Annotated in this window: 51 protein-coding genes, 3 tRNA genes and 2 pseudogenes (1 of these 56 running past the window's edge); 30 read left to right on the top strand and 26 right to left on the bottom strand. The window is 65.5% G+C overall.

The genetic code is table 11. The features are described 5' to 3' along the window. Positions 1-407, bottom strand: partial view of a hypothetical protein gene (locus tag E3O42_RS08000; protein WP_134453444.1) — the 5' portion only. 367 nt of this gene lie to the left of the window's left edge; 407 of the gene's 774 nt are visible here — the first part of the coding sequence; the start codon lies at positions 405-407; the stop codon falls past the left edge of the window. A gap of 139 nt (positions 408-546) precedes the next feature. Continuing rightward, positions 547-1,977: a CCA tRNA nucleotidyltransferase gene (locus tag E3O42_RS07995; protein ID WP_134453443.1), complete on the bottom strand. Its 1,431-nt coding sequence runs from the start codon at positions 1,975-1,977 to the stop codon at positions 547-549. A 90-nt stretch (positions 1,978-2,067) separates the two neighbouring features. Between E3O42_RS07995 and E3O42_RS07990 the strand changes: the two genes are divergently transcribed. From E3O42_RS07990 to E3O42_RS07965, 6 genes are all read left to right on the top strand, one after another. After that, positions 2,068-4,341, top strand: coding sequence for a DUF6049 family protein (locus E3O42_RS07990; RefSeq protein WP_134453442.1), 2,274 nt, complete (start codon positions 2,068-2,070; stop codon positions 4,339-4,341). Continuing rightward, positions 4,313-5,953 (top strand): murein biosynthesis integral membrane protein MurJ, encoded by a 1,641-nt coding sequence (gene murJ / locus E3O42_RS07985; RefSeq protein WP_134453441.1) that lies wholly within the window; start codon positions 4,313-4,315, stop codon positions 5,951-5,953. The genes E3O42_RS07990 and murJ overlap by 29 nt, the downstream gene beginning before the upstream one ends. A 164-nt stretch (positions 5,954-6,117) precedes the next feature. Beyond that, complete coding sequence (gene trxB / locus E3O42_RS07980; protein ID WP_134453440.1) at positions 6,118-7,092, top strand: thioredoxin-disulfide reductase; 975 nt, start codon at positions 6,118-6,120, stop codon at positions 7,090-7,092. 10 nt (positions 7,093-7,102) lie between these two features. After that, complete coding sequence (gene trxA, locus E3O42_RS07975) at positions 7,103-7,426, top strand: thioredoxin (protein WP_134453439.1); 324 nt, start codon at positions 7,103-7,105, stop codon at positions 7,424-7,426. Between the two features lie 134 nt (positions 7,427-7,560). Next, positions 7,561-8,880: an aminotransferase-like domain-containing protein gene (locus E3O42_RS07970; protein WP_134453438.1), complete on the top strand. Its 1,320-nt coding sequence runs from the start codon at positions 7,561-7,563 to the stop codon at positions 8,878-8,880. A 43-nt stretch (positions 8,881-8,923) separates the two neighbouring features. Further along, a complete protein-coding gene (locus E3O42_RS07965) occupies positions 8,924-9,883 on the top strand; it encodes a D-alanine--D-alanine ligase family protein (protein WP_134453437.1) in 960 nt (319 codons plus the stop codon). Between the two features lie 1,435 nt (positions 9,884-11,318). Here the strand turns inward: E3O42_RS07965 and E3O42_RS07960 are convergent. The 8 genes from E3O42_RS07960 to rpmH form a co-directional block, all read right to left on the bottom strand. Next, the gene (locus E3O42_RS07960; RefSeq protein ID WP_134453436.1) at positions 11,319-12,359 is read right to left on the bottom strand and encodes a ParB/RepB/Spo0J family partition protein; all 1,041 of its coding nucleotides are present in this window, start codon (positions 12,357-12,359) and stop codon (positions 11,319-11,321) included. After that, positions 12,359-13,297, bottom strand: a complete 939-nt coding sequence (locus tag E3O42_RS07955) for a ParA family protein (protein ID WP_088457775.1) — start codon at positions 13,295-13,297, stop codon at positions 12,359-12,361. The genes E3O42_RS07960 and E3O42_RS07955 overlap by 1 nt, the downstream gene beginning before the upstream one ends. Before the next feature lie 87 nt (positions 13,298-13,384). Then, entirely contained in the window at positions 13,385-14,014 is a 630-nt protein-coding gene (gene rsmG / locus E3O42_RS07950; protein WP_134453435.1) for a 16S rRNA (guanine(527)-N(7))-methyltransferase RsmG, read from the bottom strand. A gap of 11 nt (positions 14,015-14,025) precedes the next feature. Beyond that, positions 14,026-14,550, bottom strand: coding sequence for a Jag family protein (locus tag E3O42_RS07945; protein WP_134453434.1), 525 nt, complete (start codon positions 14,548-14,550; stop codon positions 14,026-14,028). 5 nt (positions 14,551-14,555) lie between these two features. Next, entirely contained in the window at positions 14,556-15,530 is a 975-nt protein-coding gene (yidC, locus tag E3O42_RS07940) for a membrane protein insertase YidC (protein ID WP_134453433.1), read from the bottom strand. Next, positions 15,518-15,850 (bottom strand): membrane protein insertion efficiency factor YidD, encoded by a 333-nt coding sequence (yidD, locus tag E3O42_RS07935; RefSeq protein ID WP_134453432.1) that lies wholly within the window; start codon positions 15,848-15,850, stop codon positions 15,518-15,520. The genes yidC and yidD overlap by 13 nt, the downstream gene beginning before the upstream one ends. Further along, positions 15,847-16,188, bottom strand: coding sequence for a ribonuclease P protein component (gene rnpA / locus E3O42_RS07930; protein WP_134453431.1), 342 nt, complete (start codon positions 16,186-16,188; stop codon positions 15,847-15,849). Before rnpA ends, yidD begins: the two co-directional genes overlap by 4 nt. 8 nt (positions 16,189-16,196) lie before the next feature. Then, positions 16,197-16,334, bottom strand: coding sequence for a 50S ribosomal protein L34 (gene rpmH, locus E3O42_RS07925; RefSeq protein WP_010204566.1), 138 nt, complete (start codon positions 16,332-16,334; stop codon positions 16,197-16,199). 394 nt (positions 16,335-16,728) lie between these two features. Between rpmH and dnaA the strand changes: the two genes are divergently transcribed. The 10 genes and pseudogenes from dnaA (at position 16,729) to E3O42_RS07875 (ending at position 27,641) form a co-directional block, all read left to right on the top strand. Then, complete coding sequence (gene dnaA, locus E3O42_RS07920) at positions 16,729-18,150, top strand: chromosomal replication initiator protein DnaA (protein ID WP_134453430.1); 1,422 nt, start codon at positions 16,729-16,731, stop codon at positions 18,148-18,150. Positions 18,151-18,514: 364 nt separating this feature from the next. Beyond that, positions 18,515-19,549 (top strand): annotated as a pseudogene (gene dnaN / locus E3O42_RS07915) (DNA polymerase III subunit beta); the annotation flags it as partial. Beyond that, on the top strand, positions 19,540-20,595 hold the full coding sequence (gene gnd / locus E3O42_RS07910) for a phosphogluconate dehydrogenase (NAD(+)-dependent, decarboxylating) (protein ID WP_338144938.1): 1,056 nt from the start codon (positions 19,540-19,542) through the stop codon (positions 20,593-20,595). The pseudogene dnaN and the gene gnd, both read left to right, overlap by 10 nt. A gap of 6 nt (positions 20,596-20,601) precedes the next feature. Then, positions 20,602-21,795 carry a DNA replication/repair protein RecF gene (gene recF, locus E3O42_RS07905; RefSeq protein WP_134453427.1) on the top strand — a complete coding sequence of 398 codons (1,194 nt, stop codon included), beginning with the start codon at positions 20,602-20,604 and terminating at the stop codon, positions 21,793-21,795. Then, the gene (locus E3O42_RS07900) at positions 21,788-22,276 is read left to right on the top strand and encodes a DciA family protein (RefSeq protein WP_134453426.1); all 489 of its coding nucleotides are present in this window, start codon (positions 21,788-21,790) and stop codon (positions 22,274-22,276) included. The genes recF and E3O42_RS07900 overlap by 8 nt, the downstream gene beginning before the upstream one ends. Before the next feature lie 121 nt (positions 22,277-22,397). After that, entirely contained in the window at positions 22,398-24,377 is a 1,980-nt protein-coding gene (gyrB, locus tag E3O42_RS07895) for a DNA topoisomerase (ATP-hydrolyzing) subunit B (protein ID WP_134453425.1), read from the top strand. A gap of 43 nt (positions 24,378-24,420) precedes the next feature. After that, positions 24,421-26,952 (top strand): DNA gyrase subunit A, encoded by a 2,532-nt coding sequence (gene gyrA / locus E3O42_RS07890; protein ID WP_241984717.1) that lies wholly within the window; start codon positions 24,421-24,423, stop codon positions 26,950-26,952. Further along, complete coding sequence (locus tag E3O42_RS07885) at positions 26,945-27,352, top strand: DUF3566 domain-containing protein (protein ID WP_088454787.1); 408 nt, start codon at positions 26,945-26,947, stop codon at positions 27,350-27,352. The genes gyrA and E3O42_RS07885 overlap by 8 nt, the downstream gene beginning before the upstream one ends. Positions 27,353-27,436: 84 nt before the next feature. Next, positions 27,437-27,510: transfer RNA gene (locus tag E3O42_RS07880), tRNA-Ile, on the top strand. Positions 27,511-27,568: 58 nt separating this feature from the next. Next, positions 27,569-27,641 (top strand) — tRNA-Ala (locus tag E3O42_RS07875). Positions 27,642-27,877: 236 nt separating this feature from the next. Here E3O42_RS07875 and E3O42_RS07870 read toward each other — a convergent pair. After that, positions 27,878-28,414, bottom strand: a complete 537-nt coding sequence (locus tag E3O42_RS07870; RefSeq protein WP_134453424.1) for a hypothetical protein — start codon at positions 28,412-28,414, stop codon at positions 27,878-27,880. A 122-nt stretch (positions 28,415-28,536) separates the two neighbouring features. Here E3O42_RS07870 and E3O42_RS07865 point away from each other — a divergent pair, with 122 nt between their 5' ends. Beyond that, a complete protein-coding gene (locus E3O42_RS07865; RefSeq protein ID WP_134453423.1) occupies positions 28,537-29,076 on the top strand; it encodes a peptidylprolyl isomerase in 540 nt (179 codons plus the stop codon). Positions 29,077-29,088: 12 nt separating this feature from the next. Further along, complete coding sequence (locus E3O42_RS07860; protein ID WP_134453422.1) at positions 29,089-29,934, top strand: rhomboid family intramembrane serine protease; 846 nt, start codon at positions 29,089-29,091, stop codon at positions 29,932-29,934. Between the two features lie 149 nt (positions 29,935-30,083). Here the strand turns inward: E3O42_RS07860 and E3O42_RS07855 are convergent, their stop codons facing one another. Then, positions 30,084-30,326, bottom strand: coding sequence for a cell division protein CrgA (locus tag E3O42_RS07855; RefSeq protein WP_134453421.1), 243 nt, complete (start codon positions 30,324-30,326; stop codon positions 30,084-30,086). An 86-nt stretch (positions 30,327-30,412) separates the two neighbouring features. On the opposite strand from E3O42_RS07855, the gene E3O42_RS07850 reads away from it, so the two are divergent. The 3 genes from E3O42_RS07850 to E3O42_RS07845 are packed head-to-tail and all read left to right on the top strand — an operon-like array spanning position 30,413 to position 32,060. Continuing rightward, on the top strand, positions 30,413-31,213 hold the full coding sequence (locus E3O42_RS07850) for a class E sortase (protein WP_134453420.1): 801 nt from the start codon (positions 30,413-30,415) through the stop codon (positions 31,211-31,213). Between the two features lie 50 nt (positions 31,214-31,263). Continuing rightward, on the top strand, positions 31,264-31,425 hold the full coding sequence (locus E3O42_RS17965) for a hypothetical protein (RefSeq protein ID WP_166787927.1): 162 nt from the start codon (positions 31,264-31,266) through the stop codon (positions 31,423-31,425). Then, a complete protein-coding gene (locus E3O42_RS07845) occupies positions 31,422-32,060 on the top strand; it encodes an anthranilate synthase component II (protein WP_134453419.1) in 639 nt (212 codons plus the stop codon). Before E3O42_RS17965 ends, E3O42_RS07845 begins: the two co-directional genes overlap by 4 nt. A gap of 57 nt (positions 32,061-32,117) precedes the next feature. Here the strand turns inward: E3O42_RS07845 and pknB are convergent, their stop codons facing one another. From pknB to E3O42_RS07810, 7 genes are all read right to left on the bottom strand, one after another. After that, positions 32,118-33,818 (bottom strand): Stk1 family PASTA domain-containing Ser/Thr kinase, encoded by a 1,701-nt coding sequence (gene pknB / locus E3O42_RS07840; RefSeq protein ID WP_134453418.1) that lies wholly within the window; start codon positions 33,816-33,818, stop codon positions 32,118-32,120. 82 nt (positions 33,819-33,900) lie between these two features. Then, positions 33,901-35,640 carry a protein kinase domain-containing protein gene (locus E3O42_RS07835; RefSeq protein WP_134453417.1) on the bottom strand — a complete coding sequence of 580 codons (1,740 nt, stop codon included), beginning with the start codon at positions 35,638-35,640 and terminating at the stop codon, positions 33,901-33,903. After that, positions 35,637-37,088, bottom strand: a complete 1,452-nt coding sequence (locus tag E3O42_RS07830) for a peptidoglycan D,D-transpeptidase FtsI family protein (protein WP_134453416.1) — start codon at positions 37,086-37,088, stop codon at positions 35,637-35,639. Before E3O42_RS07830 ends, E3O42_RS07835 begins: the two co-directional genes overlap by 4 nt. Further along, positions 37,089-38,489 carry an FtsW/RodA/SpoVE family cell cycle protein gene (locus E3O42_RS07825; protein ID WP_134453415.1) on the bottom strand — a complete coding sequence of 467 codons (1,401 nt, stop codon included), beginning with the start codon at positions 38,487-38,489 and terminating at the stop codon, positions 37,089-37,091. Beyond that, positions 38,473-39,702: a PP2C family protein-serine/threonine phosphatase gene (locus E3O42_RS07820; protein ID WP_134453414.1), complete on the bottom strand. Its 1,230-nt coding sequence runs from the start codon at positions 39,700-39,702 to the stop codon at positions 38,473-38,475. Before E3O42_RS07820 ends, E3O42_RS07825 begins: the two co-directional genes overlap by 17 nt. Positions 39,703-39,705: 3 nt before the next feature. Beyond that, complete coding sequence (locus E3O42_RS07815; protein ID WP_134453413.1) at positions 39,706-40,299, bottom strand: FHA domain-containing protein FhaB/FipA; 594 nt, start codon at positions 40,297-40,299, stop codon at positions 39,706-39,708. Continuing rightward, entirely contained in the window at positions 40,296-41,042 is a 747-nt protein-coding gene (locus E3O42_RS07810; protein ID WP_134453412.1) for an FhaA domain-containing protein, read from the bottom strand. Before E3O42_RS07810 ends, E3O42_RS07815 begins: the two co-directional genes overlap by 4 nt. A gap of 217 nt (positions 41,043-41,259) precedes the next feature. Between E3O42_RS07810 and E3O42_RS07805 the strand changes: the two genes are divergently transcribed. After that, positions 41,260-41,343: transfer RNA gene (locus tag E3O42_RS07805), tRNA-Leu, on the top strand. A 265-nt stretch (positions 41,344-41,608) separates the two neighbouring features. Continuing rightward, the gene (locus E3O42_RS07800; protein ID WP_134453411.1) at positions 41,609-42,544 is read left to right on the top strand and encodes an aldo/keto reductase; all 936 of its coding nucleotides are present in this window, start codon (positions 41,609-41,611) and stop codon (positions 42,542-42,544) included. Between the two features lie 19 nt (positions 42,545-42,563). Here the strand turns inward: E3O42_RS07800 and E3O42_RS17960 are convergent, their stop codons facing one another. Both E3O42_RS17960 and E3O42_RS07795 read right to left on the bottom strand, forming a co-directional pair. Next, complete coding sequence (locus tag E3O42_RS17960; protein ID WP_166787926.1) at positions 42,564-42,740, bottom strand: hypothetical protein; 177 nt, start codon at positions 42,738-42,740, stop codon at positions 42,564-42,566. 221 nt (positions 42,741-42,961) lie between these two features. Continuing rightward, positions 42,962-43,375: a hypothetical protein gene (locus tag E3O42_RS07795; protein ID WP_134453410.1), complete on the bottom strand. Its 414-nt coding sequence runs from the start codon at positions 43,373-43,375 to the stop codon at positions 42,962-42,964. A gap of 123 nt (positions 43,376-43,498) precedes the next feature. On the opposite strand from E3O42_RS07795, the gene E3O42_RS07790 reads away from it, so the two are divergent. Then, positions 43,499-43,951, top strand: a complete 453-nt coding sequence (locus E3O42_RS07790) for an S-ribosylhomocysteine lyase (RefSeq protein ID WP_134453460.1) — start codon at positions 43,499-43,501, stop codon at positions 43,949-43,951. Next, positions 43,948-44,709 carry a 5'-methylthioadenosine/S-adenosylhomocysteine nucleosidase gene (gene mtnN / locus E3O42_RS07785; RefSeq protein ID WP_134453409.1) on the top strand — a complete coding sequence of 254 codons (762 nt, stop codon included), beginning with the start codon at positions 43,948-43,950 and terminating at the stop codon, positions 44,707-44,709. The genes E3O42_RS07790 and mtnN overlap by 4 nt, the downstream gene beginning before the upstream one ends. A 129-nt stretch (positions 44,710-44,838) precedes the next feature. Here the strand turns inward: mtnN and E3O42_RS07780 are convergent. The 5 genes and pseudogenes from E3O42_RS07780 to E3O42_RS07760 all read right to left on the bottom strand — a co-directional run bounded on the left by E3O42_RS07780 (position 44,839) and on the right by E3O42_RS07760 (position 51,341). Continuing rightward, positions 44,839-45,562: pseudogene (locus E3O42_RS07780) on the bottom strand (alcohol dehydrogenase catalytic domain-containing protein). A 76-nt stretch (positions 45,563-45,638) separates the two neighbouring features. After that, complete coding sequence (locus E3O42_RS07775) at positions 45,639-46,193, bottom strand: DUF5655 domain-containing protein (RefSeq protein WP_134453408.1); 555 nt, start codon at positions 46,191-46,193, stop codon at positions 45,639-45,641. 105 nt (positions 46,194-46,298) lie between these two features. Beyond that, positions 46,299-48,815, bottom strand: a complete 2,517-nt coding sequence (locus tag E3O42_RS07770; RefSeq protein ID WP_420897870.1) for a glycoside hydrolase family 65 protein — start codon at positions 48,813-48,815, stop codon at positions 46,299-46,301. Next, a complete protein-coding gene (locus E3O42_RS07765) occupies positions 48,812-49,540 on the bottom strand; it encodes an HAD family hydrolase (protein WP_255455011.1) in 729 nt (242 codons plus the stop codon). Before E3O42_RS07765 ends, E3O42_RS07770 begins: the two co-directional genes overlap by 4 nt. 307 nt (positions 49,541-49,847) lie before the next feature. Next, the gene (locus E3O42_RS07760) at positions 49,848-51,341 is read right to left on the bottom strand and encodes an MDR family MFS transporter (protein ID WP_134453407.1); all 1,494 of its coding nucleotides are present in this window, start codon (positions 51,339-51,341) and stop codon (positions 49,848-49,850) included. A 216-nt stretch (positions 51,342-51,557) separates the two neighbouring features. On the opposite strand from E3O42_RS07760, the gene E3O42_RS07755 reads away from it, so the two are divergent. The 5 genes from E3O42_RS07755 (at position 51,558) to E3O42_RS07735 (ending at position 57,514) form a co-directional block, all read left to right on the top strand. Beyond that, complete coding sequence (locus E3O42_RS07755; protein ID WP_134453406.1) at positions 51,558-52,076, top strand: DinB family protein; 519 nt, start codon at positions 51,558-51,560, stop codon at positions 52,074-52,076. Between the two features lie 52 nt (positions 52,077-52,128). Further along, entirely contained in the window at positions 52,129-53,016 is an 888-nt protein-coding gene (locus tag E3O42_RS07750) for a PRD domain-containing protein (RefSeq protein ID WP_134453405.1), read from the top strand. Positions 53,017-53,216: 200 nt separating this feature from the next. Next, positions 53,217-55,070 carry a beta-glucoside-specific PTS transporter subunit IIABC gene (locus E3O42_RS07745; protein WP_134453404.1) on the top strand — a complete coding sequence of 618 codons (1,854 nt, stop codon included), beginning with the start codon at positions 53,217-53,219 and terminating at the stop codon, positions 55,068-55,070. 82 nt (positions 55,071-55,152) lie between these two features. After that, positions 55,153-56,574 (top strand): glycoside hydrolase family 1 protein, encoded by a 1,422-nt coding sequence (locus E3O42_RS07740; RefSeq protein ID WP_134453403.1) that lies wholly within the window; start codon positions 55,153-55,155, stop codon positions 56,572-56,574. Positions 56,575-56,656: 82 nt separating this feature from the next. Next, complete coding sequence (locus E3O42_RS07735; protein ID WP_134453402.1) at positions 56,657-57,514, top strand: Cof-type HAD-IIB family hydrolase; 858 nt, start codon at positions 56,657-56,659, stop codon at positions 57,512-57,514. Positions 57,515-57,671: the final 157 nt, after the last annotated feature.

The raw sequence follows: 57,671 nt of genomic DNA, 5'->3' as shown, positions 1-57,671 counted from the left end.
GCATCGGAGAAGCCGACGGACTGGCGGGCACGGCGGGTGCCCCGCGCAGTGCCGAGCTGACGGACCCGGTCCAGCACCTCGTCAAGGGTGACGGTCGGCAATACCGCCCCTTTCGGCAGTGGGAAGTGCTTCTGAAGTCCGGCATCCATCGGTAGACCCCAGACTCGGGCGGCCGAGAGGTGGCTCATCACCGGGCGCGCTTGCCGGGACATCACCGCGGCCTGAATTCGCAGGAGGTAGCGGGCATCCGCGTCGGCACTGGACCAACTGGTCCGCGGCACGTAGATGCCGCGCCGCAGGCGCTCGGTGCCGCCGTGCGCGTGGTCGCGGCGCATGGCGCGAGCGTCGTGGCCGAGCTGGTCGCGGGTGAGCTGAAACTGAGGCAGCGCGGATGCGTTGGGGTCCATGCCGAGAAGGGTCTCCCGGTGGCCTCGCCGAGGCGGCGCCAGCTACAGCGGTGGTGCAGAACAACGCCAGGCTCGACCTGTGGAGGACGAGCACCCCAGGCGAGGTGGGCAACTCGGCGAAGTAGGTCGGAACCCCCGGTCAGGCGCGGCGGCCCGACCACCAGGACTGCAGGCGGCGAGTGGCTTCGTCGGCGCCGAGGGGCCCGTCATCGAGGCGCTGCTCCAGGAGGTAGCGGTAGGCCTCGCCCACCTCACGGCTGGGCTTCAGCCCTAGGATCGCCATGATCTCTTCGCCGTCGAGGTCGGGGCGAACCGAGTCCATCTCTTCCTGGGCCGCGAGCTCGCCGATGCGCTGTTCGAGGTCGTCGTAGGCGAAGCCCAGCCGGTCGGCCTTGCGCCGGTTGCGCGTGGTGACGTCGGCTCGGGTGAGGATGTGCAGCCGCTCGAGCTGGTCGCCGGCGTCGCGCACGTACCGGCGCACGGCGGAGTCGGTCCAGGCCCCTTCGGTGTAACCGAAGAATCGCAGGTGCAGTTCCACGAGCTTGCCGACCGCGGCGATCGTGTCGTTGTCGAAGCGCAGCGCGCGCAGTCGTTTCTTGGCCAGCTTCGCGCCGACCACGTCGTGGTGGTAGAAACTCACCACCCCACCGGACTCGAGGCGCCGGGTGGCTGGCTTGCCGATGTCGTGCAACAGTGCCGCCAACCGCACCACGAGGTCGGGTTCGGTCAGGTTCTGGCGGCTTCGCTCGTACCCGATGGCCTGGTCGAGCACGGTCAGGGTGTGCTGGTAGACGTCCTTGTGATGGTGGTGCTCGTCAATCTCCAGCCGCAGGGCCGGGATCTCCGGCAGCACTATGGCGGCCAGGCCGGACTCCACCAGCAACTCGATGCCGGCCCGCGGGTTGGCCGAGCGCAGCAGTTTGCCGAGCTCGTCGCCGACCCGTTCGGCGGAGATGATGTTGATGCTCCCGGCCATGGCGGCCATGGCGATTGCGGTGTCGATCTCAAGGGTGAAGCCCAGCTGGGCGGTGAAGCGGGCGGCCCGCATCATCCGCAGCGGATCGTCGCCGAACGAAATCTCGGGTGCCGTGGGCGTACGCAACACCCCGTTGAGCAGGTCGTCGATGCCGTTGGACGGGTCGACGAGAGTGACCTGCGGCAGTCGAAGGGCGAGCGCGTTCACGGTGAAGTCGCGCCGAAGCAGGTCATCGTCGAGACTGCTGCCGAAGACCACGTCGGGGCGGCGAGTCTGACCGTCGTAGCTGTCGGCCCGATAGGTGGTGATTTCGACCTTTTCGCCCGCGATCTGGGCGCCGATAGTGCCGAACGCACGGCCGATGTCCCAGTGCGCCTCGGCGATCGGCTTGACGATAGCGAGGATTTGGTCCGGTGTGGCGTTGGTGGTGAAGTCGAGGTCATTGGTGACTCGATCGAGGAACGCGTCCCGGACGGGACCCCCGACCAGGGCCAGTTCGAAACCGGCCGCGGCGAATGAGTTCGCTAGACGGGAAACCGTGGGGGAGGCAGCCAGGTCGCCCAGTCTTGCGAGGGCTGCCGTGACGCTCTGCATGCCCCAATGGTAGTTGCTAGCTCGTCGTGCCCGCGCGCCATCCAGCCGGCGCGGAGGGTTCTCCCTCGGCTACGCCGTAGAATCCCGTACATGCTGGCCGATCCGAATCACGCGCGTCGGCCTGCGCTCCCCAGAATCCGGCGGCGCCTCGCGGCCGCCCTGCTTTGTGCCCCCCTGCTGCTCTGGCCGGCGCTGGCCACGGCGAATCCGGCAACCGCCGCGGGCACCGCCGGCGGGCCGGTCGCCACGGCAGCCAACAACGACACGGTCGCCCTGCACGTCACACCGGGCAACTCCTCGATCCTGCACCTCAATGAGGACCTCAAGCTCAACGTCACCATCACCAACGAATCCGCCACCTCCATCCCCGCCGGAAACGTCGATGTATTCCTGGCGGAGCGGGCGCTGACGAGCACAACGGCCCTCGATGAGTGGCTGAAACCCGACGAGGACGACGACACTGTCGGCGACCTGATGACCAGCGTCCCGCTCACCGTCCCCGTGCAGCCCAACAGCACGGTCACGGTCGCGGTCACGGTGCCCAGCGCCGCGCTCGGCCTGTTCGAGTGGAGCCCGTGGGGACCGCGGGGCATCGCGGCGTCCCTCAGCTCCGATGACGCGGTGCGGGCTTCCGGCCGATCCACCTTCGTCTGGTATCCGGATGCTTCGGTACTGCAACCCCCCGCCGTCACCCCGGTCAACCTCGCCGTGGCAATGCCGATCATCACCCCGGCGAACAGCACCGGCCTCATCAGCGCCGAGGACCTCGCCGCGTACACGGCCGGCTCCGGCATCCTCACCCGCCAACTCGAGGGACTCATCAATCGGTCCGTGGCGATCGCCATCGACCCGATGATCATCGCCTCCATCCGGGTGCTCGGAACGAGCGCACCGGAGTCCGCGGTCGACTGGCTGAACCGCCTTGACCTGGCAGAAAACGATATATTCCCGCTCGGGTATGCAGACGCGGACCCGTCCCTGGCCGTCCAGGCTGGGGCGACTGGTCCGCTGGCGCCGACCTCGCTCAGCTTCGCCACCGATCCGAGCCTGTTCGTTCCCGCCGAGCCCACCGCCGCGCCAGAGCCCGGGGATGACACCGTCGATCCGGGCGCACCGACATCGTCTGAAGCACCCCCGGTCCCGGAGCAGCCGAGCGGCGAAAGCGCGGTGCCCACCCTGGATCAGCTACTCGCCTGGGATTACACCTCTACGACCATCGCCTGGCCCGCCGACAACGCCGTCGCGCAAGACGACCTGTCCGCATTCGCGGACGCCGGCCTCACCACCACGCTCCTCGCTTCGGGCAACGTGGCCCAGGACGACCCCGATGTCAGCGCCAACACGACTGTCGACCTGGGCTCGAGCGCTCTCGGCCTTGTTGCAGACACCGGAATTTCGCAGGCGATGCGCTCGGCCGTCATGGCTACGACAGACGACGACTGGCGCAGGCACACGGCCGAGTTGTCCTCCCAAATTGCTGTCGTCGCCGCCGCGAATCCCGACAAGGCCCACACGCTTCTCGCCACCCTTGATCGCGGCTGGCCGCCGACCGCGGCTCGGCTGGCGCAGACCGTCGATGCGCTGACGGCCCTGCCCTGGTACGCCGCCACCACGCTGACGGCGGCTACCGCGGCCCCGGTCTCCACCGACGTGACCTTCCGAACGCAGGCCGAGCCGAGCAGCAGGGTCGACCTCGCGACCAGACTGGTCGACCGGGAAGCCGAGATCGTCACCTTCTCCACAGCCCTCGCCGATCCGGCCGCGGTCACGGCACCGAACCGGCTCTCCCTGCTGGGCCTGCTGGCGACGTCCTGGCAGGCCAACCCCGACGACTGGCGCACCGCCGTCGGCGACAACCTGGCGACCTCCAGCGAGGTGCTGCGGTCGGTGACCGTGAGCACCAAGGGCCCGATCAACGTCGTCGGCAGCAAGGTCGACATCCCCATCACCCTGAACAATGCCCTCGGCCAGGCCGTCACCGTGAAGGTACAGGTCGTCCCCTCCAACGGCCGCCTGGTGGTGGGAAATGACGTCGAGGCCGTGATTGATGCGAGCTCGGCCAAAACAGTGTCGATCCCCGTGACCGCTGCGGTCGGGAACGGCGCGGTCAGCCTGCGGGTGACGCTCTACACCCCGTCAGGGGCGGACCTGGGTCAGCCCTCGTTGATCTCGGTCAACGTGCGCGCCGACTGGGAAGGCATCGGATCACGCATCTTCGCCGCCCTCGTCGTGCTGTTCTTCGGATTCGGCGTGTGGCGCAACATCGTGCACCGCCGGCACGACCGCGCCCAGTCCGCCAAAGACGACCCCGCCGCCAATCCCCCAGCGTCCGCTGATGACGTCCCCCCGGCTCCCCGTGGCTAGCCAGGGCGGCGTCGGCCGCGCCAGCGCCATCCTGGCGTCGGGAACCCTCGTCTCGCGCCTGCTCGGGTTTCTCAAGGTCATCGTCTTCGCCCACATCCTCGGGCAGATCGGCAACGTCCCCGACGCCTTCACCGTCGCAAACCAGCTACCGAACACCGTGTACACGATCGTGGCGGGCGGCGTCCTGACCGCGGTGCTCGTTCCCCAGATCGTTCGCGCGAGCCTGCACGACGACGGCGGGACCGCGTATATCAACAAGCTCGTCACCCTGGCTCTGAGCATCCTGGCCATCACGACCCTGGCCGCGACGCTGCTTGCGCCCCTGATCACCCGGTTCATCGGCCTGGGCTTTTCCCCGGCGCAGCTGTCACTGGCGATCGGATTCGCGTACTGGTGCCTGCCCCAGATCTTCTTCTATGGTCTCTACACGGTCCTGGGTGAGGTCCTCAACGCCCGCAAATCCTTCGGCCCGTTCACCTGGGTGCCCGTGATCAACAACGTGATCTCGATCGGCGGACTGCTCCTCTTCGGCCTCTTGTTCGGTATCGACACGGATGGCCAGCGACCGCCGGCGGACTTCACCCCGGGGATGACCGCCCTACTGGCCGGAAGCGCAACGCTCGGTGTCGTGTTGCAGGCCGTGGTGCTGTACTTCTTTTGGCGCCGCATCGGGCTGCGTTACCGCCCCGACTTCGCTTTCCGGGGTGTCGGCCTTGGAGCGGCGGGCAAGATGGCGAGCTGGACGTTCGGCATGCTGTTGCTGACCACCGTCGCCGGCATCGTCGAGACGCAGGTCGTGACGCTCGCGTCGGGAGAAGGCGCCTCCTCAACGGTCATGAGCACGGCCTGGCTGATCTTCATGCTGCCGCACTCGATCATCACGGTGTCCGTTGCCACCGCCTATTTCACCCGGATGAGCGAGCATGCCTCCCGCGACGACACCGACAAGCTCCGCACGGATGCGTCCTCGGCCATCCGCGGTACCACCCTGCTGATTGTGCTCGCCAGCGCCGTCATCATGGTCTGCGCCTACCCGTTCGCCACGGTTTTCGGCGAGGCCGGGTTCGAGCAGGTGCAGGCCATCGGCAACGTCATCATCGCGTTCCTGCTGGGCCTGGTGGCGTTCTGCGTGCTGTTCGTCGTGCAGCGCACCTTCTACGCCCTCGGCGACACACGGACCCCGTTCTTCTTCACCCTGTTCCAGGTCGTCCTGGTCATCACGGGCGTGCTCGGTTGTGCCCTGCTTCCGCCGGAGTGGATCGCGTTCGGCATCGCCCTCACAGTGACGGTGTCCGGAATCCTGCAGGCGATCCTCGCCACGTGGCTGCTCCGCAAGCGCCTCGGCGGCATCGACGGCCGTCGCATCCTGCGCAGCCTGGTCAAATATTTCGTCGCCGTCATTGTTCCGGTCGCCGCCGGACTTGCCGTCCTTATTGCCCTGGGCGGCACCCGGAATGGCGGATTCGCCGTCTCCGGGACCGCTCCCGCGATCGTCACCATGATCGTGATCGGAACGGTCATGTCCGGGCTGTACTTCGGCCTGCTGCTCCTCATGCGCAGCACGGAATTGCACGGCTTTCTGGCGCCGTTGAAGACCCGCCTGGGGCGTTAGGCCGTCGCTGCGTCGGGTGACGGCCAAGCTACCGGTTGCTGAACAGTGGCTGTACAGCGGGGCCTCGGGCCGGACGGAGCGGAATAGCATCCGATTAGGATGTGTTGTACCCGAATGTGAGGCGCCGAAAGGCGTCTCTTCCACTGATTTCAAGGAGTCTACGCGTGCGTCAGATCATCATCATCGGTTCGGGTCCTGCCGGATTCACCGCCGCAATTTACGCCGCGCGGGCGAACATGAAGCCGCTCCTGATCGCCAGTTCCGTTGAGGCCGGCGGTGAGCTCATGAACACCACCGACGTGGAGAACTTCCCGGGCTTCGCCGACGGCATCCAGGGCCCGGAACTCATGGCCAAGATGCAGGAGCAGGCCGAGAAGTTCGGCACCGAAGTGGTGTACGACGACGTCACCAAGCTCGAATTCGGCGACACCGTCAAGTCGGTCACCCTCGGCAACGGCGAGAAGCACGAGGCCCTGTCCGTGATTTTCGCCACCGGGTCCGCCTACCGCAAGCTGGGCATCCTTGACGAAGAGCGCCTGAGCGGCCGGGGCGTGTCCTGGTGCGCCACCTGCGATGGTTTCTTCTTCAAGGAGAAGGTCATCGCCGTCGTCGGCGGCGGCGACTCCGCCATGGAGGAAGCCACCTTCCTGACCCGCTTTGCGAGCAAGGTCTACATCATCCACCGCAAGGACACCCTGCGGGCGTCGAAGATCATGCAGGAGCGCGCCCTGTCGCACCCCAAGATCGAGTTCGTTTGGAACACCGAGGTCGTCGGCATCGATGGCGAAGAAGCCGTTGAGGGTCTGCGTCTGCGCGACACCGTCACCGGCACCGATCGCACCCTCGCAGTCGGCGGCCTGTTCGTGGCCATCGGCAACGACCCGCGCACGCACCTCGTGCACAACCTGCTCGACCTCACCAGCGAGGGCACCATCGCCGTCGCCGGACGGTCATCCAAGACCAGCCAGGCCGGCGTGTTCGCCGCCGGAGACGTCATCGACCCGACCTACCGTCAGGCGGTCACAGCGGCCGCCAGTGGCACCGTGGCGGCCCTAGACGCCGAACACTACCTGGCTACCCTCCCCGAGGATCTGCTGGCCGAGGCCGGCGACCCCGAATTTGCAAGCGTCACTAATTAAGGAGCACTACATGTCAGCACGCGCCGTCACCGACGCCACCTTCGACCAGGAAGTCATCAACAACGAGAAGACCGTCCTGGTGGACTTCTGGGCCGAATGGTGTGGTCCGTGTCGTGCCGTCAGCCCGATCCTCGATCAGATCGCCGCGGAGAATTCCGACAAGATCGACATCGTCAAGCTGAACGTGGACGACCACCCGGCCCTGGCCGCGAAATACATGATCACCTCCATCCCCGCGATGAAGGTCTTCCAGAAGGGCGAGGTCGTCAAGACCGTCATCGGCGCCAAGCCGAAGCCCGTCCTTGAAGCCGACCTGGCCGACTACCTCAAGTAGCCGCCGGCAGGTTCTTCTAGGAACCCCAACACCCGCCCGGCACCCGCCGGGCGGGTGTTTTCGTACATTCGGGCGGATGCGGCCACCAGACGACGCACCCCATACGATTAAGGCCTCACCAGAACGGATATGACGTGACAGCGATAGGCACCTCCCAGGCCGGTAACAACCTCGACCCGTGGTACCACCACTACGCCGAGCGAGCCGCCGCCCTGCGCGCCTCCGAGGTGCGCGCCCTGTTCGCCGTCGCCTCACGCCCCGAGGTCGTCTCCCTCGCCGGCGGGATGCCGTACGTCGCGGCCCTGCCCCAGGACCTCGTGATCAACGCGATGGACAGCGTCATGCGCAAACAGGGTCCCGTGGCGCTGCAATATGGCTCTGGTCAGGGAGTTCCCTTGTTCCGAGAGCAGATCCTCGAGGTCATGGCACTGGAAGGCATCCGCGCAAACGCCGATGACGTCGTGGTAACAACCGGGTCCCAGCACGCACTTGAACTGGTCAGCAAGCTCTTCCTGGACCCGGGTGACGTTGTCATAGCCGAGGGTCCCAGCTACGTGACCGCAATGGTCATCTTCAAGTCATATCAGGCCGATGTCGACCACGTACCCATGGACGAGCACGGCATGATCCCCGAGGCCCTCCGGGAACACATCGCGCGCCTGGCGGCCGACGGCCGCAAGATTAAGTTCCTCTACACGATTCCCAGCTTCCACAACCCGGCCGGGGTGACCCTCAGCTGGGCCCGCCGACTGGAGATCCTCGAGATCGCCAAAACGAACCAGATTCTGGTCCTTGAAGACAACCCGTATGGCCTGTTGTACTTCGACCAGAAGGCACCGGATGCCATGCGATCCATTGAACGGGACGGCGTGGTCTACCTGGGCACCTTCTCCAAGACCCTCGCCCCCGGCTTCCGGGTGGGCTGGGCCCTGGCCCCGCACGCCATCCGCGAGAAGCTCGTGCTGGCCAACGAGGCGGCCGTGCTCTCCCCCAGTTCATTCAGCCAACTGGTAATCTCCGAGTATCTGTCGACCGCCGACTGGAAGGGGCAGATCAACACCTTCCGCGGCGTCTATCGGGAACGCAAGAACGCCATGCTCTCCGCCCTGACGGAATACCTGCCGGAGCTCACCTGGACTAACCCCAACGGCGGGTTCTATGTGTGGCTCAGCCTGCCGGACACCCTGGACTCCAAGGCCATGCTGCCTCGCGCGGTCAAGGAGCTCGTGGCGTACACCCCCGGCACCGCGTTCTTCGCGGACGGTCAGGGTCGCCAGAACATGCGGCTCTCGTTCTGCTACCCCACACCGGAACACATCCGTCTGGGTATCCGTCGCCTAGCCACCGTCATCCGTGACGAGCTGGAGCTGCTCGACACCTTCGCCGGGACCGGCTCGCTGTTTCCCGCCCACGACGGCCGCCGCTTTGGTGCTCCGCCGCCCGACATCAACTAACCCAGCGTTTCACTCCGGCTCGAGCTAAGGAAAACCCCAGATCATGAGCGAATCAGAGTTTCTTGACATTGTGGTGCTCGCGGGTGGAATCTCGCACGAGCGAGACGTCTCCATGCGCAGTGGACGTCGCGTGGCTGACGAGTTGACCCGTCTCGGTCACACCGTGACCGTGCTCGACCCGCAGGCGGGGCTCCTCACCGAACTGGCGACTCGCAAGCCCGACGTCATTTGGCCCGTTTTGCACGGGGCGACCGGCGAGGACGGCGCCCTGCTCTCCCTACTCGAGACCACCGGGATCCCACACGTAGGCCCGCGAGGCACCGCTGCGGGGCTAGCCTGGTCCAAGCCCACCGCCAAGGAACTAGTGCGTCGTGCGGGATACGCCACCCCGGCCTGGATCGCCCTGTCGCGTGAGACATTCCGCGACCTCGGTGCCGCGAGCGTTCTCGACCACCTCGTGACAGCCCTCGGCACACCCCTGGTCGTCAAGCCCGCCCAGGGTGGTTCTGCCCAGGGCGTCACCATCGTGGACACCGCCGCGGGACTCCCCCGCGCAATGGTCGATGCCTACACCTACGACGAAACCGCTCTCGTCGAAACGAAGATCGAAGGAACCGAACTCGCTGTCACGGTCATCAACACCGGCGCGGGTCCTATTGCCCTTCCCGCCGTGGAGATCGTGCCCGTGAGTGGCGTTTTCAGCTTCGAAGCACGCTACAACGCCGGCGAAACTCTGTTCTTCACTCCCGCCCGCATCGCGCCGGACGTGGCCCAGCGGGTGGCAGAAACCGCCGTCGCGATCCACAGCCTGCTCGGGCTGGCTCAGCTCTCCCGCATCGACCTGATGGTTGACGCGGAAGGCGTCGCCTGGTTCCTCGAGGCGAACGTGCTGCCCGGGCTCACCGAGACCTCGCTCGCCCCGCAATCCATCGAGGCCTCCGGCGAGTCACTCGCAACGGTATACGCCGCTCTGGCCCGAGCGGCCTCGACAAGCCTTCAGTAGCCGTCACGTTTCACGTGAAACATGACGCGGTCTTGCGGGCGTTTCACGTGAAACATCCATCCCACGCGCCATCGTGCGGCCACTCCCCCGCTCTACGACGGAACGATTGGCGCTTCGCCAGCGCGTCGTTGGTCGAGCTTGTCGAGTGCCGTCGACCTGATTTTGACAAGCTTAATCAGCGAAGCACACGAAGCGACGTGCGGCAGTCGCCGACTCGCCGTTGGTCAACCTTGTCCAGTCCCGAGCAGCGACGCATTTGCGCACCAGACGTTTCACGTGAAACATTGCTCTAACGCGCTGAAGCTCAGAATTTCTTGAACAGGGATTGCAGATGGGGTAGTCCTGTCCCCATTTCGTGCAAATTCCCGACCTTGAGCGCCATCGTGCGGCCGCTCCCCCGCTCGACGGCGGCGCTGCGGGCGACCCAGAAGGTCACAAACGCCCGTAATCGTGCCGGTTCCGGCTCGATTTGCCTTGGACGAGGACGTCTCTCGTCGTTGGGGCGAGCTCAGGGAGAGTCCTAGGGCTCGATTACGACAAGCTCAATCAACGAGCAGGGGCTCTCAAAAGGCAAAGTCACCGGATGGTAGTTCCGTGGCCAGGATTGCTCACACACGAAGCCACGGTGCAGCCGTGCCACCACGTCGTTTGTGGAGCTCGTGGAGACCTCGTGCAGAAACGTATCTCCGGGCAAGACGTTTCACGTGAAACATGTTCTTCACGGGCCGAGATTCAGAGTTACTTGCGCAGGGCCTCCGAATCGGACGTTTTGGCCCGTATTTCGCGTCAAAAATTGATGCTGAGCGCCATCGTGCGGCCGCTCCACCGCTAGCCAGCAGCGCTGCGCACGATGCGGACCGCCATAAACGCCCATAATCGGGCCAGCTCCGGCTTGATTTGCCGTCATTGAGAGTCTCCCTCGTCGCTCGGGCGAGCTCATCGAGAACAGTTGGGCTTGATTTCGACAAGCTCAATCAACGTGCCGGGTCAGAGTCCTGGCGACCTGCTCGCGACATCCAAAGTCACCAGATGGTAGTTCCATGCCCAAGCGTTCAGACGTAGAAGGTTTCACGTGAAACCACGACCCGGAGCGAAGCCGCGGGCCCTCCCCGCACTTCGACCTCCTCGCCCGTGTCCGAGCTCTTCGAAATCTAGCAACCCTGATTTAGACAGACGCAATCAGCGGTGCGAGTCAGACCGCAGAGGCGTCAACCCCACCGCATCGCTGGTTGAGCTTATCGAGACCACGTGAACTCATTTCGGCACGCTCGATCAACGCAGCGGGTCAGACTGCACGGCGTCAGCGCAACCACATGATCAAACTTCGACAGGCCTAATCAACGGGCTGGACACCGCACTTGCGGCGCTGGGCGAGCTCGTTGTGACGCCGGATGCGGTGCGCGCACGCCGAATGTTTCACGTGAAACACTCGGTGTCAGCTGGCTCCAAAGCCGGGTTCTCCGAGAACACCCAAGATGCGGTTTAGATCGCCGATAGTCGCGAAATCAACCGTGATCTGGCCTTTTCGTGCACCGAGATTGATCTTCACCCGGGTATCCAGGCGGTCTCCGAGGTGTTCGGCAATCTCATTGAGGTGTCCCTGGCGCTTGCCGGGAGCGGGCTTCACGACGACAGGCTTAGGGCCGGCGGCCGCGGCCGCCTCGGCGGCACGCACCGACAGGTCCTCGTTGACGATCTTATCCGCCAGGCGCAGCATGCCTTCCGGCTCCCCCACCGACAGCACAGCCCGAGCGTGACCCGCCGACAGCACGCCGACAGCCACACGAAGCTGCACGGCATCGGGTAGTTTCAACAAGCGCAGGGTGTTGGTGATCTGCGGGCGCGACCGGCCGATCCGGCTTGCCAGCTGCTCCTGCGTGATGCCGAAGTCAGAAAGGAGCTGCTGGTAGGCAGACGCCTCTTCGAGGGGGTTCAGCTGCGCGCGGTGCAGGTTCTCCAGCAACGCGTCGCGGAGCATGTCGATGTCAGCGGTATCCCGCACGATCGCCGGAATGCTATCGAGGCCGACTTCCTTGGTGGCGCGCAGGCGCCGCTCCCCCATGACGAGTTCATACTTGCCCGGCTGCTCGAGCAGCGGACGCACCACGATGGGCTGCAGAACACCGACTTCGCGGATGCTGTGCACAAGCTCGGCCAGGTCGTCCTCATCGAACACGCTACGCGGCTGAGCGGCGTTGGGCACGATGTCGGCCGGGTCCAGGTGCGCGAGGCGGGCACCGGGAACCGGAAGCAGCTCAACCGAGCCGTCGTCAGACGGATCAATCGGCGAGATTACAGTGGTGTCGGCCGAACCGGTCGGCACGGACCCTGCTACCGGCGACGCGCCGGCAGTGCCCTCGGCGTGCGGAACCTCGTTGTACGGAAAGAAGACGTCGACCGGCCGGGCCTGTGAGGGGTTGTCCTGCACCGGAATCAAGGAACCGATACCGCGGCCGAGCCCTGTACGTTTCGCCATTACTGCGCATCTCCTGTTCGTGGCACGCCCCGACGGGCGATTTCTGCTGCTGCTTCGAGGTACGAGAGGGATCCTGCCGAGTTGAGGTCGTAGCTGATGACGCTCTGACCGTAGCTGGGCGCCTCAGACACCCTCACAGAGCGCGGGATCAGCGTATCCAGGACCTGTTTCGGAAAATGATCGCGCACATCCTGCGCCACCTGGTTCGCGAGGTTCGTGCGGCTGTCGTACATCGTGAGCAAAATCGTCGAGACGATGAGCTGCGGGTTGAGGTGCTTCTCGATCAGCTCGATGTTCTTCAGCAGCTGACTCAGACCCTCCAAGGCGTAGTACTCGCACTGGATCGGAATGAGCACCTCCCGGGCGGCAACGAACGCGTTGATCGTGAGGAGTCCGAGCGACGGCGGACAGTCGATGAAGACGTAGTCGTACGGGTCGGCCATCTCCTTGATGTGCAGGTCGAGGGCCCGGCGCAGCCGCTGTTCGCGAGCCACCAGCGAGACCAGCTCGATCTCCGCGCCGGCCAGGTGGATGGTCGCCGGCACACAGTACAGGGCGCCGAACTCCGGGCTCTTCTGAACCACGTCCACCATCGGCAGGTCGTTGATGATGACGTCATAGACGCTCGAAGTTTCGGCGCGGTGCTCCACACCCAGTGCGGTGGAGGCGTTGCCCTGCGGGTCCAGGTCGATCACTAGCACACGGGCGCCCTGGCGGGCCAACGCCGCAGCCAGGTTGACGGCCGTGGTGGTCTTGCCCACCCCACCCTTCTGGTTGGAAATGGTGATCACCCGCGTGCTCTCGGGCTTCGGCAACCGTTCGGCGGCGATCACCTGGCGGCGGCGGGTCAGATCCGAGATCTCCCGCGCCAAGGGGGTGCTGTTGTCGACGCCGGAGCCGGGAGTGCCGGTCTGCTGGTCTTCGCCGGGATGTTTCACGTGAAACCTTTGCGTTCGACGGTTGATGAGCCACCCGAAAGGGGGCCCCGGTGCTGTACGCCCATACTGCGCGGACGTTGCCGGGGACTAGTCCACTGTAGCCTTAATGACCCGAGTGACGTCCTCCAGCACACCCTCACCGAGGGTGATTACCTCCACATCGCGCAGGTGGAACCGCGCGATCGGCTTGGCCGCGTTCGCGATCTCCCCCGCGGCGCCCGCACCCTTCATCAGCACGAGCTCGCCACCGGAACGCAGCAGCGGCGCCGTGAGGGGAATAAGGGTCTTGAAGGCGCTGACCGCCCGTGCGGTGACCTGATCCAGTGGGGTGTCCAGGCGGATGTCTTCGGCGCGGGCGCGCAGCACACGCGCATTGGCGAGGCCGAGCGCCTCAATCTGGCCGGTCAGCCAGGCCACTCTGCGCTCCATTGGCTCAATGAGCACGAAGGACACATCGGGCCGCGCAATGGCGAGGACCAGACCGGGCAGACCGGCACCCGATCCTACGTCACCGACCAGGCCGGGCTTCAGGAGTGGAGCAACCACGACGCAGTTCAGGATGTGCCGGCTCCACAACCTGGGAAGCTCGAGCGGGCCGATCAGGCCGAGCTCTTCGCCCTGCTCGGCGAGGTGCCTGGTGAACTCCCGGGCGACCTCGCTGCGGTCACCGAAGAGTCCGGCGGCGACGGCGGGCTCCGCCTCGAGGGTTTCAGTCATACTCGGCGTGGCTACGCTGCGGTGATGACGGTGTGACGGTCACGGCCTTCGCCCAGGGACTCGGATACGTATCCGCGCTCCGAGACGATGTCGTGCACGAGCTTGCGCTCGTAGGACGACATCGGGGGGAGGGAAGCCTCCGTTGCGCCGCCTTCGATGCGCTCGATGGCATGCCCGACCAGGTCGGTCAGCTCGGCCTGCCGGGCCTCGCGGGAGCCCCCGATGTCGAGGATCAACCTGGAGAACGACCCGGTCTTGTTCTGCACGGCCAGTCGGGTGAGCTCCTGCAGGGCGTTCACGGTGTCGGGCTTGGACAACAGGCGCAGGTTGTGAGCGTCGACCGAGTTCACCGACAGGTAGGCGCGTCCGTTGCGGGCATCGATGTCGATGTCGCCGTCCAGGTCGCAGATGTCGAGGAACTCCTCGATGTAGTCCGCTGCGATGTCGCCTTCCTGCTCCAGCTGGCCGATGGTCGGCGCGGCGTCGGACGCGGCATCCGCATTGATCACGTCGGTGTTCTCAGTCACGTTGTCCATCCCTCTTACTTCTTGGGGCCGGTCTGCTTCTTGGCACGGTTCTTGCCAACGGGCTGCTGGCGCTGGGCCGGCTTCTTGGGCTCGTCGACAATGATGATGTCGCCGTCGGTTGCGATGAGCTTGCCCTTACGTGCGAGGCGCTCTTCGCGGGCCTTGGCGGCCTCACTGCCCGGTGTGGGCATGTTGCGGATGACGAGGAACTGCTGGGCCATGGTCCAGATGTTCGAGGTGAGCCAGTAGAACATGACGCCGAGCGGGAAAGCCACACCTGAGAAGGCGAAGACCAGCGGCAGCAGGTACAACATGATCTTCTGCTGACGGAACATGGGGCTGGCCTTGGTCTCCGGCGACATGTTCTTGGAAACGATCTGAAGTTGGGTGATGAACTGCGACGCGGTCATCAGGATGACCATGGTGGCCGCGATGATCATGACGGAGAGGTTGAAGTCCGCTCCAGAGGTCCACAGCGCCCACTGCTGCGCGAACGTGTCGTGCAGGGGCGCGACGCCGAACAGGTTGGCGTTTCCGAAGCTTGTCGCCAGGGCCTGGTTGAGTGGGCCGACGCCGGCGTTGGAGCGTTGGGCGTCATTGAGCACCGAGAAGAGGGCGAAGAAAATCGGCATCTGCAGGAGTAGGGGCAGGCACGAGGCGAGCGGGTTGGTCCCTGTGCGCTTGTACAGCTCCATGGTCTCGCGGGACATGGCCTCGCGGGAGAACTGGTCCTTCTTGCCCTTGTACTTGTCCTGGATCTTCTTGAGCTGCGGTGCCACCTCGAGCATCTTGCGCTGGCTCTTGATCTGCCGAACGAAGATGGGAATCAGGGCCGCTCGCACCACGAGGACGAGGCCGACAATGGAGAGCACCCAGGTGAGGCCGTCGTTGTAGCCCATCCCCAGGTTGGAGAACAACCAGTGGAAGGCGACGAGCAGAAGCTCAACGGCCCATTTCAGCGGCCAAAGAATAGTACCTATGAGGTCCATACGTGCGGGTCAGCCCTTTCCGTGGCTAAAGGAACTACAAATCCAAACGACGTCACGGTAAAGCGACGGTGTCGTTTCAGGGGAACATCATCGATTCCGCCCTCAGCCCAAGGATGACAACGCAAGACCCGGCGTGCGGCGAAAAAAGAACCGACGATCAGGCCATATTCTTGGACGGCGCCGAGGGCGTACGCCGAACACGATGGGTAGTACCGGCAAACATCGCCGTACAACGGTGAGATTACTGCGCGATAGACCCGCAGGAGCACGACACCGAGATTTCGGGGAAACAGCACCAGCGTGAGTATCACTCTGTTCATCGTGCGCGCTGCCCCTTGACCAGGGCATTCGACAATTCGGCCACAAGATCGGGCCAGTCGACGTGCACAGATGTGGGCAGTGCGCGAAAAACGACCTCCGTCCCGGCTGGAACGCCAGGAAGGAGATCGAAGCTTGCTGCCTTCATTCGCCGGCGCACGCGGTTACGAACCACCGCGCTGCCCACGTTTTTGGCGACGATGAAACCGAACCGCACCGGAGTGGGTTCTGGGTTGCGGCGAAGATACGCCACCGTGTGCGGGCCGACGACCCGCACACCTCGTCGAACGACAGCCTTATAGTCGCTCCCGCTCGTGATGCGATTGGCGTGAGCGAGCACGAGGTGTCTTACGCGGAGAGTTCGGTGCGACCCTTGCGACGACGAGCACCGAGGATGGCGCGTCCGGCGCGGGTGCGCATACGAAGACGGAAACCGTGCACCTTCGCGCGACGACGGTTGTTCGGCTGGAACGTTCTCTTGCTCATTGTTCAATCTCCACGTATTGGATCTCCGCAGGCCAAAACGAGCGGCCGGGAAAGAGTGAGGTAGCCCACGGGCTGGGGTCAACTGATTAAAACTACGGCTTCGCTCGCCCGTGGTCAAACTGGCGAGGCCCAAACGTTCGATTCTGCCCATTGAATTCCCATTTCCGGTACAGACACGCTGGCATTCTTCAAGCTAATTTGGCCTGACCGCCGGTCATTGACTACCGTGAGGACAAGTTATCCACAGGTTGTGGGTAAACCCTGAGAATCCAGTCGTTATTTACCCACAGGCGGTGGATAACGTTGTGGATGAATCGCCCGATGGGACATTCTGTGTCGACACGCGGAGGAACTCTCAGGGCGGCAAACGTACAGATGAAGATTGTGGGAAACCATGCCAGACGGGGAACAGCCCATCAGCGAGACATGGCGGTCGGTTCTGACCATCTTGGAGTCGGACGACACCGTCACTCCGATGCTGTACGGCTTCCTGAACCTGGTCGAGCCCAAGGGCATCGCGGCCGGCACCTTCTACCTTGAGGTCCCGAACGAGTTCACCGCGAGCATGCTCAACGTACGCATGCGGGTTCCGCTCCTCACGGCGATGGGCCAGCTCAGCGAATCGGTTGCGGTCACCACGTTCTATGTCGTGGTCAATCCCGAACTCGAGCAGGAGTCCCTGCGTCCGGTGCAGGAGCCGATCCAACGCCAGCCTGACATCGAGACACCGGCCACACCGCAGTCAGTTTTCGAAAGCACTCCCCCGGAACGCCCGCACGACACCCGGCTGAACTCCAAGTACAGCTTCGACAACTTCGTCATCGGCCAGTCCAACCGGTTCGCCCACGCCGCGGCCGTCGCCGTGGCCGAGGCTCCGGCCAAGGCGTACAACCCGCTCTTCATCTACGGTTCCTCAGGACTGGGCAAGACTCACCTGCTGCACGCCATCGGCCACTACGCGATGAGCCTCTATCCGGGCATCCGCGTGCGGTACGTCAGCTCCGAGGAATTCACCAACGACTTCATCAACTCGATCGCGAATAACCGGGGTTCCGCGTTCCAGAATCGCTATCGCAACATCGACATTCTGATGATCGACGACATCCAGTTCCTGCAGGGCAAGGCGGAGACGCAGGAAGCGTTCTTTCACACCTTCAACACCCTGCACGATCACAACAAGCAGGTGGTCATCACGAGCGACCTCCCCCCGAAGGCCCTGACCGGCTTCGAAGACCGCATGCGGTCGCGATTCGAATGGGGCCTGATCACGGATGTGCAGGCTCCCGACCTGGAGACCCGCATCGCGATCCTTCGCAAGAAGGCGCAGAGCGAGAAGCTGCAGGTTCCGCACGACATCCTCGAATTCATGGCGTCGAAGGTCTCCTCCAACATCCGGGAGCTCGAGGGCACCCTGATTCGGGTCACCGCGTTCGCGAGCCTCAACCGCACCCCCGTGGACATGAACCTGGTGCAGACCGTATTGAAGGACGTGATCACCCTCGACGAGGACAACGTCATCGCGCCGGTGGATATCATCACCAACACCGCGGACTACTTCAAGCTCACCGTCGACGACCTCTACGGGTCGTCCCGCTCGCAGGCTGTGGCGACCGCTCGGCAGATCGCGATGTACCTGTGCCGGGAACTGACGAACCTCTCGCTCCCTAAGATCGGCCAGCTGTTCGGCAATCGCGACCACACCACGGTGATGTACGCGAACAAGAAGATCAGCGAACTCATGAAGGAGCGCCGGTCCATCTACAACCAGGTCACGGAACTGACAAACCGCATCAAACAGGATCACCGCTACAAGTAAGAGAAATTTTTTTGTGTTTCGTACCTGTGGATAACCCTGTGGAAACTGCCCGGACAACTCGGTTCAAACTGTAGAAACGCACGGCCCGCTTGTGAAAACTCCGAATTACAGAAACCAGTTCGTGTCATTCATTGGGGTTAACGCTCACAGGGCGTCCACAAGTTACAAGTTTGTAGTTCCCAGTCGTTGAGCGCTATCCACCGAGTTATCCACAGTTTCCACACCGGTTAAGAAGATTAACGATTAACTTCATTAGCTCCAGGTCCAACAACCTTTACTCGCCACGGCTCACAAGAAATGGGCCGCCGATAAACCCGACTAGCATTGAGGCCGTATCCAGGTCTCCACCGACAGGAGTGACTTCGTGAGATTTCAGGCCAATCGGGATGTCTTCAGCGAAGCCGTTTCTTTCGCTGTAAAGCTCCTTCCCCAACGCACCACCCTGCCCATTTTGAGCGGTGTCCTTATCGAGGCGACAGAGACCGGCCTGATCCTGTCCTCGTTCGATTACGAGGTGTCGGCGCAGACCGAGATCGCCGCCGACGTCGAAGAGACCGGCAAGGTGCTCGTGTCCGGCCGTCTTCTGGCCGAAATCGCCAGCCGAATGCCCAACGCCCCGGTGCGGTTCTCGACCAACGATTCCCGCATCACCGTGAGCTGCGGCACCGCAAACTTCACACTCCTGTCTATGCCGGTAGAGGAATATCCGAGTATTCCCAAGATCAGCGCCCAATCCGGGCTCGTACCTGCCGAGGAGTTCGCCGCGGCAGTGTCGCAGGTAGCCGTCGCCGCGTCCCGAGACGACGTCACCCCGGTCATCACCGGAGTTCAGCTGCAGATCACAGAGAACAGCATCAGTCTTGTCGCCACCGACCGGTACCGCGTTGCCGTGCGCGAGATCGACTGGGACCCGGGAGCCAACCAAGCCCAGGAACCGATCACCGCGCTGGTGCCGGCCCGCACCTTGCAGGAGGTCGGCAAGACCTTCGGCCACAGCGGCACCATTTCGGTGGCCATCACCAACACGGACGACCGCGAACTGATTGCCTTCACCGCCGACAAGAAAACCGTCACGTCGCTGCTGATCAAGGGCAATTACCCGCCCGTGCGTCGCCTGTTCCCGGACAACGTCGACAACTACGCCGTGATGAACACCGCAGAACTGATCGAAGCCACCCGCCGCGTGCAGCTGGTGCTCGAGCGTGAAGCCGCCCTGCGGTTCAGCTTCACGGCCGACGGTCTCACCCTCGAAGCCATCGGCTCCGAGCAGGCCCAGGCTTCCGAAACTATCGACGCGATCCTCGCCGGCGGCGACACCGTCGTCTCGCTCAAGCCGCAGTTCCTGCTCGATGGCCTCGGCGCGGTGCACTCCGAGTTCGTGCGCATCTCATTCACCAAGACCGAGAATCCCAACAAGCCGGGACCGGTGCTCATCACGAGCCAGACCTCACGCGAGCAGCCCGGCGCCGACAGCTACCGGTACCTCCTGCAGCCGAACCTGCTCCTGCGCTAAACGCGCAAGCCCAACCAGCACGACACGAACCACGAAGGACTGCCATGCACATCGGAATCGTCGGCTTGGGCAAAATGGGCGCCAACATGCGAGACCGTCTGCGCGCCGCCGGTCTGACGGTCACGGGCTACGACCGCAACCCCGCGGTATCCGACGTCGCCGATACAACTGAGCTGGTCGCGGCGATCCCGTCTCCCAGGCTGGTCTGGGTCATGGTTCCGGCCGGCGAGATCACCACCTCGGTGATCGCCGACCTGGCCACCAAGCTCTCCCCCGGCGACCTGGTCATCGATGGCGGTAACTCCAGGTTCACCGAAGATTTCACCCACGAGGCGCTGCTCGCCGAGCACGGGATCCACTACGTGGACGCCGGTGTTTCCGGCGGAGTCTGGGGCCTCACCAATGGTTTCGGGCTCATGGTCGGCGGCGCCGCCGCTGACGTGCAGACGGCCATGCCCGTGTTCGATGCGCTGCGTCCGGAGGGCCCGCGCGAGGAAGGTTTCGTGCATGCCGGCAAGGTCGGCGCAGGTCACTACGCCAAAATGGTGCACAACGGCATCGAATACGCGCTGATGCAGGCATACGCCGAAGGCTATGAACTGCTGGAGAAGCGCGACGACCTCATCCAGGATGTGCCCGGGATCTTCACGGCCTGGCAGCGCGGCACCGTCGTGCGGTCCTGGCTGCTCGAGCTCCTGGTGCGTGCCCTCAAGGACGACCCGCAGCTGGGCGACATCGAAGGCTACGTCGAGGATTCAGGTGAGGGACGCTGGACCATCGAAGAGGCCATCAACAACGCCGTTCCGGTGCCCGCGATCAGCGCGTCGATCTTCGCCCGCTTCGCCTCCCGCCAGGACGATTCCCCGGCCATGAAGGCCGTGGCCGCGCTGCGCAACCAGTTCGGCGGCCATGCCATAAAGAAGGCAGACTGATCCCGAGTGCGGGTCACACACCTCTCCCTCACTGACTTCCGCAACTATGCGCAAGCCGAGGTACCCTTTGGCGCCGGGCCCAACTTGATCGTTGGCCGGAACGGCCAGGGCAAGACCAACCTGGTGGAAGCCCTCGGTTTCCTCAGCACCCTGAGTTCGCACCGGGTGTCCCAGACCGGGGCGATGGTGCGCTCCGGAGAAGACTCGGCGATCATCCGTGCCCGGCTCGAGTACAACGGCCGCGACATCCTCGCCGAGGTCCAGATCAACCGGTCCGGACTCAACCGAGCGCAGATCAATCGGTCGGTCATCAAGACCCGCGAGCTCCCCCGTTATTTCTCCAGCGTGCTGTTCGCCCCGGAGGACCTGGCCCTCGTTCGTGGCGACCCGTCTGGCCGCCGTCGTTTTCTCGACCAGTTGCTGGTGTTGCGCAGCCCCCGTCTCTCCGGGGTGCTGGCCGACTACGACAGGGTGCTCAAACAGCGCAATACCCTACTCAAATCCGCCCGGGCATCCGGCTTGAAGACCACCCAGCTCGGCACCCTCGACATCTGGGACGAACGACTGGTGGCCCTGGGTTCCGAAATCATCGATGCGCGCACGGACCTCGTGGCTCAGCTGCTGCCGCCGCTGCACGAGGCGTATAAGTCGGTCGCCGGCGCAGATCACGGGCCGAAACTGGTGGCCTCGCTGAGCATTTTCGGTGCCGACGAGGAATCCGACGAGACCGCCTCCCCCGCCGCCGCTCCCCCGGGCGTCGGCTCTGGTTCATCAACGGCCGACATCTTCCGCACCGCATTGGCGGGTCTGCGCCGCAAGGAACTGGACCGCGGCATGACCCTGGCCGGACCGCACCGCGACGACCTCGTCTTCGAACTCAACAGCCTGCCCGCCAAGGGCTATGCCAGCCACGGTGAGTCCTGGTCGTTCGCGCTGGCCCTCAAGCTGGCGTCGGCCGAGCTGCTCCGACAGGATTCCTCCAGCGGCGACCCGGTGCTGATCCTCGACGATGTGTTCGCCGAGCTCGACCAATCCCGCCGCCGGCGTCTCGCCGAAGCGGTCACCGGTTACGAGCAGGTACTCATCACGGCCGCCGTCTTCGAAGACGTCCCGGCAGTGCTCGCAGCCCACGCCATCCACATCCACGCCGGCGCCGTCGTCGACGCTCCCGCCACGGACAACGGGGCGGACCATGGCTGAACACAGCGAGGCCGCCAAGGTCTACCTCCGGTTCAAGGATGTCTTCGGCGACCCAAACGCGAAGCGAATCCGCGCCAGGCGCAAAGCCAGCCCCCAAATCGGGTCCAGCGTCCCGTTCGGCGCCGGCCGGGACCCGCGAGGACTCGGCGAGACCATAAATTCGCTCACCGCGCAGCTGGGCTGGAACTCGCCGATGGCCCAGTCCGACCTGCTCGCCTCCTGGATCGAACTCGCCGGTGAGGAAACCGCGAAACACTCCACCCCGGCGGGCATCGACGAGGGCATCCTGACCGTGCACTGCGAGTCGACGGCGTGGGCGACGCAGCTGCGCATGATGCGGGTCGAGATCATGACCCAGATCATGCAAAAGTTCCCGGATGCCGGCATCGCCGCAATTCGATTTCAGGGACCCAACGCTCCCTCCTGGAAAAAGGGTCCCAGATCAATCCCAGGGCGTGGTCCACGCGATACCTACGGCTAGGTAGCCAAAACAGGTCACCCTTGCGAATAAAACGCGTCAAACGGCGGTTTTGGCCTTCGGGGCTTGGGGTGTTTGGTAGGCTGAGGGGTCGCCTGTGCGACGGTCAGGAGCCCAATTTCACATGACAATTGAACCGAAAACTGAGCCGGAGCAGCACGCTTACGGCGCAGAAGACATCCAGGTTCTCGAAGGCCTCGAAGCTGTTCGCAAACGACCCGGAATGTACATCGGTTCAACCGGTCCACGCGGTCTGCACCACCTGGTCTACGAGATCGTCGATAACTCCGTCGACGAGGCCCTGGCCGGCTATTGCGACACTATCGACATCCGCATTCTTCCCGACGGCGCCGTGCGCGTGCAGGACAACGGTCGAGGCATCCCCGTCGACATTCACAAGGCGGAAGGCAAGTCCACCGTCGAGGTCGTCTTGACCGTTTTGCACGCCGGTGGCAAGTTCGGTGGCGGCGGCTACGCGGTCTCCGGCGGACTCCACGGCGTCGGCAGCTCAGTTGTGAACGCGCTCTCCAGTCGCCTCGAGGTCGAGGTCCACCGGCAGGGTAGCGCGTGGCGCCAGAGCTTCCACAATGGTGTGCCGAACGAGTCACTGCACCAGGACGAGGCCTCCGACGAGACCGGAACCACGATCACCTTCTGGCCGAGCGCCGAGACCTTCGAGACGATCGTCTTCGACTACGAAACCCTGCGCGCGCGCTTCCAGCAGATGGCTTTCCTCAACAAGGGCCTGCGCCTCACGCTCACCGACGAGCGTGCGGACAGCCTGGACGCCGAGGACAAGCCGCTCAGCAACAGCTTCATGTACGAGCACGGCCTGATGGACTACGTGGCCTACTTGAACCGGGCCAAGAAGGCCGACCTGGTCAACGAGGAGATCATCTCCTTCGAGTTCGAGGACACCGAAAAGAAGATCGCCCTCGAAGTGGCCATGCAGTGGACCACCGCGTACACCGAGAGCGTGCACACCTACGCGAACACCATCAACACCCACGAAGGCGGCACCCACGAAGAGGGCTTCCGCGCGGCGCTGACCACCCTGGTGAACAAGTACGCGCGCGAAAAGGGCATCCTGAAGGAGAAGGACGACAACCTCTCCGGCGACGACGTTCGTGAAGGCCTGACGGCCGTCGTGTCGATCAAGCTTGCCGAACCGCAGTTCGAGGGCCAGACAAAGACCAAGCTGGGCAACACTGAGGCCAAGGCTTTCGTGCAGCGGGTCGTCGGCGACCAGCTCTCCGACTGGTTCAATCGCAACCCGGTCCAGGCCCGAGAGATTATCCGCAAGTCGTTGCAGGCCGCGACCGCCCGCATGGCCGCCCGCAAGGCGCGCGAGACCGCCCGACGCAAGGGTCTGCTCGAGGGTGGCGGCATGCCGGGCAAGCTCAAGGACTGCCAGAGCAAAGACCCCGCCGCGTCCGAGATCTTCATCGTGGAGGGCGACTCGGCCGGCGGCTCCGCCGTACAGGGCCGCAACCCCGAGACTCAGGCCATCCTTCCGCTGCGCGGCAAGATCCTCAACGTGGAGAAGGCCAGGCTCGACCGCGCCCTCGGTAACGCCGAAGTACAGGCGATGATCACGGCGTTCGGCGCCGGCATCGGTGAAGACTTCAACCAGGACAAGGTTCGGTACCACAAGATCGTGCTGATGGCCGATGCCGACGTCGACGGCCAGCACATCACCACCCTGCTGCTGACCCTCCTGTTCAGGTACATGCGCCCGCTGATCGATCTCGGCTACGTGTACCTCGCCCAGCCACCGTTGTACAGGCTCAAATGGGCCAACTCGGCCCACGAGTACGTGTACTCGGATGCGGAGCGGGACGCCCTGCTCGCCGACGGCGCGGCCGCCGGCAAGCGTATTCCGAAGGACAACGGGATCCAGCGTTACAAGGGCCTGGGCGAGATGGACTACAAGGAGCTGTGGGAAACCACGATGGCCCCAGAGTCCCGCACCCTGCTCCAGGTGACCCTGGACGACGCGGCAGCCGCCGACGAGATTTTCTCCACCCTGATGGGCGAAGACGTCGAATCCCGACGCAACTTCATCCAGAAGAACGCGAAGGACGTGCGTTTCCTTGACATCTGACGACACCACAGGCACCACACCGGAAGCCCCGGACGCGGCCAGCATCGCGGCAGCAGCCGCGCACCTCACCCAGCACGGCCGGATCGACCAGGTCGACCTGCAGCTGGAAATGCAGCGCTCCTACCTCGACTACGCCATGAGCGTCATCGTCGGGCGCGCGCTGCCGGACGTGCGTGACGGCATGAAGCCCGTGCACCGACGCGTGATTTACGCCATGTACGACGGCGGTTACCGCCCCGACAAGGCCTTCTCCAAGTGCGCCCGCGTCGTCGGCGACGTGATGGGCCAGTTCCACCCGCACGGTGACTCCTCGATCTACGACGCCCTCGTGCGTCTGGTGCAGCCGTGGAGCCTGCGGTACCCGCTGGCCCTCGGCCAGGGCAACTTCGGCTCCCCCGGCAACGACGGCGCCGCCGCCCCGCGATACACCGAAACCAAGATGGCCCCGCTGGCCCTCGAGATGGTGCGCGACATCGACGAAGACACCGTCGACTTCCAGGACAACTACGACGGCCGCACCCTCGAGCCCACCGTGCTGCCAGCCCGCTTCCCGAACCTGCTGGTGAACGGCTCCGTCGGCATCGCCGTCGGCATGGCCACCAACATTCCGCCGCACAACCTGCGCGAGGTCGCCGCCGGCGCCCTGTGGTACCTCGAGAATCCCGACGCCACCCGCGAAGAGCTGCTCGAGGCGCTCATCCAGCGCATCAAGGGCCCAGACTTCCCCACCGGCGCTCAGATCCTGGGCATCAAGGGAATCCAGGACGCCTACCGCACCGGCCGCGGCTCCATCACGATGCGCGCCGTCGTCAGCATCGAGGAACTACAGGGTCGCACCTGCCTGGTGATCACCGAACTGCCGTACCAGGTGAACCCCGACAACCTTGCGATCAAGATCGCCGACCTGGTCAAGGATGCCAAGATCACCGGCATCGCCGACATCCGCGACGAGACCAGCGGCCGCACCGGCCAGCGCCTCGTTATCGTGCTCAAGCGCGACGCCGTAGCCAAGGTCGTCCTGAACAACCTCTACAAGCACACCCCGCTGCAGGAGAACTTCGGCGCGAACATGCTCGCGATCGTCGATGGCATCCCGCGCACCCTGGCCCTGGACGGCTTCATCACCGCCTGGGTGTCCCACCAGATCGACGTCATCGTGCGCCGCACCCAGTTCCGGCTGAACAAGGCCGAGGCGGATGCCCACATCCTGCGCGGGTACCTCAAGGCGCTCGACGCGCTCGACGAGGTCATCGCCCTGATCCGCCGCTCCCCCACCGTGGACGACGCCCGTGAAGGGCTGATGGACCTGCTTCAGGTGGACAAGCTGCAGGCCGACGCCATCCTGACGATGCAGCTGCGCCGCCTCGCCGCCCTCGAGCGCCAGAAGATCATCGACCAGGCCGCCGAACTCGAACTGCAGATCGTGGAGTTCAAGTCGATCCTGGCCAGCCCCGAGCGCCAGCGCACCATCGTGAGCACCGAGCTCGGCGAGATCACCGACAAGTTCGGCGACGACCGCCGCACCGAGATCATGTTCGGCTTCGACGGCGACATGTCGGTCGAGGACCTGATCCCCGAAGAGGAGATGGTGGTCACCGTTACCCGCGGCGGCTACATCAAGCGCACCCGCAGCGACAACTACCGCAACCAGCACCGCGGCGGCAAGGGCGTCAAGGGCGCCCAGCTGCGCGCCGATGACGTGGTCGAGCACTTCTTCGTCACCACGACCCACCACTGGCTGTTGTTCTTCACCAACACCGGCCGGGTCTACCGGGCCAAGGCCTACGAGGCGCAGGAATCCGGTCGTGACGCGAAGGGCCAGCACGTGGCCAACCTGCTGGCGCTGCAGCCGGGCGAGGAAATCGCCCAGATCCTGGACATCCGGGACTACGGCGTGGCCCAGTACCTGACGCTGGCCACCCGTGAGGGCCTGATCAAGAAGACCGCGCTCAGCGAATACGACACCAACCGCACGGGCGGCATCATCGCGATCAAGCTGCGCGAGGGCGACGAACTCGTCTCCGCGCTGCTGGTCGACGAGGATTCCGACCTGCTGCTGGTGTCGAAGAAGGGCATGTCCATCCGGTTCACCGCCTCCGACGAGGCACTGCGCCCGATGGGCCGCAGCACCTCCGGCGTGATCGGTATGCATTTCCGGGGCCAGGACAGCCTGTTGGACGCCTCCGTGGTCTCCGACGACGGATTCGTGTTCGTCGTCACGGAGGGCGGCTACGCCAAGCGCACCGCCGCCGACCAGTACCGCCTGCAGAACCGCGGCGGCCTGGGCATCAAGGTGGCCAAGTTGAACGATGACCGGGGCGACCTGGTCGGCTCTCTTATCGTCGACGAGGAGGACGAAGTCCTTGTGGTCCTTGCCAGCGGCAAGGTGGTACGCTCTGACGTCGCCGAAGTGCCGGCCAAGGGCCGGGACACCATGGGCGTCGTTTTTGCAAAGTTCGCGACCGAAGATCGAATCATCGCCATCGCGAAGAACACCGAACGCAATCTGGTTGCCCTGGAAGTCGAGGCGGCCACCGAGATCGAGTCGGGGAAAGTAGAATCAGCAGATGAGTAGTGTTGCCGAAAAACTGGCCAAAAAGTCGAGTCGGGGTGCAATGTCGTCCAAGCAGGTACGTCTGAAGCTCGTTTACATCGACTTCTGGTCGGCCGTCAAGCTGTCCTTCCTGATCGCCGTGTGCCTGGCCGTGGTGACCATCGTCGCCACGTTCCTTACCTTCACGGTGCTCAACGGGACCGGTATCTTCACTCAGATCGACGCCCTGTACACGGATATCGCCGGGAGCGCCTCTGAGCTCACGACGATTCTGTCGATCGGCAACGTGATGGGCTTCGCCGTGGTCGTGGCCGTCATCAACACCGTCGTGGTCACCGCCCTGGGCGCAATCTTCGCCGTACTGTACAACCTGAGCGTCAAGGTCACCGGAGGCCTGCTCGTCGGATTCACCAACAACTGATCGTCGGATTCCCGATCGGGGTCGCGTGTCGGCCTCGATTGGGACTTTTCGCCGGTTTCCGGTAGTCTCGAATCTGCCCAACAGGGGGATATAGCTCAGTTGGTTAGAGCGCTTCGCTGATAACGAAGAGGTCCCAGGTTCAAATCCCGGTATCCCCACGTATTACTTCATAGCCTTACATCTCCACCAGATTCTCACCCCGTGAGGACCCGGTTCGGGGCCATAGCTCAATTGGTAGAGCGCCTGCTTTGCAAGCAGGAGGTCCGGGGTTCGATTCCCCGTGGCTCCACAGATAGAAACCCTCCAGTCGGCACCGCCGGCCGGGGGGTTTTGTCGCTGTCGCCCGTGCGGGCCTCAGCGGGCCGCTGTCCGCCCCGGGATGCGTAGCGGCGACGCGCTTCCACCGCGGCATGTGCATCCGCTCACGCCCTCACCCAGCGCCGCTGAGGGCGGGGTTAGGACGGAGGAGCACAAAAATAGGGCCCCCGTCAGTCGACGGGAGCCCTATTGAGCAATCGGAGGGATCTAGATGTCCGTGGACTTCTCAATCGGGGAGTCGAGCAGCGACTCATCCTCGGATACCCACAGCTCGTCATCGGCACGGAAGGTCTGCCAGATGGCGTAGGCGACACCGGCGGCGGCAGCGATGCCGACCCCGATGGCAATGTACGTGCCAGCGCCCAGACCCTGCTTCTCAACAATGACGGGCTTCTGGAAGCGAACCCGGTTGAGCGCAGCGATGCGGGCATCCTTGGCGATATCCCCCACTGACATGACAGTGCCCAGTGCGGTTCCGATCCCCGGCAGAACCTTGTCAGTGACCTGGTGGCGAACGCCACCGGCAAAATCTTGGGTGGCGTGCACACCGGGGAGCAGGTACTGCTCGTATCCCTGGCGAACGCGGGGTACTACTTCTTCTCGAGTGAGCACACCAGCCTGACGGCCGGCTTCACGTGCTATCTCGTTTGCGCGATCGAGAACTTCCTGCTGATTACTCCACAGTTCGTCCGCGCTCTTGCGCAGACGAGTGAGTTCCTTTCGGCGCTTGCGTGACAGGCTCATCTGGACCCTCCATCGTTTCTTGTGGTGAACAGGTCCATCTTGCCACTGAATCGCCTGTGAGCGCTCTGGGTGCCTAGCACGGAGTCGGAATGCGCCAATGCTGCTGTGCAAGAATTACCCGTATGTCTAAGCACACTGCCGTCGCAACGCTCAATACCACCCTCGGACCGATCAAGGTCAACCTCTTCGGAAACCACGCCCCGAAGACCGTCAGGAACTTCGTCGGCCTCGCCACCGGCGAGATCGAGTGGAAGCACCCGGCCACGGGCAAGACCTCCAACGACCCGCTGTACAACGGAACTGTCTTCCACCGCATCATCAAGGACTTCATGATCCAGGCCGGCGACCCGCTGGGCCAGGGCACCGGCGGACCCGGCTTCCAGTTCGACGACGAGATCAACCCCGAACTCGACTTCACCCAGCCGTACGTCCTCGCCATGGCCAATGCCGGCATCCAGGGCGGCCGCGGCACCAACGGTTCGCAGTTCTTCATCACCGTCGTGCCGACCACCTGGCTGCAGGGCAAGCACAGCATCTTCGGCGCCGTCGAGGACGAGGCATCCCGTGCGATCGTCGAGCAGCTCGCCGCCGTGCCCACCGACGGCCGCGACCGCCCGCGCACCGACGTTGTCATCGAGAGCATCACCGTCGAGCAGGTCTAGGACCGCCAGCTCATGAGCCTGCCCGGAACCGCCGCCAACTTCTGTTACCGGCATCCGGGCAGGCAGAGTTTCATCCTCTGTCAGCGCTGCGGTCGCACGATCTGCCCCGAGTGTCAGACTCAGGCCGCCGTCGGCGTCATCTGCCCCGAGTGCATGCGCGAGCAGCGCGAAAGCGCGCCTCGCACCAAGTCGGCCGCCCGCACCAGGCTCGGCCGCATGACCGCTGCCGGCGAGCCGGTCGTCACCTATTCGATCATCGCGCTGTCGCTGGCCATTTTCGTTCTGCAGCTGATTCCCGGACTCGGAGTGACCGACAGGTTGCTCTACGCCGGCGTCTACTCCTACCCGGTCGCATTCGAACCGTGGCGCATGCTGACCAGCGTCTTCGTGCACTCCACGGGGTTCTTTTTCCACGTTCTACTGAACATGTACACACTGTGGATCTTCGGCCAGATCCTCGAGCGGATGCTCGGACGCGCCCGGTTCCTCACGCTGTACCTGCTCAGCGGCCTGGCCGGTTCACTGGGCGTACTGTTCCTGGCCGACCCGCGCGTGGCCGTGGTCGGCGCCTCCGGGGCGATCTTCGGCCTGATGGGCGCGTTCCTGGTCATCCAGCGGAAGCTCGGCGGCAATGCGACCCAGCTGCTGATCCTGGTGGGCATCAACCTGGTGATCGGCTTCCTGCCCGGGCTCAACGTCGCCTGGCAGGCCCACGTGGGAGGCCTCATCGGCGGGGCGGTCATCGGCCTGATCTATGTGCAGACCCGCCAGCGCAGCAAGCGCACCTTGCAGTTCGTCCTGATCGGCGCTGTCGCTGCCCTCCTTGTGGCGCTCAGCCTGAGCAGGCTCTTCGTCTAAGCCAGCCGGCGACCGGTATCCCCAGGGTTATCCACACCCGGTGAGAAAGTTATCCACAGGAGTTTCCACATTGGGGATAATTACACGGCTGTAATTGACTACCCGAACGGGTGGTTATTCCACGCGGAACAGGTGGTGAACAACCGGGCTTAGCGCCAGCGGGTGGTCATCAGGAAGCCGATGAACGCGATCCCGAAACCGACGAGGATGTTCCACGATCCGAATGACGCGACGGGCAGTGCGCCCTGGCTCACGTAGAAGACGATGATCCAGGCCAGCCCGATGAGCATGAAACCGAACATCACCGGCTTGAACCAGACGGCGTTCGGGGCGTCTTCGCCCGCGCGGGCCTCGGGTCGGGCGGGCTTGGTTCGGGGATTTGTGCGTGCCATGCCTGCGATTCTAGCGTCACTGCCTGCGTGGGCCTGCCGGAAACTGTCGGCGGATCACCATGTTCGCCCCGATTAGAATCGACTGCATGACCGAGCCGGCCAAGTCCGAAGTTCCGGTCCTGCGTGGGCGGAGAGCCCAACGCGGGCCGAAGTCGCGGGTGCGCCCCGGGTTGAGCGTCTTCGGTGTCGTCGGTGAGCTGTTGATCACGGGCGGAGCGCTTGTGCTCCTCTTCCTCGGTTGGCAGCTCTGGTGGAACGACGCCGTGATGGCCGCGTCCCAGTCTCGTGCGGCGGAGTCGATCAGCCAGGGCTGGGTCGACGAGGGCAAGCCAGACCCGGCACCTGCTGCGGCGGCCGAGGCGGGGTACGGCGACCCCGTGGTGGCTGCGGCCCCCGGTGATCAGACGGCGTTCGCCGTGCTGTACGTGCCGCGCTTCGGTGACACGTACAAGCGCACCATCGCCGAGGGCACCGGCACGAATGTACTGAACAGCCCCGACCTCGGCATCGGTCACTACCCGGGAACCCAGATGCCCGGCGAGGTGGGTAACTTCGCGATTGCCTCCCACCGCAGCGCCAACGGCGGCGGCATGCACCTGATCCACGAGCTGCAGTTGGGCGACGCGATTTACGTGCAGACCGCCGACGGCTACTACACCTACAGGTTCCGCGACCTGGAGTACGTGCCGCCGAGCGCAGTCGAGGCCATCGCACCCGTACCGCACGACCCCGACCTCACGCCCGTGGACCGCCTGATCGCCCTCACCACCTGCAACCCGCTGTTATCCACCGCGGAACGAATCATCGCCTATGGTGTCTTCGAATCGTGGCAGCCGACCGCCGCAGGACCGCCCGCGGAGCTGGCGGCTCTGCTCCCCGCCGCCTAGCGGCCCATCCATCTACCCACCAGCGACACAGAAGAGCTAAGGAACAACCGATGTACGCAGCAATCTGGCGCCTCATGCCCGGACCGGTCTGGGTGCGCCTGCTGCTCGTTCTCGTGCTTCTGGCCGCGGTGCTCTATTCCCTCGCCACCTGGGTATTTCCTAGGGTCGACACGATGGTCAACAATCAGGAAGTGACGGTGGGCGCCCCATGACCCGCATCCTTGTAATCGACAACTACGACAGCTTCGTCTACACCCTCAACGGCTACCTGCGGGAGTTGGGTGCCGAGACCGCGGTGGTGCGCAACGATGCCTTCCCCGCAGCGGATGTGGCCGCGCGCCTCGCCGAGTTCGACGGGGTGCTCGTCTCCCCCGGGCCGGGTAAACCCTCCGACGCCGGGGTCTCGATCGCGGCGGTCGAAGCGGCCCTCGCGGCCAACCTGCCGTTGTTCGGGGTGTGCCTGGGTCACCAGGCCATCGCCGAGGCGTTCGGCGCGACGGTGACGAATGCCGAAGAACTCATGCACGGAAAGACCTCGCAGATCACCCATGACGGCAGCGAGTTCTACGCCGGGGTCCCCCAACCGTTCACGGCCACCCGCTACCACTCCCTGGCCGTGGTGAACGGAACGGTGCCCAGCGACCTGGTCGTGACATCGCGCACCCAGGGCGGCGTGATCATGGGCCTGCGGCACGTCACGGCGCCGATCCTCGGGGTGCAGTTCCACCCGGAGTCGGTACTGACAGAGGGCGGTTACCTGATGGTGGCCAACTGGCTCGCGCTGGCCGGTCTGCCGGAGGCGCGCGAGACGGCCAAGCACCTGACCCCGATGCTCAAGCTCAGCTAGCAGCCCGCCCAGGCCCGCTGGTCGAGCCTGTCGAGACCCGGTGAGACGGCCTGCTGGCTAGCCGGCGGCGCAGTAGGTGAGAACGACCGCGGACTTCTGGGGCACGTCGCCGGGCGGCAGGGACTGCTTGGTGACCGGTGAGCCCTCCACGCTGCCACAGGCATAGTCGGGCTTGAGGTCCAGCTCCAGCTGCGTCTCGTCGGACTGCAAGAGCGCTGTGGCCGCGGTGAGGGCCTGGCCGACGACGTTGGGCATGGTTACCAGGCCGCTGGACACCGTGAAGTCGACCGTTGAGCCCACGGGCGTCTGGTCGTTCGGTGCCGGGATGGTTTCGAGCACGATTCCCTCGGGAACGTCAGGGGAGTTCTCGGTGGTGACCGAGCCCGAGACGAAACCGCGTTCGGTGAGGAACGGTTCGGCCGCAGAGAACGGCTGACTGGTGGTGTCCGGCATCTCCACGAGTTCAGCGCCCGACGACACGTAAACCTTGACGACGGTGGCCGGCGGGGCGATGGTGCCGGACGGCGGATCCGTGCGGATGACCTCGTCCTTGGCGACAGTAGGACTGCTCTCTTCGGCCATCGTGGCCGCGAGATCCAATTCGAGCAACAAATCCTGGGCGTCGTCGTAGTTGTAGCCCGTGAGCACCGGAACCCGGCGTGACGAGTCGGGCAGGTCATTGCTGGGGGTGAGGCTGAAGGCCCAGAACATCACGGCGATAACGATGACGATGACGCTGACGATGCCGGCCCAGATCCAGATCACCGGGGGGCGACGCTGGGTACGGTCCATGGTCTGGTCCTCGGCCAGCTGCTTGAGGGCCAGCTCCGAACTGGACTCCACGACCGGCGGCGCGCCGAACAGGCCGCCGGCGACATCGTCGGCGGGGCGCTTCACGGGAATGTGGCCGGCCCCGGCCGTCTCGACGTCGTTGCGGAACTCCACGGCGCTCTGGTAACGGCCGAAGCGGTCCTTGGCCAGGGCGTGCACGACGACGGTGTCCAACGCCGGCGACACCTTGGGGTTGATGGAGCTGGGCTTGACCGGGGCTTCGCTGACATGCTGGTACGCCACGGCGACGGGGGTGTCGCCCCGGAACGGCGGGCGGCCCGTGAGCATCTCGAAGAGCACCACGCCGCTGGAGTACAGGTCGGTGCGTGCATCCACCGACTCACCCTTGGCCTGTTCGGGGGAGAAGTATGAGGCGGTACCGAGGATGGCCGTGGTCTGCGCGACCGTCGTGGCCGAGTCGGAGATAGCCCTGGCGATCCCGAAGTCCATCACCTTCACCTGGCCGGCCTTGGTGATCATGATGTTGCCCGGTTTGATGTCCCGGTGCACCACGCCGGCGCGGTGCGAGTACTCGAGAGCGGTCAGGACCCCGTCGATGATGCGCACGGCCTCGACGGAATCGATCGGACCCTCACGGATGATGTCCTTGAGCAGACGCCCGTCGACGAACTCCATGATGATGAACGGGATCTGCGATTCGGTCCCGTTGTCCTCGGTGATGGTCTCTTCACCGGCGTCGAAGACCCGCACAATCGTGGGGTGCGCCATCCGCGCGGCCGCCTGGGCTTCCTGGCGGAACCGGGTGCGGAAAGCGGGGTCGGCGGCGAGGGAGGACTTGAGTAGCTTGATGGCCACGGTGCGGCCGAGCCTGGAGTCGGTGCCGATGTGCACGTCGGACATGCCGCCGCGGCCGATCGACGCACCCACGCGGTATCGACCAGCAAGCAGACGGCCCTCATCACTCAATGCAAAACTCCCTGCTCGCGAACAATGTTGATTATTTTAGCCAAGATCCGTCGGGCACCCGGCGGGCGCCCAACGGGTGCACCTACCCTGCAGGTGGGGTGGCGGCCGGTGTGGGTACAACCGGCGCCGTGACGGTCACAGTGGTGGAGCCCGAGTAGTCGGACGCAGTCTCGCCGCAGAAGTACCGGAACTTCAGCGTGAAGTTGCCGGTGCCCGCCGTGACGGTGGTCGTGGTCGTGTCCGGTCCGGTGGGAGCCGGAGAGGAGACCCCGTTGCCCTCGGCGAGTAGCTCGTAGCTGGTGAGATCCTGACCGGCCGGGCAGGCCTGCCCGGGCCAGGTGACCGTGACGGTGCCGGCGGGCGCGACGGTGGACGGCGTCGCCGTTGGCGTGCCTGAGGGCGCGTCGGGTGTGGCGGGGACGAAGTCGGAATAGACCCGCACCGTGATTTCGGTGCCCTCGGCGACCCTCCCAGTGGGGTTGATGCCGTAGACGATGTCGGCCTGGTCCGCCGCCGGCGCGGCCTTGTCGGCGACAACGTTGGCGCTCAAACCGAGTTCACTGAGCTTGTCCCGTGCTTCGGAGCTGGTCAGACCGAGGAAATCGTTCTGATCAAGGTCCACGGAAGTGGACGACGGGGTCGGCGTGGCAGTGGGCGTGGGCTTCGGGGGAGTCGGCGCCTGGGAGCTTTCCGTGGGGTCAGGCTCCGGCGTGGCGGCAGGCTGCATGAACAGCGTGACGAGGGTGCCGACCAGCACGAGGCCGAGGATGGAGATGAGCGCGACGAGCGGCCAGGTCCAGGGACTGCGCTTCTTTTTCTTCTTGGGATCGGCCGCGGCAGCGGCGGCTGCCGCCTCCGCACGGGTGCCGGGCTGTGTTGGGCCGCCGGCGGCGGGCATCAGCTGGGTGGTCTGGTCGTTGCCGGCACCGGGCATCAGCGTAGTGGCCGCTGTGGGCGTGAGCCCCGACATGACGGCGGGCACGGATGCGGCGGCGGCCGCGACGTCACCGCGGCGCAGCGCGATGGCGGCACGAGCCAGGTGCGCCGCCGAGGCGGGGCGCTCGGCCGGGTTCTTGGCCAGGCAGGAGATCACCAGGTTGCGTACCGGCTCTGAAACCGTTTCCGGCAGGGGCGGTGGCTGTTCGTTGATCTGCGCCATCGCGATCGCCACCTGCGACTCGCCCGTGAACGGGCGCCGGCCGGCGAGGCTTTCGTAGGCGACGATGCCCAGGGAGTAGATGTCGGTGGTCGGCGACGCCGAGCGTCCGCTGGCCTGCTCGGGCGAGAGGTACTGTACGGTGCCCATGACCTGGCCGGTCGCGGTGAGCGGAACCTGGTCGGCGATGCGCGCAATGCCGAAGTCGGTGATCTTGACCCGACCCTCCGGCGTGATCAGCAGGTTGCCCGGCTTGATGTCACGGTGCACCAGTCCGGCCGCGTGGGCGGCGTGCAGGGCGGCGGCGGTCTGCGCGACGATGTCGAGGACCTTGTCGGCGGGCAGCGTGTGCTCGCGTTCGAGGATCGTGGAGAGCGCCTCACCGGGCACCAGTTCCATAACGAGGAAGGCGCTGCCGTCTTCTTCGCCGTAGTCGAAAACGTTGGCAATGCCCTCGTGGTTCACCAGGGCGGCGTGCCGTGCCTCAGCGCGGAAGCGCTCGAGGAAGCCGGGGTCGCCAAGGTATTCGTCCTTGAGGATCTTGATGGCGACTGTGCGCCCGATCACCAGGTCGACGGATTGCCAAACCTCGCCCATACCGCCGATGGCGATGCGGGATTGCAGCTCGTATCGTCCCCCGAAGGTGAGCCCTGCTGTGGGTCTCATTTATTCAGCACCGCCTCTAGTACCTGTTTCGCTATCGGTGCGGCAAGCAAGTTGCCGTATCCCGTCTGACCGAGTCCCCCGCCATCTTCGATGAGAACGGTGATCGCGTATTGCGGGTCTGATGCGGGGGCGAATCCGGTGAACCACAGTGTGTATGGGTCATCGGCGCCGTTTTCCGCAGTCCCCGTTTTTCCCGCCACGTCGACTCCGTCTATTCTTGCATTGCTCGCGGCCCCGTCCTGGACCCCGTTGATCATCATCTGGGTCATGGTGGCCGCGGTCTCGGCGCTGAGCACGCGGTCGGCGGCGACGGGTTCGAAGGTCTGCAAGGAGCTGAGGTCCGGTGCCATGATCTCGTCAACCAGGTTGGGCTGCATTTCGATACCTCCATTGGCGATCGTGGCTGAGACCAGGGCCATCTGCAGCGGCGTTGCGCGCACGCTGGTCTGGCCGAATGCCGACAGCGCAGTCTGGGCGTCGTCGGGGTCTTCGGGGTACTCACTGGCGGTGACCGACAGGGGGATGGTGAATTCAGAGTTGAAACCGAATTTCTCGGCCATGGTGCGGATGGCGTCGTCGCCGAGCTGTAGGCCGAGCTCGGCCATCGGGATGTTGCAGGACAGCCGCAGCGCGGTGGCGATGGTGACGGTGTCGCCCGAACCACAGGTGCCGCCGCCCGAGTTGATCACGACGGAACTGGAGTTGGGGAGTGTGTACGTCGCCGGGTTCGGGAAGGTGCTCTCCGGGGTGAACTGGCCCGATTCCAGGGCGGCGGCCACCACGACGAGCTTGAAGACCGAACCGGGCGGGTTGAGCGAGTTGATGGCCCGATTGATCAGGGGGTTGCCCGGAGCGTTCACCAGGGCGTCGTAGGTGTCGTTGACCGCGGCGCTGTCGTGCACGGCGAGGGTGTTGGGGTCGTAGCTCGGCTTGGAGACCATCGCGAGAACCCGGCCGGTCTTGGGTTCGGTGACGACCACGGAACCGGTGTTGTCGCCAAGGGCGTCCCAGGCGGCCTGCTGGGCGACAGGGTCGATGCTGGTCTCGACCGAGGCGCCCTTGGGGTCCTGGCCGGTGACGAGGCTGGAGACCTGGTCGAAGAACTGCGCATTCGAGGTGCCGCTGAGCTCGCCGTTCAGGGCCTGCTCCAGCCCGGTGGGTGCGCCGTTGACGGGGATGAAACCGGTGACCGGGGCGTAAAGCAGGCCGTTGCTGTAGGTGCGCTGGAACTTGTAATTGTCGTCGACCGGCATCGACTGGGCGATCGGCTCACCGCCGGCGAGGATCGCGCCGCGTTCGACGGAGTAGCTGTCGAGGAGGGTACGGGTGTTTCGGTCATCCGCCGCGAGGTTGTCGGACTGGAACACCTGCACGACGGAGGTCGAGCCGAGCAGGGCGGCGAACATGAGCATCACCACGATGCTCACGCGCTTGAGTTCACGATTCATCTAGACCACCAGCCGAGGTTGGTTGCGCACAGTGTCGGACAATCGCAGGAGCAGGGCGACGATGATCCAGTTGGCGACGAGGGAGGAGCCACCGGCGGCCAGGAACGGGGTGGTGAGGCCGGTGAGCGGGATGACGCGGGTGACACCGCCGATGACGATGAAGCACTGCAGGGCGATGACGAATGAGAGACCCACGCCGAGGAGCTTGCCGAAGTCGTCCTGGCCGGCGAAGCCGATGCGGAAGCCGCGGGCGACGAGGAGCAGGTACAGGGCCAGGATGGCGAAAATCCCGGCCAGGCCCAGTTCTTCGCCGAGGCTGGCGATGATGTAGTCGCTCTGGGGGACCGGGGTGAGCTCAGGTCGGCCCTGGCCGAGACCGGTGCCGATCAGCCCGCCCTTGGCGAGACCGAAGAGGCCCTGGACGAGCTGGTAACTGCCGCCGTCGGCGTCGTACACGGCCGGGTTGAGCGCATCCAGCCAGTTGGTGAACCGGCCGTTGACGTACTCGAGGGTCTGGCTGGCGATGAGCGCCCCGCCGAGGAACAGCGCCATGCCCAGCAACACCCAGCTGAGCCGACCGGTGGCGAGGTAGAGCATCACCAGGAACAGGCCGAAGTACAGCAGGGCGGTGCCCAGGTCACGCTGGAAGATGATGACAGACATCGACAGGGCCCAGACCACCAGGATCGGGCCGAGGTCGCGCAGGCGCGGGAATCGCATCCCGAGGAACTTCTTGCCGACCATGGAGAGGCTGTCGCGGTTGCGCACGAGGTAACCGGCGAAGAACACGGCCAGGGCGATCTTCGCGATCTCTCCGGGCTGGAAAGTGGCGAACGAGCCGAAGCCGATCCAGACCCGCGCACCGCTGACCTCGCGGCCGAGCCCGGGAACGAGCGGTAGCAGCAGAAGCAGCACACCGACGAAACCGGCCACGTACGTGTACCTGAACAGCACGCGGTGGTTGCGGATGATGAGGATCACGGCGATGGCGCAGGCGATGGCCAGCCCGCTCCACACGGTCTGCCGCACGGCGGCGCTGGCCCAGCCGGCCTCCTCGTTGGCGATGTCGATGCGGTAGATCATCGCGATGCCGGTGCCGTTGAGCAGGGTGGCGATGGGCAGGATGAAAGGGTCGGCCTCTCGTGCGACGAATCGCAGCACGATGTGCATGCCGAAGACCAGGCCGGACAGGCTCGCACCCAGAAGCACCAGTGTGGTGTCGATTCGGCCCAGTGCGCCCAGCTGCACGAGCACGACGGCGCCCAGGTTGATGCCGCAGGCGATGATCAGCAGGAACAGCTCGAGATTGCGCAGCTTCTGCGGCAGGTGCAGCCGACGGATCTTGCCGGTCTGGGGAGCGGCATCGCGGGCATCCGTGGACGGTTTACTCTGCCGGGGCATTGCTCAACCGTTCTACGATGAGTTTGGCGTCTTGCAGGGAGGACGCGTTGATGGTGCGCTCCACCAGCTGGCGGTCGTAAACGCGCAGCTGGTTCAGCTCCAGGTTGGTGTCTTCGTAGACGCTGGAAAGTTTGATGGGTCCGAGGTCCTGCTGGATGCCCTGGTAGATCGCGACGGTGCTGCCGTCGACGCCGACGAAGTACCGGCTCTGCGTCCACTGGTAGCCGAGCAGCGCGGCACCGACGATGGCCACGATGAGCAGCACGATGGCGGCCAGCCAGGTGACCTTGCGCCGCAAGGCGCGGCGCGCGTCTTCCTCGATGAGCTCGGACAGGTAGTCCTGGGAGTCGGGTTCGAAATGGGTTTCGCGCACCGGGTGCAGGCGCAGCGACGGGATGCGCGGGGCACGGGCGCGCACCGGCTCCTCACCGAAGGCCAGCGGCGCGGCGGCGGAACCGACCACGACAGGCTCGCCTAGTCGTTCTCCGCCGGAGCCGATGTCCACGACGACGATGGTGACGTTGTCGGGTGCACCGCCGTCCAGGCTCTCCTTGACCAGGCGGTCGGCTACGGCCTGCGCGTCGAGTGTGGACCGGAGGGCGTTGGCGATGCCCGTGTTCGATACCACGCCGCTGAGCCCGTCGGAACAGATCAACCAGCGGTCGCCCGCACGGGTGGCCAGGATCGAGGTGTCGATCTCGGGGGAGGACTCGACGTCGCCGAGTACCCGCATCAGAACCGAGCGTCGCGGATGCACCATGGCTTCGGCCTCAGTGATGCGGCCGCTGTCGACGAGGCGCTGCACGAAGGTGTGGTCGGTGGTGATCTGCGACAGTTCGCCGTCGCGGAACAGGTAGATGCGGGAATCGCCGATATGGGCGATGGCGACCTGGTCGTCGAGCACCACGAGGGCGCTGACGGTGGTGCCCATGCCGGTGAGTTCGGCATGCTCGAAGACGGTTTCGGCCAACTGGGAGTTGGCGGCGATCAGCGCGGCCTGCAGCGCGAACTCGGCGTCCTGAGCCGAAAGATAGGCCGTGTCGGCCTCCATGATGCGCTTGGTGGCGATGGCGGAGGCGACGTCGCCGCCCGCGTGCCCACCCATGCCATCGGCCACGACGAACAGGGTGTGTCCCGCGTACCCGGAGTCCTGGTTGTTGGACCGAATCTTGCCAACGTTGGACGCGGCTGCGCTGTGACTAACCGATGCCATGCACTACCGCCGAAGCTCGAAGCTTGTCGCGCCGATTTTCACGGTGGTGTTCAGCGGCACCGACGTCGGGACGGCAACACGTTTGCCGTCGAGGAAGGTGCCGTTGGTGGAATCGAGGTCCTGCACCATCCAGTCCTCATGCCAGAGCATCAGACGCGCGTGGTGGGTCGAGGTGTAGTCATCCCGGATGACCAGGCTCGAATCGCTGGACCGGCCAATGGTGATGGGTTCTGAGCCGAGCGGGAACTCGGTGCCGGCCTTCGTGCCGGAGGTGATGACCAGGCGGGTGGCGGTCTGCGTGGTGGCCTTCTCGGGTCCGGCCGGCGGAAGTGGAGCGGCCTTCTGGCGGGAGAACTGCTCGGTGGGTGCAGATGCCGAGGCAGCCGACGGCTGCGTGAACGCTCCGGCAGGTACCGGGGCGGGTGGCGGGGTGGCGAATGGCACGGCGGCCGCAGCGGGCGCATCCGTTGACATCTTGCGCACCCGCTGGCCGAACAGGTCACTGCGCAGGGCGTAGACGATGCCGAAGATGAACAGCCACAGCACCAGCAGGAAGGCCAGGCGGAGGACCAGCAGGGTCAGTTCACTGGGATTCATGTGTTCGGCCCCCAGAATCCGCCCATGTCGTGCCGCTGGTTGGACTGGTCGTCCCGGCGCGGCTCGATTCGTTCGGCGCCGGCCTGGGCGACGACCCTGAAGACGATGCTGGTGCGCCCGATGGTGATCACCGAGTCGGGGTCGAGGATGGCCTGCTTGACGGGGGAACCGTTCAGCTGGGAGCCATTGGTGGAGCCGAGGTCGCGCACCTGGGCGCGGGCGCCGTCCCAGATGATCTCGACGTGGCGGCGGGAGGTGCCGGTGTCGTCGATGGTGATGTCGGCGTCCGAGCCTCGGCCGATGACCGTGCGGGACTTGACGAGCTGGTGGCGGTGTCCGTTGATGTCCACGACCGGTGTCCAGGCGACGGTGCCGTTGACCGAGGTGGAGTCGATCTGGACCATGCCCTCGCTCAGGCCGGGGTCGTTGGCGAACGTGATCGATACGACGCCGGTGAACTGATAGCCCTGCGAGGATGCGTGCTGCTGCACGAGCTGGCTGAGTTCGTCGATGAGGGCGGGACCGAGATCGGACATGCGGCGGAAGTCGGCCTGGGCCAGGCGCACCGTGAAGCGATTGGGCGCGAGGATGCGGTCCCGCGACACGACAGCGGCTTTGGTGTCGAGCTCACGACGCAGCGCTGAGGTGATTTCCACCGGCTGCACGCCCGACTTGAAGGTCTTGGCGAAAGCACCGTTTACGGCGCGCTCAAGGCCTTTCTCAAAGTTATCCAGTATGCCCACAGGTCTCCCGATCCGGTCCGTTTGGCTATGAGCATGTTACTTGCCTCACGTGTTAACTCGCCCAATGGGCGGGTCAGGGCACGGGAAGTCATCCTACGGGGGTACCGGGGCAAGACCACTAATAGGGGGTTTTCCACGGGCCTTCGGGGCGGGGGAGGCTGGGTGAATGGCCTCGAATGGCGTTGGGGCCCTGCGGAATGCTAGGATTTCAAAGTTCGCGCGAGTGGCGGAATTGGCAGACGCGCTGGCTTCAGGTGCCAGTGTTCGAAAGGACGTGGGGGTTCAAGTCCCCCCTCGCGCACAGTGGGTAAGTGCACGATGGATGAATAATCTGCGCGAACAGGGAAGGCCCCCGGGAAACCGGGGGCCTTTCGTCATTCTCGGTGCCGGACGCGACGCTGCACCTCCACGCTCACACGGGATTGACCTGCTCCAGTTCTCAATGGCATCAGTGAGTGTTGTTTTACTTCTGCTGCGCGCGTCCCTACGGTGGAATCACACCGCAGCGGCGCGAGAGGCTCGATCGTGCAGCACCCGCCGCCGGTGGATCACCTGAGAGGACCACTGTGAAGCGTTTCACCATGCCCGGTACCGAGATCGTTGCCCCGAACGTTGTGCTCGGCCTGATGCGGATCGCGGAGAAGTCCGACGACGAGGTGCGCGAACTGGTGCGCACCGCCCGCGACGCCGGCATCGACTTCCTCGACCACGCCGATGTGTACGGCACCGACCTGCACGGGTGCGAGCGCCGGTTCGCCGAGGCGATGCGGCTCACCTCGTCGCAGCGTGACGAGCTGACCATCCAAACCAAGACCGGGATCGTGGGGGATGGGCCGTATTTCGACTTCTCCTATGAGCACATCATCGAATCCGTGGACGGGTCCCTGGCCGCGCTTGAAACGGACCACATCGACATCCTGCTGCTTCACCGCCCCGACGCTCTTGTGGAGCCCGAAGAGGTCGCCCGGGCCTTCGACGAGCTTGAAGCCGCCGGCAAGGTGCGTTCCTTCGGTGTCTCCAATCACACGCCCCGCCAGATCGACCTGCTGAAGAAGCACGTGCGGCAGCCGCTGGTCGCCAACCAGCTGCAGCTGTCGATCACCCACGCGCCGATTGTCGCGCAGGGTGTGGCGGCGAACATGGCCGGCGAACAGCAGTCGCTCACCCTCGACGGGGGCGGGATCCTGGACTACTGCCGACTGAACGACATCACGGTGCAGGCCTGGTCTCCATTCCAGGCCGGTTTCTTTACCGGGGTCTTCCTCGGCTCACCGGAATACCCCGAACTCAACGCCGTCATCGACCGCCTCGCCGCTGCCTACGACGTGCCCGCGATCGCCATCGCCACGGCGTGGATCACCCGGCACCCCGCGCAGATGCAGGTTGTGCTCGGCACCACCAGCCCAGAGCGGGTCGCCGCGGCCGCGTTGGGTTCGGAGATCCCGCTCACCCGCGCCGAATGGTACGAGCTGTTCCGCGCCGCGGGATACCGGGTGCCCTAAGCGCCTCTTTACCGGTCGCTTACCCGGCCACGACGCACGGTGTCGTGACGGTGATCGAGATGCCAGCGGTACCGCCGCGGATCGAGAGGGTGTCGAGGCTGTCCTCGTCGGCGCTGTCCGCGATCTCGAAGATCGGGATGACGACCGAGCCCTGCACCTGCTGGTTGGCGGCACTGCCGCACGGCGCGGTCGTCACCGTCGCGGGTCAGGTCGGGGTCGGTGGTGCGGGTGGCGACCTCGAAGGAGGCTCGCGGCACGCCCTCGACCGTGGTGTCGGCATCGTCGAGCGCTGTGAGCATCTCGGTCACAGTGCCGACTTGGGTAGACACCCGCACCCGCGCGCCGGCCGCTGCGCGGAGGCCCCCAGCCTCGTGTCGATGCCCGCGAAGGGCACCGAGAAGACGGCCCCGTCCCCCGTCACTTCGCCGAGGAACCGCACGAACTCGGTCTGGGGCGACGCCGCGTCGATGGTGAGCCACGAGGAGCCACTTGCCGGGCCGTCCTCCGCGGTGTGATCCCGACGGCCGTGCTCTGCCCGACCGACTCGGCCAGGGCGCGCACGTCCACGCCGGACTGCTCCGCCTCGACGGTGATCGTGGCCGTCCACGCGCCCGGGTTGGCCAACGGCCCGCCGTCTTTGAGGTCGACGGGGCGAATGTCAGCGGTCGCCTCGGCCACCCCGGCGCTCTGACGGAGCGCATCCGTTGCCGTGTTGATCGCCGCCGTGACCTCCGGCGGCGGCCCGGCCAGCAGGCTGCAGCCGGACATCGACGCGGCAACCGCGAGGATCACGGCGCACACCACCACCCGGCCAAGCCCCCGCGTCCCCATCGGATCAGTATTCCGCACTCCGGCAGCCCTGGGGTGCGCCGGGCCCGCCTGTTACTGTCGATTGGTCACCCGGCACCGGGCCGACACCACTGTTTGCAGGGAGCTCACGTGAACCAGCCACGCATGAACGTCGAGTCATTCAACCTCGACCACCGCACCGTCGTCGCGCCCTTCGTGCGCCTGGCCGACACCAAGGTCCTGCCGCTGGGCGACATCATCGTGAAGTACGACGTGCGCTTCACCCAGCCCAACGTCGCCCATCTGGAGATGCCGGCGGTGCACTCGATCGAGCACCTGTTCGCCGAGCACTCCCGCAACCACTCGGCGCGGGTCGTCGACTTCTCGCCGATGGGCTGCCAGACCGGGTTCTACCTGATCCTGCAGGGCCAGCCGGAGTTCACCGAAGTGCTCGAACTGATCGAGGCCACCATGACCGACATCCTCGGCGCCACCGAGGTGCCGGCGGCCAACGAGGTGCAGTGCGGCTGGGGGGCCAACCACTCGCTCAGCGCCGCACAGGAGGCCGTGACGGTGTTCCTGGCCGGCCGCGACGGCTGGTCCAACGTCACCGCATGAGCACCGTCGACGCCAGCGGAACTAGCAGCCCTGACGCGATCATCCTGGTCGCGATGGCGGAGGAGGCCGCACCGTTCCTGGCGGCGGCCACCGTCGGAGGCACTGCCGACGCACCTCCAGTCACCGTGGGCAAGGCGCTCCATTACCGTCTGACGCTCGCCGGGCGCGAGGTACTGCTCGTGCAGGGCGGCATCGGGCTGGTCAACGCGGCGGGCGCAACGACATCCGCCATTCTCGGCGCCCGCACGGCCGACCCGACCGCGACGCCGCTGGTGATCAGCGCCGGTTCGGCCGGCGGGGTGGGTGTACAGGTGCGGGTCGGTGAGGTCGTCATCGGCAGCGAATGCCTCAACAGCGACGCGGATGCCCGCCCGTTCGGGTACGCCCTCGGCCAGGTGCCCGGCATGCCGGCCCGGTATGACGGTGCCGCCGCGGCCCTCGACGCCGCAGAATCCCCGACCCGGATGCCCGACGGGTCCGCCCTGGTCGTGCAGCGCGGCCTGATGGTCTCCAATGACAAATTCGTGGGCGCCGGGCTCGCCGAGAGCCTGCGCGTGCTGTTCCCGGGAGTTCTCTCCACCGACATGGAATCCGTGGGGATCGCACAGACCTGCTTCGCCTACGGCGTGCCTTTTGTGGCCATCCGCGGCATCTCGGATCTGTGTGGACCCGTGGGCGATCACCTCACCCACGTGGACGATGCGGCGGAACGCTCGGCCGTGGTGGTGCTGGAGACCCTGCGGCAGCTCGCGCGGTGACGGGCCCGGCCGCGCTCGGACGCGGCCAACTGGTTCCCGTACGGGCAATAGCGCCCGGTGCGCCGGACGCAAATGTCCGCAGCGGCAACAGTTGAGGCCGTCTGGTGCCGAGCCGGGAGCCCGGGCAGCTCAGTCGAAGAGGATGACTTGCCGCACGGCGTTGCCGTCGGCCAGGGTGTCCATGTCCTCGTTGATGTCCTCGAGCCGGATGTGGCTGGAGATGAGACTCTCCACGGGCAGTTTGCCCTCCCGTCAGAGCTGCGCATAGAGCGGAATGTCCCTGGCGGGCACGGCGGAGCCCAGGTAGCTGCCGACGATGGTGCGCGTCTCGGCGGTGATCGTGAGCGGGGACACCGACGCGAGCTGATCGGCAGCGGGCAGCCCCACGGTGACGGTGGTTCCGCCGGCAGCGGTGATGCGCACGGCGGTCTCGAAGGCACGCGGATGCCCGGCCGCCTCGATGACCACGTTCGCCCGGATGCCCTGCTCGATGGCGTCCTCCGGCGGCGCTACCCGGGATGCAGGGCACCTTGCCGTCGGTGTGGCAGCCGGCGCAGTCGCCGCAGCGGGGCAGGAACGCCATCACAACGCGTTGGCCGACATGGAGGTTGCCGACCCCGGCACCCAGCTCCGCCACCCGGCCGGCCGCCTCGTGGCCGAGCAGCATCGGGGTGGGCCGCACCCGGCTGCCGGTGACGACCGAGAGGTGGGAGTGGCAGAGGCCCGCGGCCTCGATCTTGACGAGGATCTCGCCGGGACCCGGACCCTCGAGCTGCAGGTCGAGGATCTCCAGGGGCCGTGAAGTCCGGTATGGCCGGGCGGCTGCGACGACGGTGTCGGAATCCACGATGATCTCCTCGGTGACGGGTGCCCAACCAGGATCCCCAAGTCGCGCAACGGACGCGAAGCGTGCGACAGACCGACCGGGCTCAGGCGGCCTCGTAGGCGCGGCGCAGCCAGTCGAGCACCTCGGGGGTGAGATCGGCCGGGTCGGCCAGGCGCAGCCGGTGGGTGACCATGCTGTTCCAGCTGCCGGATGCCTCGAGCGCCGCGGCGCCGTAGACACCGGGCAGCTTGAGGCCCAGGTCGAGCCGGCCGGCGGTGACCTGTACGATCGCGAACTTCCCAGAGCCCTTGAGCAGGCTGATATAGCTGTTCGTGGGCGCCAGGTTCACCTCGCCGAGTTGGCGGGCATGGGCAACGAGCGCGTCGTAGCTGGCCCGCCAGTGCGCCTTGGCCCCGCTGAACTGGGCGTTGATCTTCTCATCGACGGGTAGGCGCTGGCCGGGCACCTGGCCCAGGGCCGAGACCAGGGCCATGGAATGGCCGGTGCCGAGGCCGTAGTCATCCTTCAGCCAGGCCACGATGCTGGCCGTCTTCACGTCGGGGCCGAGCAGGCCTTTGGCGGCCGCTGCGGCGCGGAAGTCTTCCGGACCGAGGCCGGTCCTGGCCTTGATCGTGTCCAGGTACGCCTGGGAGGTCATGGAGCTCCTCGCGATGGGTGGCCGTGGCCACAATCGATGTCTGTGGCGTTAACGTAGCAGGGCCGCGCATCCGGGTGGATGCGCGGCCCTGCGGCTGTGCGAATGCTAGTCGAGCGTGGGCAGCTGTTCGGTGATGTGCGCGATCGTGGGGATCGACGAGGTGATCACCGTGCCATCGGCGCGACGGCTGTCCTCGATGAGCGCCGCCGTGGGAGCACCGGGGTCGCGGGCGCCCTGGTGCGACAACGGAACCGTCTCCGGCTGGCCGGCCGTCACGATGACCTGCAGGCCGCGCACGGTGAGTCGCGCCTCTGTGCCCTCCTCGATGCTGAGGTGCACGCTGGATTGCGTGATCGCCACGCGCAGGCGGCTGCCCTTCAGCGTGACGCGGAAGACCAGCTCATCCCAGTCCTCCGGCAGGCGCGGGTCGAGCGTGATGCGCCCACTGTGGTCGCGCAAGCCACCGAACCCGAAGACCAGCGCGCTCCACACGCCACCGGCGGATGCGACGTGCACGCCGTCCTGCGCGTTGTGGTGCAGGTCGGCGAGGTCAACGAACAGCCCGGAGGTGAAGTAGTTCAACGCGAGCTCGTGGTAGCCCACCTCGGCGGCGATGATCGATTGCACGACATCCGACAGCGTGGAGTCGCCCGTGGTCAGCGGGTCGTAGTAGTCGAAGTCGGCGCGTTTCTCTTCCGGCGTGAACTGGTCGCCCTGCAACAGCAGCGCCAGCACCACGTCGGCCTGCTTGAGCACCTGGAAACGGTAGATCACCAGCGGGTGGTAGTGCAGCAGCAGCGGCCGGTTCTCCGGCGGGGTAGCGGTGAGGTCCCAGCGTTCCTTCTCCAGGAACTGGGCGTCCTGCGGGTGGATGCCGAGGTTGCGGTCGAAGGGGATGTGCATCGCCTCGGCGGCGAATGACCACTCCATCACCTCGGCCTCATCGAGCTTGAGGCGGGCGGACATGGAGTCGAACGAGGCCCGGTCCACCGAGAAGAGCCGGCGCACGCTCTTCACCGCGGCGCGCAGGTTGGAGCGCGCCATGATGTTCGTGTACAGGTTGTCGTTGACGACGGTGGTGTACTCGTCGGGGCCGGTAACGCCGTGGATATGGAAAACGTCGTTTCCGTTGCCGCGCCAGAAGCCCAGGTCGGCCCACATCCGGGCGGTTTCCACCAGGATGTCGATGGCTTCGCGGGCGAGGAAGTCCTCATCGCCGGTGGCCGCGACGTACTGGCTGAGCGCATAGGAGATGTCGGCGTCGATGTGATACTGCGCCGTACCGGCCGCGTAATAGGCGCTGGATTCGAGCCCGTTGATGGTGCGCCACGGGAACAGGGCGCCGAGCTGGTTGAGCTCGGTGGCGCGGGCGCGGGCGTGGTCGAGCATGCCGTGCCGGAACCGCAGTGCGTTCCGTGCCGCGTTCGGCGACGTGTAGGTGAGGAACGGCAGCACGTACACCTCGGTGTCCCAGAAGTAGTGCCCGCCGTAGCCGGAACCGGACACCCCCTTGGCAGAGACACCCTGGCCGTCGGCGCGCATGGACGCCTGGGCGAGCTGGAAGAAGTTCCACCGGGTGGCCTGCTGCAGAGCCGGCTGGCCGGGCAGTTCGACATCCGTGCGGGCCCAGAACGCGTCCAGCCAGTCGCGCTGCTCCTGGATGAGCGCGGCGATGCCGGCTTCCTTGGCGCGGTCGAGCGTGCGGTCGCAGCGGTCGGCGAGCTCGTGCGTTGGCACTCCGGCAGAGGTGTGGTAGCTGAGCAGCTTGGTGATGCGGATGGGGTTGCCCATCTTGGCTTTCACCTTGTACACGTGCTTGGCCAGGTCGTCGCCCAGCTGGGACGACTCGTCGAAGTCGTTGATCGTGTCAATCGAGTGGTCGGAGGCCGTGGCGATGGTCATGCCCGAGTTGGTGCACCGGAAGCCCAGGATGTAGCGGCCGTTGTTGGCTCGCTTCAACCGCGGCTGCAATACCCGATCGGTGAACGACTCGGCGCGGCGGGGATCCCAGTCGTTCGCCGAACCGGACTTGGGCCGGTCGTACTCGCCGATGCCGTCCTGCCGGTTGAGGGTCTGGCTGGAGATGACGACCGACGCGTCGGAGTCGAGCATGGTGACCTCGTACTCGAGCACGGCGAGGTGGCGTTCGGTGAACGAGACCATGCGACGCGAGCGGATCAGTACCTGCTTGCCCGACGGGGTACGCCAGACCAGCGAACGCGACAGGATGCCATCGGCGAAGTCGAGCCGTCGCTCGTAGCTGAGCAGTTCGGCGAGGGTGAGCACCAGGGGCTCGTCGTCGACGTAGATGCGGATGATCTTCGCATCCGGAGCGTTGACGATGGTCTGGCCAACCCTGGCGAAACCGAACGCTTCTTCGGCGTGCCGGATGGGCCAGGTCTCGTGGAACCCGTTGATGAAGGTGCCGTGCACGTGGCCGTCGCGGCCCTCGTCGACGTTGCCGCGGAGCCCCAGGTAGCCGTTGCCGACGGCGAACAGGGTCTCGGTGCGGCCCATGTCGTTGCCGGAGAAGTCGCTCTCCACCAGCGCCCACTCGTCGAGCGGGAACCGGCTGCGGTCGAGTGGATCGGAGAGGTTCTGGATGGTCGCGTCCATGGTCATGCGCGGACTCCACTCGGTGTCAGGACGGTGCTGCCGATCAGCGGCAGGAGTTCGTCGAGGTCGGTGACGACGGTGTCGGCCCCGGCCTCGAACAGCACGTGGGAGCCGACGCCTCGGTCCACGCCGAGCACCAGGCCGAAGTCGCCGGCACGGCCGGACTGGATGCCGGACTCAGCGTCTTCGACGACCACGCACTGGGCGGCAGTGAGGCCAAGCAATTCGCCGGCGAACGCGTAGGTGTCGGGGGCGGGCTTGCCGGCGAGCTTCTCTGCACGGGCGCGCACACCGTCGACGACGATCTCGAACCTGTCGCGCAGGGCCGCGGCGGTGAGGACCATCTCACCGTTGAGGGAGCTGGTGACCACGGCGACCTGCAGGCCGGCGGCGACGACGGCGTCGAGGAACCGGAGCGAACCGGGGTACGGGCTCACGCCGTCTTCGGCGAGGGTCTCGTTGAAAGCCTTGTTCTTGCGGTTGCCGAGGCCGCAGACGGTCTCGAGCTCCGGCGCATCCGTGGGATCACCGTCGGGCACGGTGAGGCCGCGGGAGGCCAGCAGCGAGCGCACGCCGTCGTAGCGGGGCTTGCCGTCGATGTAGCCGAAGTAATCCGCGTCGGTATAAGCCCGGACGCCCTTCGACTCGAGGAACGGGGTGAACAGTCGCGACCACGCGCTCATGTGCACCTCGGCGGTGGGGGTGAGTACACCGTCGAGGTCAAAGAGCACGCCACGCGCGCCCAGGATCCGGTCTCGGGTCTCAGCTGGAGTAAGAGGGGAGTGGGGGGAAGTCAATATGGTGCCCTGCTTGGTAGGTGCGTGAAGAAATGATGGCTAAAACCGGGTAGTCGAGCTTGTCACTTGGCCTGCGGATCACGAAATTCTGGGGGATGTCGCCTCCGGCCAGGGAGACGGAGAACGTGCATGTCGATCCTAGGTCGCGGACCCGTCCAACGGGGTGCCGAAGTGTTAACGTTCTGTTGCCAATCTCACCCCGCGCCCACCGAATCAGCCTGTTGAGCGCTGGGACCCGCGCTCAGTGAGACAACATGGGCGCGTCGTGCGAGTCGGTGACCGACGGGGCAGGCTTGCGGATGAAGAACGCGAGCGGGATCGCGAAGAGCGAGATGATCGCGCCATAGAGAAAGGCGCTCTGGGTGCCCGCCGCGGTGGCGGCGACCTCGCCGGCGCCGTTGGCGAGCTGCGTCGCAGCGGTCGAGGACATCACCGTGACGAACAGCGCTGTTCCCGCCGCACCGGCCAGCTGCTGGGCGGTGCCGACGACGGCGCTGCCGTGCGAGTAGAGCTGGGGCCGAAGGGAGGCGAGCGCCGACGTGAACAGGGGGGTGAACAGGAACGCCAGGCCGAAGCTGAGGGCCACGTGGGCCACGAGCACCCACCAGAACGGCGTCGTGGCGGTGAGCATGGTGAGGAACCAGAACGCGCCACTGACGATGATCGACCCGGGAACGAGGAGGACGGTCGGACCGAACCTGTCGTAGAAGCGGCCGACGAACGGGGCGAGCAGGCCCATCGTGAGACCGCCGGGCAGCAGCAGCAGGCCGGTGGCGAGGGCATCCAGGCCGAGGACGGTCTGCATGTAGATCGGCAGCAGGATCAGGGTGCCGAACAGGGCCATCATGCTGACGGCGAGCATCACGATAGCGAAGCTGAAGGTACGCGAGACGAAGGTGCGCAGGTCGAGCAGGGCCCTGTCGGTGCGCTGCAGCGCGAGCTGGCGCCAGACGAACAGGGCGATCGCCACCACACCGATGCCCAGAGGCACGAGACCGGCGGCGGCGTTTCCGGTGGCGGCTTCACCGAGGTTGCTCAGCCCGTAGACCAGGCCGCCGAAGCCGAAAGCGGAGAGGATCACCGAGACGACGTCGAGGGGCACCTTGACGGGCTCGGTGACGTTCTTGATGCGGGCGGCGCCGAGGGCCAGGGAGCCGACGGCGATCGGCAGCACGAGGATGAACATCCAGCGCCAGTCGAGCACGCTGAGGATGAGTCCGGAGATGGTGGGGCCGATCGCCGGGGCGACCGAGATCACGATGGAGATGTTGCCCATGGTCTTGCCGCGAGCGGCCGGCGCCACCAGGGTCATCACGGTGGTCATCAGCAGCGGCATCATGATGGCGGTGCCCATGGCCTGCACCACCCGGCCCACGATGAGCACCTCGAAGCCCGGCGCGAGGGCGGCGATGAGGGTGCCGGTGCTGAACAGGGTCATCGCGGCCAGGAAGACCGGGCGGGTGTTGAACCTCTGCAGCAGGAAGCCGGTGATGGGGATCACCACGGCCATGGTGAGCATGAACGCGGTGGTCAGCCACTGGGCGGCGCTGGCCGTGATGTTCAGGTCTCTCATCAGGTGCGGCAGCGCCACGCCCATGATGGTCTCGTTGAGGATGACGACGAACGCGGACACCAGCAGCAGTGAGATGACGAGCTTGGTGCCGGCGGCATCCGGGGCGTTGCCGATCGACGCGACGGGGGCGGTGGTGGTGGTGGTGACGGCGGAGTCTGTCATCGGGGTCCTAACGAAACGGGCACGAGTGCGACCCCAATATGAGGCGCCAATGCTTCAACCAGAATGCGCGGGTTATGTTCCCGAATCGGACAATTGCGTCCGGCGCCCCCGGACGCTTCGGCAACTGAAACGCAGCGGATGCGATTGGCAGGAGGAGCACGATTTATGGCAGTCGATTCCCGCCGCCGGGCGGGGCGGCCTCCCTAGGCTGTGTCCATGCCGATCACCCCCGATACCAAAGACTGGACCTGGGTGCTCGAGCGCCCCTGCGCCGAATGCGGATTCTCCGCCGCCGACCTGGACTACGACGACGTTCCCGCCCTTGTGCGTCAGAACGCGGCCGCCTGGGCACCCGTGCTCGACAGAGCGGATGTTGCGGTGCGGCCAGACGACGCGACCTGGTCGGCGTTGGAGTACGCGGCCCACGTGCGTGACGTGTTCCGAATCTTCGACCTGCGGTTGGGCCTGATCCTCGGCGAGGATGACCCGCTTTTCGCGAACTGGGACCAGGACGCCACCGCCGTGGCCGAGCGCTACAACGAGCAGGACCCGCAGGTCGTGGCGGCGGAGCTGACCGTGGCCGCGGCATCCGTCGCCGACGCGTTCGCCGCCGTGCCCCCCGCCGAACGCCAGCGCACCGGCCGCCGCAGCGACGGCGCACGCTTCACCGTGACCACTCTGGCCCAGTACTTCGTGCACGACCCGACGCACCACCTGCACGACGTCTCCCGCTGACCGACAGGTGGCGACCCAGCAACCGGGATGGCCGACGCTGTAAACTTCGGCCATGACGACGGACCGCAGGGTGCCGCGCACCCCGGCCGTGGTGGCGCACAAGGTGCTCAACAACAATGTCGTCATTTCCGTCGACACGTCGGGGCAGGAACGGGTGCTGATGGGGCGCGGGTTGGGTTTCCAACTGCAACCCACCGACACCATCGACCCGGCCAAGGTTGAAAAGACCTTCATCCTCGAGCAGGGTAGCGGCGCCGATCACGCCCGGCAGCTCCTCGCCTCCGTGCCGTACCCGGTCATCGAAGCCGTCACGGCCGCAGTCGACGAGGCCGAACGGACCCTGGGCCGCAGCCTCGGGCGGCGCCTTCCGCTGGCCATCATCGACCACGTGCAATACGTGCTGGAGCGGATGGAGAAGGGGATCCGCATTCCGAGCACGGCGATGCCCGAGCTTCGCGTGCTGCACCCGCAGGAGTTCGATGCGGCGGCGGCGATGGCGCGGTCGGTGAGCGCCAGCCTGCAGACCGACCTCCCCCAGGAGGAGGCTGTATTCCTCACGATGCATATTCTCAATGCGACCCGCGACGAGCCCAACGGAACCGCGGCGCTGCTCTTCCGCCGGGTGCAGCACGTGGTGACGACGGTCGAGGGCGGCCTCGGCGTGCAGCTGAACGTGGCGAGCCCGGACTACGCGCGGTTCATCCTGCACATCCAATTCCTCCTGCAGCGGCTCGTCGCGAAGTCGATGCTGCGCGGGTCGGATACGTCGTTCTTCGAGTTCGCCAAACACAGTTACCCCCGGTCCTACGCCATCGCCGCCGACGTCAAGCTGTACGTCAGTGAAGCCACCGGCTCCGACCTCACCGACGAGGAACTGTTGTACGTGATCGTGCATGTCGAGCGCCTGGCCAACCAGGTTGTTGACGGCCAGGCGCCCTGAGCGTGTGATAGCGTGAGCGACGCAGGGCGAAGACGACCTGTGGAAGCATCCCGGATTGTTACTGCGTAAGCAGGCAAAACCTGGACTCTCATCGCATTGAGCGGTGTCTGAGTTCAGGTCTTTTTTTTGCCCAAAATCCGTGAACCGCTTTGTTGGAGAAGAAGAAGCCGCGATGTCGCGGCGGAAGGTGAACCAGAACCATGGATTATCCCAAGACCGCTGCTGCGGTTCTCAAGGGCGTGGGCGGCGAAGACAATGTCTCGTCGCTGGTGCATTGCGCCACCCGGCTGCGGTTTGTGATCAAGGACGACGCCAAGGTCGACAAGGCCGCTGTGAAGGCCACAGCCGGCGTGATCGCGACCGCCGAGGCCGGCGGCCAGTACCAGGTCGTCATCGGCAATGAGGTTCCAGAGGTCTTCGAGGAGATCGCCAAGATCTCAAAGCTCGGTGGCGCCGCATCGAACGAGAAGTCGGCGTCGGATGGCCCGAAGGGCAACCTGCTCAACCGTTTCATCGCGATGATTTCGGCGATCTTCACCCCGCTGCTGTGGGCCCTGGCGGGAACGGGCCTACTAAAGGCCTTCCTGGCGGCCGCGGCGACTTTCGGCTGGATCGACACGGCCACCACGACCTATGCGATCCTCAACGCCCTCTCTGACTCCTTCATCAACTTCCTGCCGCTCGCCATTGCGATCACCGCAGCCAAGTACTTCAACGCGAGCCAGTTCACCTCCCTCGCCATCGCCGGCGCCCTCGTCTACCCGTCGATCGTGGCGCTCAACGGCGTGCCGGACATTACCTTCTTCGGTATCCCGGTCACGATGGTCAGCTACGTCTCGAGCGTCATCCCGATCATCGTTGTGGTCTGGCTGCAAAGTCATGGCGAGCGGTTCCTCTACGCCGCGCTGCCGTCCGCGATTCGCCGCTTCGTCACCCCGATGATCATGGTTCTCGTTCTGGTTCCACTGGTCTTCCTGGTCATCGGCCCGCTATCGAACGTGATCAGCACCGGGCTCGCCGGCGGCATCGGCTGGGTCTTCAGCGTGGTGCCGTGGCTCGGTGGAGCCATCATGGGTGGCCTCTGGCAGGTCTTCGTGATCTTCGGACTGCATTGGGGCATCGTGCCGTTGATGACGGCCGAGCTCCAGAGCACCGGTTTGGTCTACATCCTCGCGCCGCTCTTCGCCGCCGTGCTCGCCCAGGCCGCGGCCGTCGCGGGTGTCTGGGTGCGCACCAAGAACAAGGACCTGAAATCCCTCGCGGCTCCCGCCACGCTTTCCGGCTTCCTCGCCGGCGTCACCGAACCCGCAATCTACGGTGTGAACCTGCCCCTGAAGCGTCCGTTCGTCTACGGAATCGTCGGTGGTGTTCTCGGTGGCGCCCTGATCTCAGCGGGAGGCGTGGCAGCGAACGCGTTCGTGCTCCCCTCCGGCCTCGGCCTTCCCGCGCTGTTCAGCGAGGGAAATATTGTCATGTTGTTCCTCGGCCTCGCGGTCGCGATCGTCGTGCCGTTCCTCCTTACCGTCATCGTCGGTTTCACGGATCCGGTCGAAGAGGCCGCGGCCGTCGCCTCGAACACTGACCTCCAGGTGCTCAGCCCGCTGGACGGGACCGCCGTTGCGCTCACCGAGGTTCCGGATGCCGTCTTCGCCGGAGGTGCCCTTGGCGCTGGAGTCGCGATCATTCCTCGCGTCGGTGCGCTGTACGCCCCCTTCGACGCCGTGGTCGCCGCGGCCTTCCCGACCGGGCATGCCATCGGACTGCAGCACGCCGACGGTGCGGAGCTGCTGATCCATGTCGGCATCGACACCGTCAAGCTCGGCGGTAAGCACTTCACCCTGAAGGTGGAAAAGGGCCAGCGCGTCGCGGCCGGCGACCTCCTGCTGGAGTTCGACATCCCCGCGATCACGGCGGCCGGCTACGACGTGACCACCCCGGTCATCATCACGAACCCCAAGAAGTACCCGACCATCGATTCACCCACCGTGGGCCCGGTGGCGCACGGCGATGCCCTCTTCCTCGCCATCGCCGAAGAAGAACTGGCCCTCGCCTGAGCCGACACAAAGGAACGACAGGTGGAGGAGCGGCCCGTCCGCTCCTCCACCCCATGCAGCGCGTAATAGAAGGAGTACACGAATGAGCACGTCATCAACTTTCCCGTCCGATTTCCTCTGGGGCGGCGCCATCGCCGCGAACCAGATCGAGGGCGGTTACAAGGAGGGCGGCAAGGGCCTGTCGATCCAGGACGTCATGCCCCAGGGCATCACCACGCCGCGCACTGAGGGGCCCACCGACGACAACCTCAAGCAGGTTGCCATCGACTTTTACCACCGCTACGCCGAAGACATCGCCCTGTTCGCCGAGATGGGCTTCAAGACCTTCCGCTTCTCCATCGCCTGGAGCCGGATCTTCCCGCTGGGAGACGAGGCCGAGCCCAACGAAGAAGGCCTCGCCTTCTACGACCGGGTTCTCGATGAGTGCGAGAAGCACGGCATCGAGCCGCTGGTGACGATCTCGCACTACGAGACGCCCCTGCACCTGACCGAGACCTACGACGGCTGGGTCAACCGCGACCTGATCGGCTTCTACGAGCGATATGCGCGCGCGCTGTTCGCCCGCTACGGCGCTCGGGTGAAGTACTGGCTCACGTTCAACGAGATCAACTCCGTGCTGCACGCACCGCTGCTGTCCGGCGGCATCAACACCCCAAAGGACCAGCTCACCAAGACCGACCTCTACCAAGCCGTGCACAACGAGCTCGTCGCCAGCGCCCTGGCCACCAAGGCCGCCAGGGAGCTCGCTCCCAACGCCCAGGTGGGCTGCATGATCCTCGCCATGCCGGTGTACCCGCTGTCGCCGGACCCCGACGACGTGATGGCGTCGCTCACCACGGAACGCACCAACCTCGCGTTCGGCGACATCCACGTGCGCGGCGAATACCCGGGCTACTACCTGCGGAGCCTGCGTGACCAGGGCGTCGACCTGGTGGTCACCGATGAGGACCGCGCGGTCCTCAAAGAGAACACCGTCGACTTCGTCTCCTTCAGCTACTACGTGAGTGTGGCCGAGACCGCTGACGAGTCGAAGCGGGTCATGGGCGAGGGCAACCTCTTCCCCGGCGTGCGCAACCCGACGCTTAAGGCGTCCGAGTGGGGCTGGCAGATCGACCCCGTCGGCCTGCGCATCGTGCTCAACCAGTTCTGGGACCGCTGGCAGAAGCCGCTCTTCATCGTGGAGAACGGCCTAGGCGCCAAGGACGAGCTCGTCGAGGTCGACGGCCGCAAGACCGTCATCGACGACTACCGCATCGCCTACTTCAACGACCACCTCGTGCAGGTCGGTGAGGCCATCACCGACGGCGTCGACGTGATGGGCTACACCTCGTGGGGTTGCATCGACCTTGTCAGCGCGAGTACGGCGCAGATGAGCAAGCGTTACGGCTTCATCTACGTGGACCGCAACGACGACGGTTCTGGCACCCTGGACCGGTACAAGAAGAAGTCCTTCGACTGGTACGCCGGGGTCATCCGGTCCAACGGCGCAAGCCTCACCCGGTAGCGTCGGAACATACGTCATAACCCCTTGGGTGGTCTCCGGGACGCGTTTCGATCTCCGGAGACCGCCTCGTTTGGAGCTCCACATGATTTCTCCCCGCATAGCGTTCCTCGACGTGGACGGCACCCTCATCGACTCGAGCGAAGTTGTCGCCCCGTCCACCATCGAGGCGGTGCGCACCGCCCGCGCGAACGGTCACCTGGTCTACCTCAGCACCGGACGGGCCTCGGTGGAGATCTACCCGGCGATCCGCGACATCGGCTTCGATGGCGCCATCAGTGCCGGTGGAGGGTTCGCCGAGATCGGCGATGAACTCGTGATCTCCCGCACTATGCCAGAGGATGCGGTCGCCCGGATGGTCGGCTTCTATGAGGAGTCAGGGTATGACTTCTACCTGCAGGCCTTCGACGAACTGTTCCCGAGCCCCGGTGTCCGGGGGCGGTTCGCGACCTACCTGCAGGACGACCAGGAGCGCAGGGGCGAGGTGCGCACCGACCTGGAAGCCGTCACCGACGCCGACGAACACCCCGCTCTGAAGGCGTTCGCGAACGTGCGCCCGCTCAGCTACACGGGCATTGCGAAGTCGGTGTTCCTCGCCGCCGACCTGATGGCATACGACAGGGTGTCGGAAGCGCTCAGCGGAGACTTCCACGTGATCACCGGCACCGTCCCGCACATGGGCAGGGGCAGCGGCGAGGTCACCCTCGACGGGGTGAACAAGGGCACGACGGTCCTGCAGCTGCTCGACATGATCGGCCTCGACGCGGCATCCGCGATCGGCATCGGCGACAGCACCAACGACATCGAGATGCTGCAGGTCTGCGGCGTCGGCATCGCCATGGCCAATGCCACCGACGTGGTCAAGGCGCACGCCGACGAGGTCACGACCAGTGTGCGCGAGGACGGCGTGTGGAACGCGTTCCGCCGCCACGGGCTGATCTGAGTCGCCACGAGCGCAACTGTTGCCGAATCGGACTTCTGCGTCCGGCGTACCGGGGGTGGATTCAACCGGTCGATGCAACACTGCCGTCTTGTTGGTCTGAGAGTAGCTGGTTCAGGGCTTCGCGGGGCGTGGCTGCGTCGAGTCGTTTTCGGGGGCG

Origin of the sequence: Cryobacterium adonitolivorans (assembly GCF_004402695.1) — a bacterium.
GTDB classification, from domain to species: Bacteria; Actinomycetota; Actinomycetes; order Actinomycetales; family Microbacteriaceae; genus Cryobacterium; species Cryobacterium adonitolivorans.
Note: the sequence above shows the minus strand (reverse complement) of the source record. Positions and strands in the feature narration are given on the sequence as shown.

Coding starts and splice junctions, on each gene's coding strand:
- E3O42_RS07995 (WP_134453443.1), bottom strand. CDS start 1,977: ATGCAGAGCGTCACGGCAGCCCTCGCAAGACTGGGCGACCTGGCTGCC.
- E3O42_RS07990 (WP_134453442.1), top strand. CDS start 2,068: ATGCTGGCCGATCCGAATCACGCGCGTCGGCCTGCGCTCCCCAGAATC.
- murJ (WP_134453441.1), top strand. CDS start 4,313: ATGACGTCCCCCCGGCTCCCCGTGGCTAGCCAGGGCGGCGTCGGCCGC.
- trxA (WP_134453439.1), top strand. CDS start 7,103: ATGTCAGCACGCGCCGTCACCGACGCCACCTTCGACCAGGAAGTCATC.
- E3O42_RS07965 (WP_134453437.1), top strand. CDS start 8,924: ATGAGCGAATCAGAGTTTCTTGACATTGTGGTGCTCGCGGGTGGAATC.
- E3O42_RS07960 (WP_134453436.1), bottom strand. CDS start 12,359: ATGGCGAAACGTACAGGGCTCGGCCGCGGTATCGGTTCCTTGATTCCG.
- rsmG (WP_134453435.1), bottom strand. CDS start 14,014: ATGACTGAAACCCTCGAGGCGGAGCCCGCCGTCGCCGCCGGACTCTTC.
- E3O42_RS07945 (WP_134453434.1), bottom strand. CDS start 14,550: ATGGACAACGTGACTGAGAACACCGACGTGATCAATGCGGATGCCGCG.
- yidC (WP_134453433.1), bottom strand. CDS start 15,530: ATGGACCTCATAGGTACTATTCTTTGGCCGCTGAAATGGGCCGTTGAG.
- yidD (WP_134453432.1), bottom strand. CDS start 15,850: ATGAACAGAGTGATACTCACGCTGGTGCTGTTTCCCCGAAATCTCGGT.
- rpmH (WP_010204566.1), bottom strand. CDS start 16,334: ATGAGCAAGAGAACGTTCCAGCCGAACAACCGTCGTCGCGCGAAGGTG.
- dnaA (WP_134453430.1), top strand. CDS start 16,729: ATGCCAGACGGGGAACAGCCCATCAGCGAGACATGGCGGTCGGTTCTG.
- E3O42_RS07900 (WP_134453426.1), top strand. CDS start 21,788: ATGGCTGAACACAGCGAGGCCGCCAAGGTCTACCTCCGGTTCAAGGAT.
- gyrB (WP_134453425.1), top strand. CDS start 22,398: ATGACAATTGAACCGAAAACTGAGCCGGAGCAGCACGCTTACGGCGCA.
- E3O42_RS07885 (WP_088454787.1), top strand. CDS start 26,945: ATGAGTAGTGTTGCCGAAAAACTGGCCAAAAAGTCGAGTCGGGGTGCA.
- E3O42_RS07870 (WP_134453424.1), bottom strand. CDS start 28,414: ATGAGCCTGTCACGCAAGCGCCGAAAGGAACTCACTCGTCTGCGCAAG.
- E3O42_RS07865 (WP_134453423.1), top strand. CDS start 28,537: ATGTCTAAGCACACTGCCGTCGCAACGCTCAATACCACCCTCGGACCG.
- E3O42_RS07860 (WP_134453422.1), top strand. CDS start 29,089: ATGAGCCTGCCCGGAACCGCCGCCAACTTCTGTTACCGGCATCCGGGC.
- E3O42_RS07855 (WP_134453421.1), bottom strand. CDS start 30,326: ATGGCACGCACAAATCCCCGAACCAAGCCCGCCCGACCCGAGGCCCGC.
- E3O42_RS07850 (WP_134453420.1), top strand. CDS start 30,413: ATGACCGAGCCGGCCAAGTCCGAAGTTCCGGTCCTGCGTGGGCGGAGA.
- E3O42_RS17965 (WP_166787927.1), top strand. CDS start 31,264: ATGTACGCAGCAATCTGGCGCCTCATGCCCGGACCGGTCTGGGTGCGC.
- E3O42_RS07845 (WP_134453419.1), top strand. CDS start 31,422: ATGACCCGCATCCTTGTAATCGACAACTACGACAGCTTCGTCTACACC.
- E3O42_RS07835 (WP_134453417.1), bottom strand. CDS start 35,640: ATGAGACCCACAGCAGGGCTCACCTTCGGGGGACGATACGAGCTGCAA.
- E3O42_RS07830 (WP_134453416.1), bottom strand. CDS start 37,088: ATGAATCGTGAACTCAAGCGCGTGAGCATCGTGGTGATGCTCATGTTC.
- E3O42_RS07825 (WP_134453415.1), bottom strand. CDS start 38,489: ATGCCCCGGCAGAGTAAACCGTCCACGGATGCCCGCGATGCCGCTCCC.
- E3O42_RS07820 (WP_134453414.1), bottom strand. CDS start 39,702: ATGGCATCGGTTAGTCACAGCGCAGCCGCGTCCAACGTTGGCAAGATT.
- E3O42_RS07815 (WP_134453413.1), bottom strand. CDS start 40,299: ATGAATCCCAGTGAACTGACCCTGCTGGTCCTCCGCCTGGCCTTCCTG.
- E3O42_RS07795 (WP_134453410.1), bottom strand. CDS start 43,375: ATGGGGACGCGGGGGCTTGGCCGGGTGGTGGTGTGCGCCGTGATCCTC.
- E3O42_RS07790 (WP_134453460.1), top strand. CDS start 43,499: ATGAACGTCGAGTCATTCAACCTCGACCACCGCACCGTCGTCGCGCCC.
- mtnN (WP_134453409.1), top strand. CDS start 43,948: ATGAGCACCGTCGACGCCAGCGGAACTAGCAGCCCTGACGCGATCATC.
- E3O42_RS07775 (WP_134453408.1), bottom strand. CDS start 46,193: ATGACCTCCCAGGCGTACCTGGACACGATCAAGGCCAGGACCGGCCTC.
- E3O42_RS07770 (WP_420897870.1), bottom strand. CDS start 48,815: ATGACCATGGACGCGACCATCCAGAACCTCTCCGATCCACTCGACCGC.
- E3O42_RS07760 (WP_134453407.1), bottom strand. CDS start 51,341: ATGACAGACTCCGCCGTCACCACCACCACCACCGCCCCCGTCGCGTCG.
- E3O42_RS07755 (WP_134453406.1), top strand. CDS start 51,558: ATGCCGATCACCCCCGATACCAAAGACTGGACCTGGGTGCTCGAGCGC.
- E3O42_RS07750 (WP_134453405.1), top strand. CDS start 52,129: ATGACGACGGACCGCAGGGTGCCGCGCACCCCGGCCGTGGTGGCGCAC.
- E3O42_RS07745 (WP_134453404.1), top strand. CDS start 53,217: ATGGATTATCCCAAGACCGCTGCTGCGGTTCTCAAGGGCGTGGGCGGC.
- E3O42_RS07740 (WP_134453403.1), top strand. CDS start 55,153: ATGAGCACGTCATCAACTTTCCCGTCCGATTTCCTCTGGGGCGGCGCC.
- E3O42_RS07735 (WP_134453402.1), top strand. CDS start 56,657: ATGATTTCTCCCCGCATAGCGTTCCTCGACGTGGACGGCACCCTCATC.